This is a genomic window from Nocardiopsis sp. NPDC101807, assembly GCF_044766605.1.
Taxonomy (GTDB): Bacteria; Actinomycetota; Actinomycetes; order Streptosporangiales; family Streptosporangiaceae; genus Nocardiopsis; species Nocardiopsis tropica.
In genome coordinates, this window is record NZ_JBIWMK010000002.1 from 228,973 (window position 1) to 285,652 (window position 56,680).

Consider the following 56,680-nt stretch of genomic DNA (forward strand, 5'->3'; position numbering starts at 1 on the left):
GCGGGCGGGGACGGGGACGCCGCGGGGCGGGCCGACGTTGGCGGAGACGTAGAGGATGGCGAGGGTGCCGTGGCCGCCGATGGGGGTGTCGGTGACGGTGGGGGTGGTGGTGGGTTGGGTGAGGGTGGTGAGGGTGTGGTCGCCGGGGCGTAGGGGGTGGGTGCCGGTGGTGGCGATGTCCCAGGTGGGGGTGGTGTGGGGGGTGGGGTCGAGTTTGGTGCGGTATTCGTCGTCGCAGACGACCAGGCGTGCGCGGGAGTTGGTGAGGCGTTCGTTGATGGCGGAGGGGGCGAAGGAGGAGAGGAGGGGGACCAGGACGGCGCCCAGGCGCCAGACGGCGAGGGCGGTGACGGTGAGGTCGGTGCCTTTGGGCAGGAGGGTGGCGACGCGGTCGCCGGTGGTGATGCCCAGGTCGGCGAGTCCGGTGGCCAGGGCGCGGGAGCGGTGGGTGAGTTCGCCGTAGGTGAGGGTGGTGGCGGTGAGGGTGGGGCCGATCTCTGTGGTGGCGACGGTGTGGGGGTCGTGGCGGTCGCAGAGGAGGTGGGCCACCGATGTGGTGGGTGTGTCGTAGGTGGCGAGCCAGTCGCGTACGTGGTGCGCCGGGTCGGGCACGGGCATCGGTGGTCTTCCTCGGTTTCGGTGGGTTTGTTGGTATCGCCGGGTTACGTCAACCCTATGCCCACCTGTGAGCCTGGCCTCACTCGCGCCGGGTGTGGCGGTTCGGCCATGATGTGGGGATGGACAGTGGTGCTGTGGCGGAGCGTTTCGGGCTGGGTGCTGGTGAGCGTGCGTGGTTGGAGGAGGCCGCGCTGTTGCCGGAGCCGGTGAGGGCGCTGGTGGTGCCCTCGGGGGCGGAGGCGGCGCGGGTGTTGGACCTGTTCGCCCTGGGGGCGGCGGACCGGGCCGAGGTGGAGGGGTTGTGGCCGGGGGCGGACGGGCCGTGGGGGGTGTGGCCGCCGGAGCTGTGGTACGTGGTGGAGTGCATGTACCGGCGGCTGTGCGCCGACGCGGAGCTGCCGGCGGGGCGGTGGCGGGACTGGCCCTCGCTGGTGGGGGTGGAGGATCCGCGGGTGCGGGTGGCGTCGCTGTGGGCGTTCGCGGCGATGGTGGGGGCGCAGTTCGCCTCGCACGGTGCGCGGGGTGTGGAGCGGTCGGTGACGGCGGCCACGCTCGCGGACGTGGGTGTGCAGATGGGGCGTTCGCGGCGGATGTTCGGCCGACTGTCGCTGGAGACGGCGTCGTGGGTGGCGGCGCAGTTCCGGGGCCGCCTGTTCTGGGTGGGCGGGCTGCAGTTCGAGCCGGCCCTGCTGGGGAACCAGGGCGGGGTGGAGTGGTATGCGCCCGGGGAGGCCCGGGGGCGGGGCCCGGGGATGGGTGTGGGTGATCCGGTGCTGCGGCTGCACATTCCCACGGGCGGGTTGGACCCGGTGGCGGTGGAGGAGGCGCTGGGGCGGGCGCGGGGGTTCGCCCGCAGGTGTTTGGGGATCGATCCGGTGGTGGCCACGTGTACGTCGTGGTTGCTGGATCCGCAGTGGGGCCGGGTGTTGGGGGAGGGGTCCAACATCGTGGCGTTCCAGCGCAGGTTCACGCTGGTGGGTGCGGGTGTGCCGGGGGAGTCGGACGTGTTCCGGTTCGTGTTCGGCAGGGCGCGGGTGGATGTGGCGGACGCGCCGCGGCGCACGCGGTTGGAGCGCGCGGTGGTGGAGCGGCTGGAGTCGGGGGGCTCCTGGCAGGTGCGCACGGGGTGGTTGCGGTTGCCGTAGGGGGCGGTCGGCCCGCGCCGGGGCGCGGGCCGGGTGGTGCCGTCAGCTCTTGAGGAACTCCAGCAGGTCGCGGTTGAACCTCTCCTTGTCGCCGGGGACCAGGGCGATGCCGTGGGAGCCGCCCTCGTACACCTTGAGTGTGGCGTCGGCGATGATCTTCGCGGACTTGCGGCCGGTGGCGTCGATGGGGACGACCTGGTCGTCGTCGCCGTGCACCACCAGGGTGGGGATGTCGAAGCTGCGCAGGTCCTGGGTGAAGTCGGTGTAGCCGAAGGCGTCGACGCACGTGACGCCGGCCTGGATGGACTGGTGCATGGCCATGAACCAGAAGGCGTCCTTGTTGCCCTGGGTGACCTTGTTGCCGGGGCGGTTGGCGCTGAAGAACCCCTCGGCGGTGTCCTTCCAGAACTGGGAGCGTTCGGTGAGGATGCCGTTCTTGATGCCGGTGAGGACGTCCTCGGGGACGCCTTCGGGGTTGGTGTCGGACTTGATCATGATGGGCGGGACGGCGGAGAGCAGGACGGCCTGGCGGACCCTGCGGGTGCCGTGGCGGCCGATGTAGCGGGCGAGTTCGCCGCCTCCCATGGAGTGCGCGACCAGGGTGGCGTCCTGCAGGTCGAGCTGGTTCATGAGGTCGTCGAGGTCGTCGGCGAAGGTGTCGAAGTCGTAGCCGTCCCAGGGCTGGTCGGAGCGGCCGTGTCCGCGGCGGTCGTGGGCGATGCCGCGGAACCCGTTGTCGGCCACCCACTTCATCTGGTCCTCCCACGCGTCGGCGTTGAGCGGCCATCCGTGGATGAACACGACGGGGCGTCCGCTGCCCCAGTCCTTGTAGTGGATGCCGACGTTGTCGCGTGTGGTGATGCGGCCCATGGGTGGTGCCCCCTTGTGTGCGGTGTTTCGGGTGGGGTGCGCCGGAGTGGGCGCACCGTTGCCGAGTCGATCACGGTGGGGCGCGGGGGTGAACCCGCTGGTGGGCAAGGCTGGGGAAAGTTCGGTTCAGGGGTTCTCAGATGGCCATGAGGGCGTGGGCGGTGTCGTCGGTGAGGTCGGCGCGGTCGCCGCTGTGGACGATGCGGCCGGCGTCGATGACGGTGACGGTGTCGGCCAGGCGCAGGGCCAGGTCGAGGTACTGCTCGACGAGCAGGACGGTGATGCCCTGGGCGGCGATGTGGGTGATGGCCTGTTCGATCTCGGCGACGATGGAGGGCTGGATGCCTTCGGTGGGTTCGTCGAGGATGAGCAGGGTGGGGTCGGTGACCAGGGCGCGGGCGATGGCGAGTTGTTGGGCCTGTCCTCCGGAGAGGAGTCCGGCGCGGCGGTGCAGGAGGGGGTGGAGGCGGGGGAAGCGGTCCAGGGCGGCGTCGATGAGTTCGGGGCCGCCTCTTCGTGCGGCCCGGTGGGCGAGGTGGAGGTTGTCGGCGACGGTGAGGGGGGCGAAGGTGGCGTGGCCCTGGGGGGCGTAGGCGAGGCCGTTGCGGGTGCGGGTGTGCGGGGGGTGGCGGGTGATGTCGGTGCCGTTGTGGGTGATGGTGCCGGCGGTGGGGGTGAGGAGTCCGGCGATGGTGTTGAGGAGGGTGGTTTTTCCGACGCCGTTGCGGCCCATGACGCAGGCGATGGTGCCGGGGGCGATGGTGAGGTTGATGTCGAACAGGACGCGGGCGCGCCCGTAGCCGGCGTGGAGGCCGTGGATGCTCAGGTGGGGTGTGTTCACGGGCGGGTCTCCTGGGGGGTGCGGCCGAGGTAGACCTCCTGGACGCGGGGGTCGCTTTGGACGGTGGCCAGGTCGCCGTGGGTGAGGATGCGTCCTTCGTGCAGGACGGTGACCTGGCGGGCGTAGCGGCGCAGGAAGTCCATGTCGTGTTCGATGACGACGACGGTGTGGTCGGCGGCGATCTGGGTGAGGAGTTCGCCGGTGAGGGTGCGCTCCGCGGCGCTCATGCCGGCGACGGGTTCGTCCAGGAGCAGGAGCCGGGGGTGTTGGGCCAGGAGCATGGCGATCTCCAGCCATTGGCGTTGGCCGTGGGAGAGGGTGCCGGCGGGGGCGTGGGTGTGGGGGGTCAGGCCGACGCGTTCGAGGAGGTCGGGGACCTGGGGGTGGGGGGTGCGGGGGCGGCGCAGGAGTTGCCAGGGGCGCAGGCGGAAGGACGCGGCCAGGTCGACGTTGTCGGCGACGGTGAGGTGCTCGAAGACGACGCTGGTCTGGAAGGTGCGGCCGATGCCGGCGCGGACGATGTGGTGTTCGCTGCGTTTGTTGAGGGTGTGGCCGTTGAAGGTGATGGTGCCGCTGGTGGGGCGGGTGCGGCCGGTGATGGTGTCGATGAGGGTGGTTTTTCCGGCGCCATTGGGGCCGATGAGGAAGCGGAGTTCGCCGTGGTCGAGGGTGAGGTCGATGTGGTCCAGGGCGGTGAAGGCGCCGAAGGTGACGGTGAGGTCGCGGATGTCGAGCAGGGTCACGGGGTGCTCCCGGCGGTGGCGGTCTCCTGGGCGGGGGTGCGTGGGCGGCGCAGGGCGGTTCGGGCGGTGTGGGCGAGTCCGGCCAGGCCGTGGGGGGCCAGGGCGATGACGATGACGAACAGGGCGCCTTGGAGGTAGGTCCAGCCCGCGGTGAAGGTTTCGGAGAAGGCGGTCTGGGCGGTGTTCATGATGAGGGCGCCGGCGGCGGCGCCGGCCAGGGAGTGGCGGCCGCCGATGGCCACGGCCAGGACCATCATGATCGAGGGGACGACGCCGATGAGGGTGGGGGAGATGATGCCCATGACGGGGACGAAGAGGGCTCCGGCGGCGCCCGCGGTGGTGGCGGAGAGGGCGTAGGCGAGGGTTTTGGCCCAGGTGGGGTCGTAGCCGAGGTAGCGGACGCGGTCCTCGCCGTCGCGGATGGCGATGAGGAGTCTGCCGTAGCGGCTGCGGGTGAGGTGGCGCAGGAGCAGGTAGGTGGCGGCCAGGGTCAGGACGGTGAGGGTGTAGAGGGTGGTCTGGGCGGTGGGGGTGTAGAGGCTGTGGCCGGCGAAGACGGGGAAGTCGGTGAGTCCGTTGGAGCCGCCGGTGAGGTGTTGTTGGCCGATGAGGAGGATGACGAAGGCGGCGGCCAGGGCCTGGTTGAGGAGGGCGAAGTAGGCGCCGCGTACGCGTTGGCGGAACACGGACCAGCCCAGGAGGGTGGCCAGGGCGGCGGGTAGGAGCAGGGCGGTGGTGAGGGCGGCGGCGGGGTGGGTGAGGGCCTGCCAGAACCAGGGGAGTTCGGTGAGCCCGGACCAGGTCATGAACTGGGGGAGCCGGCCGCGGGTGAGGGGGTCGGCGGCGGTGGCGGCCAGGGTCAGGTGGATGGCCATGGCGTAGGCGCCCAGGCCGAAGTAAACGCCGTGGCCGAGGGTGAGCATGCCGCCGCGGCCCCAGGCCAGGGCGATGCCCAGGGCGACGATGGAGTAGCACAGGTACTGGGTGAGGAGGTTGAGGCGGAAGGGTTCGAGGAGGTGGGGGAGGAGTAGGAGGGCGGCGGCGAGCAGGGCGAGGAAGGTGGCGGGGCCGCGCAGGCGGGCCAGGGGCGTGCGCCGCCCGGGCGCGGGGGTGGGCGCGGGGGTGGGGGTCATGTCAGCGCTCTCGTCTTGACGGTGAACAGTCCCTGGGGGCGGGCCTGGAGGAAGGCGATGATGGCGGCGAAGACGAGGAGTTTGGCCAGGGAGGCGTCGGTCCAGGCCTGGGCGGTGGCGTTGAGGATGCCCAGGGCGAAGGCGGCTATGACGGTGCCGCGCAGTCGGCCCAGGCCGCCGATGACCACGACGAGGAACGCGTCGACGATGTAGTTGGCGCCCAGGGTGGGGCCGGTGGGGCCGATGAGGGTGAGGGCGACGCCGGCGACACCGGCCAGGCCGGAGCCGATGAAGAAGGTGGTGGCGTCGACCTTGCGGGTGTTGATGCCGCTGACGCCGGCCAGGTCGCGGTTGTGGATGACGGCGCGCATCTGGCGGCCCTGGTGGGTGCGGTGCAGGTGGTGGGCGATGGCCAGGACGCAGACCAGAGCCAGGGCGAGGATGAACAGGCGTGAGTGGTGCAGGCGGATGCCGCCCGGCAGGGTGGTGCCGTCGGTGAGCCAGCCGGGTGCGGGGACGTCGACGTTGGGGGCGCCGAAGATGTCGCGTGCGGCCTGTTGGAGGATCATGCCGATGCCGAAGGTGAGCAGGAGGGTGTCCAGGGGGCGCCCGTAGAAGTGGCGGATGAGGCCGAGTTCGAGGAGCCAGCCCAGGGTGCCGGTGAGGGTGAAGGCCAGGGGGAGGGCGGCGATGAGGGACCAGGTGGGGTCCAGGCCGGCCCAGGCGTGCAGGACGTAGGCGGTGTAGGCGCCGACCATGATGAACTCGCCGTGGGCCATGTTGATGACGCCCATCTGGCCGAAGGTGAAGTTCAGGCCCAGGGCTGCCAGGAGGAGGACGGCGCCGATGGCCAGTCCGGTGGGGAGTTGGTTGACGAGGGCGTCCACCGCGGCTCCTTGTGGGGTCGGGGCGGCCGGGGCGGGCCCGTAGGGGTCGGGGTCCGGCCGCCGGGCGGTGGTCTCAGCCGGTGAGGGCGGCGGCCCAGTCGTAGCCCTCGAGGTAGGGGTCGGGGGTGATGGGCTGGGGGGAGGCCCAGATCTCGTCGATGAGGCCCTGGTCGTTGACCTGGCCGATGCGGGCGGTCTTGACGACGTGCTGGGTGGCGCCGTCGATGGTGATGGTGCCTTCGGGGGCGTCGAAGGTGGTGCCGTCCAGGGCTTGGCGGACGTCGGCGACCTCGAAGCTGCCGGCTTCCTCGACGGCGGCCCTCCACAGGTGGACGGCGTTGTAGGCGGACTGCATGGGGTCGGAGGTGACCCGTTCCTCGCCGTAGGCGTCGGTGAAGGCCTCGACGAAACCGGTGTTGGTGTCGGTGGGGGTGCTCTGGTAGTAGTTCCAGGCGGTGAGGTGGCCGGTGATGTTGTCGGCGCCGATGCCCTCGATCTCCTCCTCGGCGACGCTGACGCTCAGGACGGGGGTGTCCTGGGCGCTGACCCCGGCCGAGCGCAGCTGTTGGAAGAAGCTGACGTTGGAGTCGCCGTTGAGGGTGTTGAAGACGGCGTCGGGTTCGGTGCGGGCGATGTCGTCGGTGATGGTGGCGTACTCGGTGTGGCCCAGGGGTGTGTACTCCTGGGCGGTGACGTCCATGTCGTGGGCCTGGGCGTAGGCGGTGATGATCTGGTTGGCGGTGCGCGGGAAGACGTAGTCGGAGCCGACGAGGTAGAGGCTGGTGTGGCCTTCTTCGCGCAGGTAGTCCAGGGCGGGGATGATCTGCTGGTTGGTGGTGGCGCCGGTGTAGACGATGTTGGGGGAGGCTTCGAGGCCTTCGTACTGGACCGGGTACCACAGCAGGCCGTCGTTGCGCTCGAAGACGGGGAGCATCGCCTTGCGGGAGGCGGAGGTCCAGCCGCCGAAGACGGTGGCGACGCCGTCGGACTGGAGGAGTTTTTGGGCGCGTTCGGCGAAGGTGGCCTCGTCGGAGGCGCCGTCCTCGACGATGGGCTCGATGCGGCGTCCCAGGACGCCGCCGTCGGCGTTGATCTCGTCGATGGCGAGTTGGACGGCGTCGTGGACGGTGACCTCGCTGATGGCCATGGTGCCGGAGAGTGAGTGGAGCAGGCCGACGGTGACGGTGTCGTCGTCGGTTCCGGTGCCTGCGGGGGCGCAGGCGGTGGCGGTCAGGGCCAGGGCGAGTGCGGTGGCGGCCAGGGGTGTTGTGCGCGGGCGGGTGCGTGCCACGTGTGCCCATCTCCTAGGGGGTCGGGGGTGGGGGTGCACCTAGGAGGCTGGTGTCGGGGTGTTTCGTGGGGCGTGCCCGGTGGTTACGTATACATGTCGGTATCCGGTGGGTGGTTAAATCGCGTCTTTCGGGGGTGGGGGGCGTGTGGTGGCGGCGAGCAGGTGGTGGCCGGAGCCGTCGCAGTGGGGGCAGGGGTGGGGTGCCAGGGCCTGGTCCACGAGGTCGGGGGCGGGGTGGTCGGGGGTCGGCGTGGGGGTGGGGGAGCCGGGTCCGGTGAGGTGGGCCAGGAGTGCCAGGCGTGTGCCGCTGCCCAGGCAGCTGCGGCACAGGGTTCGGATGAGCATGTGCGCAGAATAGGTGGTGTGTGCGTGGTGGTGGGGGTGAACGGCCGAGCTTGTCGGGTTTTGTGTGCCTGTTGGTGCGGTGTGGGGGCCGGAGGGTCGGCGGGTGCGGGCGGTTCAGGCGAGTGGGCCGGGTGACGTGCGGGCGGGCGATGGGCGGGCCGACAGGGGGCGGGGACTTCGGGTGGATATGAGCCCGGCAGCCCTAACTTGACATAATGTGCATTATCGGCGATATGGGCGGGGTGGTGGGAAGGGGTTGGAGCGCCCGCGTGGGCGGGCTTTTCGCGTGCCCGGACGCCGTCGCTCCGGGCGGCCGTGTGTGCTCGCCTCGCGTTGGTGCGTTGGTGCGTTGGTGCGTTGGTGCGTTGGTGCGTTGGTGCGGTCGGCGTCGGCGGCGTATCGGGCCCGTGGGCGCTGGGCGCCGTCCTCGGCGCGTCGGCGCTCAGGGGCGAACCGTCCGGCCGGCCGTCGCTCTGTCCGTCCACAGGTGTTGTGCCGGCCTGGTGCGGGTGCGGCGTGGCGGGTTAGCGTGGAATCAGGGGCGCCGTCGGCCGTCGTTGCCGGGGTGCGGCGCCCCCGAATCCCAGTATCCGCAGGTCGTCGGGTGTGCGGCAAGGGCCGTTCGTGGTCTGTGGACGAGGCGCCCGGCCTGCCCGGTCCCGGGGTCGGCCGTTGTTCGGGGCGTCGGCGCCCCCGGGGTCGCAGGTGCGGCGTGCGGGGTCGAGCCGTCCCGCGTCCAGGTCCCGGTGCGGTGGCGCCCGAGGCCGTCCCCCACGGGGGTCGAGTCCGATCCCTCCATGTTTGATGCATAAACCGTGTTATGCATGATTTTGGTGAACTTTGCAGACACATGAGTGGTTTGTGGTGATCTCCTGGTCGGCTGTCGCCCCGACCGGTGCCCACTCCCCTCCGCGCTCCCCGCGACCCGCCCCCACCCCGGCGCCGTGCGGGCCCGCCCCCACCGGGCCCCCGGGCCAACTCCCCCCTCCACCCCTTCCCCGCGCGCCGCGCGCCTGGCGCGCGGTCGCACCTGCCCACCCCTCCCCCGACACAGGAGCCACCCATGACAGGCATCACTCACGGTTACACCAACGACACCCGCAGGAGTGGTGGCATCGTGGTCAAACACCACCTCGGCCCCGGCGCCGCACGGCGCCGGGACACCGAGGCCCTCGCCCTGCGCGCCGCCGCCGGTGCGGTGCCCGTCCCCCCGCTCCTGTCCCCCGTGCCGGGCGTGGGCGGCCGCGGCTCCCGGGGCCCTGCCGGAGGCGCCCTGCCGCTGCGCACCGCCTTCGTGGAGGGCGTCCACGCCAAGGACCTGTGGGCGCGCGGGCACGCCGAGCGGGTCATGGCCGCCTGCGGGCGGGTGCTGCGCCTGGTGCACGCCCTGGACCCGGCGGTGCTTCCCGGCCCCGGACCGCTCCCGGGGCAGGTGTTCGTGCACGGGGACTTCGGTCCCAACAACGTGCTGCTGGAGCCCGGCGGCGGGAGGGTGGCGGCCGTCCTGGACTGGGAGTGGGCGCACCCGGGGGCGCCGGTGGAGGACCTGGCCTGGTGCGAGTGGGTGGTGCGCACCTACCATCCGGGCGAGGTCGGGGCGCTGGAGGCGTTCTTCGCCGCGTACGGGGCGCGTCCGCCGTGGGCCGAGCGGCACGCGTGGATGGTGCGCCGCTGCGGGGAGGTGGTCGCGTTCTGGGAGGAGTGGAGGCCCCTCTCCCCCACCACGGGGGTGCGCCGTGCCCAGTTGGCGGCCACGCGGGCCTGGCGGGGGTGAGGGCTTCCCCGGGCCGTTCCCGGGGTGGGGGCTCCTTCCCGGCCCTTCCGGCCCGCGTCCGCGTCCCTGCCCGCGCCCGCCGCCGCAGGGGGCGCCCGCGGCGGCTGGCCGGGCGTTTCCCGTTCCGGTATCTGGGCAGGCGCTGCCAGGAGACCCGAGCGGGTAGTGGCGCCGGGGCGCCGGCGGGTTCGCGGCGCGTCCGTGCGGTGCGCGGGTGGCGGGCGGGTCCTGCCCCGGCAGGCCGTCCGGTCCGCCCCTGCCGCTCACGGCACCGCCCTGTGGGGAGGCACACGGTATGGCCCTTGACCATGACGAGTTGCGGCGTGTCGACGCGTACTGGCGTGCGGCGAACTACCTGTCGGTGGGGCAGATCTACCTGTTGGACAATCCGCTGCTGCGGGAGGAGTTGCGGCCCGAGCACATCAAGCCGCGGCTGCTGGGGCACTGGGGCACCACCCCGGGGTTGAACTTCTGTTACGCGCACCTGAACCGGGTGATCAGGGAGCGCGATCTGGACATGGTCTACGTCATGGGTCCGGGGCACGGGGGGCCGGCGGCGGTGGCGAACGCGTGGTTGGAGGGCGGTTACACCGAGGTGTATCCGCACGTCACGCGGGACGAGGAGGGGATGCGGCGGTTGTTCCGCCAGTTCTCGTTCCCGGGGGGTGTGCCCAGCCATGCGGCGCCGGAGACGCCGGGGTCGATCCATGAGGGCGGTGAGCTGGGGTATTCGCTGGTGCACGCGTTCGGTGCGGCCTTCGACAACCCGGATCTGGTGGTCTCGTGCGTGGTGGGTGACGGTGAGGCCGAGACGGGCCCGTTGGCGGGCAGCTGGCACTCCAACAAGTTCCTGGACCCGGTGCGGGACGGGGCGGTGCTGCCGATCCTGCACCTGAACGGGTACAAGATCGCGAATCCGACGGTGTTGGCGCGGATCCCGGAGGAGGAGCTCCTCAAGCAGTTGGAGGGGTTCGGGTACCGGCCGCTGGTGGTCGGCGGTGAGGATCCGGTGTACATGCACCGCCGTATGGCGCAGGTGCTGGACGAGGCGTTGGAGGAGATCGCGCGGATCCAGCGGGTGGCGCGGTCCTCGGGCCTGGAGGGGCGTCCGGTGTGGCCGATGGTGGTGCTGCGTTCGCCCAAGGGGTGGACGGGGCCGCGGGAGGTCGACGGGGTGGCGGTGGAGGGGACGTGGCGCTCGCACCAGGTGCCGTTGGGGCAGGTGCGTGCCGATGCCGGGCACCGGCGGATGCTGGAGGAGTGGATGCGCTCCTACCGGCCGGAGGAGCTGTTCGGGGGGTCGGGGGCCCCGGTGGCGGAGTTGCGGGAGTGGGCGCCGGCGGGGGCGCGGCGGATGAGTGCGAATCCGCATGCCAACGGCGGTTCGCTGTTGCGGGACCTGGTGGTGCCGGACTTTCGCGAGTACGGGGTGCGGGTGTCGGGCAACGGCAAGCAGAGCAGTGAGGCGACGCGGGTGCTGGGGTGTTTCCTGCGTGATGTGCTGCGCCGCAACCCGGACTCGTTCCGGATCATGGGGCCGGACGAGACGGCGTCGAACCGGTTGGCGCCGGTGTTGGAGGCCTCGGACAAGGTGTGGCAGGCGCAGGTGCTGGACTCGGACGAGCATCTGGGGCGGCACGGGCGTGTGATGGAGGTGCTCAGTGAGCACATGTGCCAGGGGTGGTTGGAGGGGTACCTGCTGACGGGGCGGCACGGGTTGTTCAACTGCTACGAGGCGTTCGTGCACATCGTGGATGCGATGTTCAACCAGCATGCGAAATGGTTGAAGGTGACGCGGGGGCTGCCGTGGCGGCGGCCGATCGCGTCGTTGAACTACCTGTTGACGTCGCATGTGTGGCGTCAGGACCACAACGGTTTCACGCATCAGGATCCGGGGTTCCTGGATGTGGTGCTGAACAAGCCGGCGGAGGTGGTGCGGGTGTATCTGCCGCCGGACGCGAACACGTTGTTGTCGGTGGCCGACCACTGTCTGCGTTCGCGGGACTACGTGAACGTGGTGGTGGCGGGCAAGCAGCCCGCTCTGGACTTCTTGTCGGTGGAGGAGGCGGTGGCGCACTGTACGCGCGGGATCGGGATCTGGGAGTGGGCGAGCACGGGCGCGGGTGAGGATCCGGACGTGGTGTTGGCGTGTGCGGGTGATGTGCCGACGTTGGAGACGTTGGCGGCGGCGGACCTGTTGCGGCAGTTGTTCCCGGAGTTGCGGGTGCGGGTGGTCAATGTGGTGGACCTGATGAGGTTGCAGCCGCCGAGCGCGCATCCGCACGGGTTGCCCGACGCGGAGTACGAGGCGTTGTTCCCGGTGGGCACGCCGGTGGTCTTCGCGTTCCACGGGTATCCGTGGCTGGTGCACCGGCTGGCGTACCGGCGTGCGGGGCACGGGGACCTGCATGTGCGCGGGTACAAGGAGGAGGGCACCACGACGACGCCGTTCGACATGGTGATGCTCAACGACCTGGACCGGTTCCATCTGGTGATGGATGTGATCGACCGGGTTCGGGGGTTGGGCGGGCGTGCGGCGGGGGTGCGTCAGCGGATGGTGGACGAGCGTCTGCGGCACCGGGCGTACACGCGGGAGTTCGGTGAGGATCCGGTGGAGGTGCGTGAGTGGGTGTGGCCGTACTGATGCGTGTTCTGGTGGTCAATGCGGGGTCCTCGAGTCTGAAGTTGAGTGTGGTGGGGCCGCGGGATGAGGTGCTGGCGTCGGAGTCGGTGCCGGTGCGGCGCGGTGTGTGGGACCGGGGTGCGGTGCGGGCGGCGCTGGAGGGGTTTCCGGCGGTGGAGGCGGTGGGGCACCGGGTGGTGCACGGGGGGCGCGAGTTCGTGTCGCCGGTGCGGTTGGATGCGCGGGTGGTGGGGCGGTTGAGGGCGTTGGGGGATCTGGCGCCGTTGCACCAGCCCAAGTCGTTGGCGGGGATCGAGGCGGTCGGGGAGGTGTTGCCGGGGCTGCCCGCGGTGGCGTGTTTCGACACGGCCTTTCACGCGGGGATGCCGCCGGAGGCGTCGACGTATGCGGTGCCGGAGCGGTGGCGGAGCGAGTGGGGGGTGCGGCGGTTCGGGTTCCACGGGCTCTCGCACGCGTATGCGTGGCGTCGGGCGGTGGAGGTGGCCGGTGGTGTGCGGCGTGTGGTGACGGCGCATCTGGGGGCGGGGGCGTCGTTGGCGGCGGTGCTGGAGGGGCGTGGTGTGGACACGACGATGGGGTTCACGCCGTTGGAGGGGCTGGTGATGGCGACGCGGTCGGGGAGCGTGGATCCGGGGATGGTGGTGTGGCTGCACCAGCATGCGGGGTTGGCGGTGGAGGAGATCGCGGAGGCGTTGGAGCACGAGTCGGGGGTGTTGGCGTTGGCGGGGTCGGCGGACATGCGTGAGGTGTTGGGGCGTGTGGACGCGCAGGCGGTGTTGGCGGTGGGGGTGTATGTGCACCGGTTGCGTGCGGGGGTGGCGGCGATGGCGGCGTCGTTGGGCGGGTTGGACGCGTTGGTGTTCACCGGTGGTGTGGGTGAGGGGTCGGCGTTGGTGCGGGCCCGTGTGGCGGAGGGGTTGGGGTTTTTGGGTGTGGAGGTGGATGCGGGGGTGAACGAGGGTGTGGGTGTGGAGGGTGAGGTGAGTGCTGTGGGGGCTGCGGTGCGGACGTTGGTGGTGCACGCGCGTGAGGACGTGGAGGTGGCGCGGGGGGTGCGGGAGGTGGTGGGCGGGGGGTGAGGCGGGTGGGTGCGGGGGTGCGGGGGCCCGTGCCCCCGTTTTTCGTGCCGGGGGCGGGGGTGGGCCACTCCCCCGCCGGGGTCCGCTCCCCCGTCGGGTGGGCGCCCGTGGGGCGGGCGACACCTGGGGTGCGGGGGTGGAAGTGCCTGCGGTATCGGGGATGCTGTGGTCATGGATGTTGAACAGGGGTCCGTGGTCGAGGCCGTGGAGCAGTACCTGGTGGCGCGGCGTGCGGCCAAGCCCTCCCCCCACACGGTGGCCGCCTACCGGCGTGACCTGCTGGGTGTGTTGGCGTGTGTGGGCCGTGTGCGGGGTGTGGATCCGGGGGCGGTGGTGTGGTCGGACCTGGATGCGACGGTGCTGCGGGGGGCGTTCGCGGAGTTCGCGGCCGAGCGTGCGGCCTCCAGCGTGCTGCGTGCGTGGTCGACGTGGAACGGGTTCTTCGCGTTCTGGGTGTCGGAGCGGGTGGTGGCGGGCAATCCGATGTCGGCGGTGCCGCGGCCGCGGGTGCGGCCCTCGGTGCCCAAGCCGTTGATGGGCGAGGACACCCCGGAGCGGTTGTTGGAGGCGTTGGCGCGGGGGGCGCGCAAGGCGCGGGATCCGTGGCCGGAGCGGGATCTGGCGGTGTTGGCGCTGGCGCTGCTGACGGGGATGCGTTCGGCGGAGATGCTGTCGTTGCGGGTGGAGTCGGTGGGGGGTCGTGCCGGGGAGCGGCGTATCCGGGTGGTGGGCAAGGGCGGTGGTGAGAGGTCGCTGCCCATCGAGGTGCCGTTGGAGGTGTTGTTGGAGGCCTACCTGGAGTCGCGGCGGGCGCGGTTCGGGGTGGTGCGGGGGTCGGATGCGCTGTTGGTGGACAACCGGGGTGAGGGGTTGCGCCGGGGTGGGCTGCAGTACCTGGTCAAGCAGTGCTACAGGCATGCGGGTGTGCACGACCGGGTGGCGCGGGGGACGCTGGTGCACGCGTTGCGGCACACGTTCGCGACGCGGTTGGCGGAGGACGGGGCGTCGGTCACCGAGATCATGCGTTTGCTGGGTCATGCGTCGTTGTCGTCGTCGCAGGCCTATATCCAGGTGACGGACCGTGCGCAGCGGGAGGCGGCGGGGGCCAACCGTACCTATGGGGTGTTGCGGCGGTTGGGAGGCGGTGAGGTGGCGGGGTGAGTGCGCGGGGGCGCTGCGGGGGTGCGGGGGTGGCTACTCTGTGGGCGTGAATCAGTCGACTTTCGTTGTGTCCACCGTGAACGTCAACGGCCTGCGGGCCGCCGCGAAGAAGGACCCGGGTTTCGTGTCCTGGTTGTCGGCCACCGAGGCCGATGTGGTGTGTGTGCAGGAGACGCGGGCCGAGGCCTCCCAGTTGCCGCAGGAGGTGGTGGCGCCGCAGGGGTGGCATGTGGTGTTGGTTCCGGCGCAGGCCAAGGGGCGGGCCGGTGTGGCGGTGTATTCGCGTGTGGAGCCCGATGCTGTGCTTGTGGGGTTCGGTGAGGCCGAGTTCGAGGGGTCGGGCCGGTACGTGGAGGTGGATCTGGGGGCGGTGACGGTGGCGAGCCTGTACCTGCCCTCGGGTGAGGTGGGTACCCCGCGTCAGGAGGAGAAGGAGCGTTTCATGGAGGCGTTCCTGCCGTATCTGGTGCGGCGCCGCAAGGAGGTGGAGGGGCAGGGGCGGGATCTGGTGGTGTGCGGTGACTGGAACATCGCGCACACCGAGGCGGATCTGAAGAACTGGCGGGGGAACAGGAAGAGTGCGGGGTTCTTGCCCCAGGAGCGGGAGTGGCTGGGGCGGGTCTTCGACGAGGCCGGTTATGTGGACGTGGTGCGGGCGCTGCATCCTGATCAGGAGGGGCCGTACTCGTGGTGGTCCTATCGGGGGCGGGCCTTCGACAACGACACGGGGTGGCGTATCGACTATCAGGTGTGCACGCCGGGGTTGGCGGCGCGGGCGGAGTCGGCCCGGGTGGAGCGGGCGGCCGAGCACGGGGCCCGCTGGTCCGACCATGCGCCGGTGACGGTGCGGTACCGGGCGTAGGGAAGGGGACGGGTCATGGGTGTGCCGATCGTTCTGGTGCATGGTCTGCGGGTGTCGGGGAGTATGTGGCGTCCGCAGGTGGAGTTGTTGGAGGGGCAGGGGTGCACGGTGGTGGCCCCTGATCTTCCCGGGCACGGGTCGCGGCGGGGTGAGGAGTTCTCGCTGGGGCGGGCGGTGGACACGGTGCTGGAGGCGATCGACGGTGTGGGCGGTCGGGCTCTGCTGGTGGGGTTGAGTCTGGGCGGTTTCGTGTCGATCGCGGCTGCGGGTGCTGCGCCGGGTCGTGTGGCGGGGTTGGTGGCGGCGAGTTGTACGGCCAAGCCGGCGCAGTCGTTGGCGCAGGTGTACCGGATTCCGTCGGTGCTGATGGATCGGCTGCCGGACAAGGGTGCGACGCTCAATGAGCGGTTCCACCGGTTGACGTTGCGTGATGGTGCGGCGGAGGCGGTGTTGGACGGTGGTCTGGCGGTGGAGGCGGCCACGGCGGTGATCGACGCGGTCTCGGAGATGGATCCGTTGTCGGCGTTGGCCTCGTACCAGGGGCCGGTGTGGTTGATCAACGGTGCGCGGGACCATTTCCGGATCCATGAGAAGCAGTTCTTCGACGCGTGCGCGGACGGGCGGTTGGTGAATGTGCCCAGGGCGGGGCACATGGTGAGTCTGGACCAGCCGGTGAACTTCTCGCGGATCGTGGCCGATGCGGCGGATGTGGTGGCGGTGCGTGAGCGGGCTGTGGAGGGTGGTGGGGGGTCGCCGCGGGCGGTGGAGGCCGACGGGGCGGGGTGATCGGGGGTGTGTGGGGGGTGGGCCGGTGGCCCGCCCCCCGTTTTTTCTTGTGCGGGTCAGGGGCTGTCGGAGGGGTGGGGTTCGGTCTGTTCGTGGGGGGCGGGGCGCTGCTGGGGTGGGCGGTGGGGGTGGGGGTTGTGGCCGGGCAGGACGGGCAGGCGGAAGTAGATCATGGGGTTGTGGTGGCCGGTGCGGACGGGTTCGTCCAGGCCGAGTTCGCGTTTGAGGTCCTGGATGGCCTGGTGGGTGTGGGGGGCGCGGGCGCTGGAGGCGGTGAAGAAGGGGGTGGTGTTGGTGGCGAGCCATTTGAGGACGATGGCGCCTTCGGTGAAGGGCAGGGCGTGGCGTTGGTGGAAGACGTCGTGGATGCTGACGGGGATGTGGGCGGGGAGGGCGGGCAGGAGGTGGTGCAGGTACCAGCGGGCGAACCAGCCGTTGTGGGCGGCGTCGATGAACAGGTAGTCGGTGTCGGAGGGGATGTGGGCGATCTTGGCGCGTACGTCGCCCTTGGTGAAGGTCCAACGGTTCTGGGCCAGGTGTGGGGGGACGTGGCGGGGGGCGTGGTCGATGATGTCGAAGGAGTAGAGGTGGCCGGTGCCGTTGTCGCGCAGGGCGGAGAGGATCCAGGTGGTGGACCAGCCGTAGTAGGTGCCGATCTCGACGGTGTGGGCGGGGGTGTGTTCGCGCAGGAGCAGGTAGGTGATCTCTGCTTCGATGTCGTCGAGTTGGGGGGTCATGGGGGGGTCGGCGGCCTGGTGGTGGGCGCGCATCTGGTCGCGTACGCGGGCGAGGTCGTCGCGGTGGGTGCGGTAGAGGCCGCTGATGTGGTCGATGTCGATCGCTGACGCGGTTGGCATGCTTCCCCCGTGTGGCTGTCGCGTCCAGAACCTTTTGATGACTGAACGTAGCAGTGTTATCACCCTGTGTTTGCGCAAGGGTGGGTGTGTCGTGGTGTCGTGGGGGGTCAGGGGCCGGTGTTGGGGCGGATGAGTCCGGCGTCGTAGGCGGCGATGACGGCCTGGGTGCGGTCGCGGGCGCCGAGTTTGGCGAGGGTGTGGGAGACGTGGGTCTTGACGGTCTGCACCCCCAGGAAGAGGCGGTCGGCGATCTCGGCGTTGGTCATGCCCTGGGCCATGAGGGTGAGGGTCTGGGACTCGCGTTCGGTGAGGGTGGCGACCGCGCGCGCGGCGGGGGTGGGGGCGGCGGGCCGGGTGGCGGCCAGGTGGCGCAGGGCGGTGGGGAAGAGCAGGGTGTCTCCGCGGTGGGCGATGCGCAGGGCGGCGAGGATGTCCTCGGGCGGGGTGCGTTTGAGGAGGAAGCCGGCGGCTCCGGCGCGCAGGGCGCCCCAGACGTGGTCGTCGTTGTCGAAGGTGGTCAGGACGATGACGCGGGGCGGGTCGGTGAGGGTGGCGTGCAGGGTGCGGGTGGCCTGGATGCCGTCCAGGCGGGGCATGCGCACGTCCATCAGGACCAGGTCGGGGCGGGTGCGGCGCACGAGGTCGGGGACCTCGGAGCCGTCGGCGGCCTGGCCGGTGACCTCCATGTCGGGTTCGGCGTCGATGAGGGCGGCCAGGCCGGCGCGGATGAGGGCTTCGTCGTCGACCAGGTTGATGCCGATCACGGTTGTTCTTTCCATGTCAGGTGCAGGGTGAGCTGCCAGGTGCGGTCGTGGGGGCGGGCGGTGAGGGTGCCGCCGAGAAGGTGGGCGCGTTCGCGCATGCCGGTGATGCCGCGTCCGCCGCGGGGGCGGCGGGGGGTGCGGGTGGTGGGCAGGGGGTTGGTGACGGTGAGGGTGAGGGTGGTGGGTGTGGTGTCCAGACTCAGGGTGAGGGGTTGGCCGGGGGCGTGGCGCAGGGCGTTGGTGAGGGCTTCCTGACTGATGCGGTAGGTCTCGCGGGAGAGCAGGGCGGGCACGCGGGTGGGGTCGCCGCTGACGTGGCAGGTCAGGTCGGTGCCGGTGTGCTGGGTGGCCTGGGCCAGGTGGGGCAGGTGGGTCAGGTCGGGGGGTGTGGTGCGGGGGGTGGCGGTGTCCTCGCGCAGCAGGCCCAGGGCGTGGTCGAGGTCGGCGGTGGCGGTGCGGGCCTGATCGGCGATGTGGGTGAGGGCCTGGCGGGCGAAGGCGGGGTCGGTGTCGAGCAGGCGTGCGGCGGTGGCGGCCTGGAGGGCGACCACGGACAGGGCGTGGCCCAGGGAGTCGTGGAGTTCGCGGGCCAGGCGGTTGCGTTCGGCGAGGGTGTGGGCGCGGGCCTGGGCGGCGGCCAGGCGTTCGGTGGGTGAGGGGCCCAGCAGGCGGGGTGCGGCCAAGGTGAGCAGGTGGCCGGCCAGGGCGACGGTGTAGAGGAGGGCGGCGATCAGCAGCAGGCCCAGGAGGGGGCCGGCCAGGAGTTGGGCGCGGGTGGGTTCTGCGTGGCCGGTGAAGGTCAGGGGGCCCTGGGCGGGGGTGTGGGGGCCGGGGGTCAGGGGTGCGGCGGCCAGGAGGGCGGCTTCGGTGAGGGCGGTCATGGTGAGCAGGCACACGGCCAGGCCCAGGACCATGTGCAGGCACAGGAAGGCGCTGGTGCGGGCGGTGCTGCGCCAGGTGGCGGCGGGGTCGGGGCGGTCGGTGAGGGGGCCGCGCAGCAGGGCGCGGGCCAGGTGGAGTTGGGCGTTGCGCACGCCGGGGATGCGGGCGGTGGCGGCGACGGCGGCCAGGGCCAGGGCGGCGGTCAGGATCCAGGTGGCGGGGCCGGGGGGTGCGTCGGCGTCGACGGTGCGGCCGCCCTGGAGGAGCAGGGAGGCCAGGACGAGGGCGGCCATGGCGTAGGGGGTCAGGAGCGCGCCGCCGATGACGAGGTGGGCCCAGCGGCGGTAGGTGTGGGCGCTGGTGAGCGGGTGCAGGAGCGGGGTGAGGTGGCGCACGTGGGTGATCGTGGCACAGAGGGGCGGGGGTGCGCCTCCCCCTGGGGGGTGAGGCGGGTGGGGGGCGGGGCCTCTCCCCCGGGTGGCGGGCGCCGGGGTGGTGGCGGGCCGGGGGTGTGTCGTGCTGACCACATTCGTGTGGTCATGGGCTGTTTATTGTGGGGTCGGTGCACGTGGGGGGCCCGTGCTGCTCCTAGTGTGGGGCTGGTGACGAGCAGTGTGACGCCGCCCGGTGGGGCGGCCAAGGGGACAGGCGGCACGGGCGCGGGGCTGGCGCACTCGCTGAGGCGGCGCCACATGGCGCTGATCGCGATCGGCGGATCGGTGGGCGCGGGGCTGTTCATCGGCTCCGGTTCGGTGATCCGGATGGCGGGGCCGGCGGCGGTGGTGTCCTACGTGCTGGCCGGCGCGCTGGTGTTCCTGACCTTGCGCGCCCTGGGCGAGATGGTGGTGGCGGTACCGGCGGGGGGTTCGTTCTCCGACTACGCCCGGTTGGCGTTCGGCCCCTGGGCGGGGTTCACGATCGGCTGGGTGTACTGGTGGATGTACGCGGTGCTGGTGGCCGCGGAGTCGGTGGCCGGGGCGGCGATCCTGGGGCGGTGGGCGCCGGGGGTGCCCGGGTGGGCGCTGGCGCTGCTGGTGCTGTTGTCGATGACGGTCGCCAACCTGGTGTCGGTGCGTTTCTTCGCCGAGACCGAGTCGTTCTTCTCCCTGGTCAAGGTGGCCACGATCGTGGCGTTCCTGCTGGTGGGCGGGTTGTGGGCGCTGGGCCTGTGGAGCGGTTCGGACGGGGAGGGGGTCTCCAACCTGTGGGAGCACGGCGGGTTCGCGCCCCAGGGGTGGGTGGCGGTGCTGGCGGCCACGGTGGTGGTGCTGTTCGCCTTCGGCGGGGTGGAGATCATCACGGTGGCGGCGGGCGAGAGCGCCGAGCCCGAGCGGGGCGTGGCCTCGGCGGTGACCAACGTGCTGTGGCGGATCGGGCTGTTCTACGTGGCCTCGATCGTGGTCGTGGTGATGGTGCTGCCGTGGAACACGGTGGACCCGGAGCTGAGCCCGTTCGTGGCGGTGATGGAGCGGGTGGGGGTGCCGGGCGCGGCGCTGATCATGGAGGTGGTGGTCTTCGTGGCGGTGCTGAGCGTGCTGAACGCGGCGATGTACACCTCCTCGCGGATGCTGTTCACGCTCACGCGCCAGGGGGACGCCCCGCGTGTGCTGCGGGGGGTGAACCGCCGCGGTGTGCCGGTGCGGGCGATCCTGCTGGGCACGGTGGTGGGGTACGCGGCGGCGGTGGCCGACTACCTGTGGCCGGGGCGGGTGTTCCCGTTCCTGGTGGCCTCGATCGGCGCGATCCTGCTGATCCTGTTCCTGACGATCTGCGCCTCCCAGCTGGTGCTGGGTGCGCGGGTGCGCCGCCGTGAGCCCGAGCGCCTGTCGTTGCGGATGTGGGCGTTCCCGTATCTGACGTGGGTGGTGTTGGCGGGGCTGGTGACGATCTTCGTGGCGATGGTGGTGATCCCCGACCAGCGCCAGGCGCTGTGGGCGTCGGTGGGTTCGGTGGCGGTGGCGCTGGTGGCGTACGCGTTCCGGCGCCGGTGGGGGTCCAGGCCCTCGGACCGGGTGCTGGAGCTGCCGGACCGGCCGGGGGCGGAGGGGCTCCGGCGCGACCCCGCGGCCCCGTGAGGGGCGGGGCCGGCGGTGGCCGGCCCCGGGGTGGGTGGAGGGGGCCGTCGTCCGGGTGCGGGCGGCGGCCTTCGCCGTCGGCCGGGTGTGGGGGGGCGTGTGCTCGGTGCGGGTGCGTTTCGCCGCCGTTCGCGTGCTGTGGTCCCGGCGGTGCGGGCGGTCCGCTTCGGCGGGTTCTGCGGCCCGGTGGGCGGGTGGGGCGCCACGCGACCACCGGTGTCCGAGATGCGGTCATTTGTGCGATTTTGTGCTGAACTTGTTTTTTGTCGCTAGGGTGCTGCGCAACCCCTGAGAGGAGCACCCCCGTGCGACACTTCGTCGGCTTCCTGTCCGGTCTGATCCTGGGTCCCGTGCTGGTCCTGGTGTGCGGATGGGCCTTCGCCCACCTGCGCGGCCTGCACGCGGCCGGCCTGGGAGCCCTGCAGGGCTCCGGGCCGGTGGCGGTCGCGGGCCTGGTGGGCGTGGGCGTCCTGGTGGCGCTGGTCGCGGTCCCCCCGCGGCTGACGCCGATGCTGCCCTTCGGCGCGGCGCTGGTCCTGGGCGCCCTGACCGCCCTGTCCCTGGTGCGGATGCCCCTGCTGGAGCGGCTGCCCCAGGTCCCCGGCGCCGAGGGCGCCCTGGTCCTTCTCCCCCTGGGCGTGTTCGTCCCGCTCGCGCTCGTGCTGTTCGCCCCCCTGTTCGTGGGCGGGCGCTGGCGCCGCGAGCCCGAGGGCCCCAGCGAGGAGGAGGTGTACTTCGACGGGCTCTACGAGGAGGACGACGAGGAGGACCGCGCTCCGCGCGCGGGCGCGCACTCGGCCCCCCACTCCCCCCGGCACCGCGCCTGAGCCCCTTTCCGGCCCGTCCTGCCCGCGGCGCCCCCGTCCGGTCCTGCGGACGGGGGCGCCGCCGTGTCCGGGGCTCTCGCGGCGCGCCGGGCTCCCCCGGCGGGCGCGGAGCCGTGCCCCTCCCGGGGGTGTCCGGTGCGCGGGGCCCGTCCGGTGCGGTCCCCGCCGTGGCGGGAGCGGTCCCCCGGGGCGCATCAGCGCCAGGTGGGTCCCCAGTTGGCGCTCTTGGACACCCCGGGCGGCAGGGGCGGCAGGATCCCGGTGCCGGGGGTCCCGGGGCGCGGGGCGGCCCGGCCGGGGGGCTCGGGCGCGGGCGGCGCGGGCTCCGGGGGGCGCGTCCCGGCCGGGGGCCCGGGGTCCGGCGCCGGCGGCACGGGGAAGGGCTCGGTCCACGGCTCGGCCGGGGGTGCGGCGGGGGGCGGGGCCGGTGCGGGGGGCTCCTCGGGCAGGAAGCCGCGCACGCGCCCGGGCTCGGGGTCGTCCACGGCCAGGACGGGTTCGGGGATGGGGGTGTGCTCGCCCTCGTCGTCGCTGGGGATGGCGGGTTCGGCCGGGGCGACGCGCTTCCACCACAGGGCGGCCTCCTCCTGGGGCAGTTCGGACTCCACCTCCAGCCATCCGCGGACCTGGGGGTGGCGCCGTCCGGCGTTCCAGGAGCGGGGGTAGGGCTGTTCGTCCAGGACCAGGACGGGCTCGCCGTCCACGGTGGGGATCTCGGCGGGCACGCCCTCGTTCCAGACCCAGGTGCCGTCGTGGGCGACCAGGTTCCACCAGCCGCGCACGGTCTGGGCGGCGGGGTCGGGGTCGCTGTCGCGGAAGGCGGCGACCCAGCGCGGGTCGGGCGGGTCCCCGGCCAGGCCCTGGCCGCGGGGGCCGACGAGGGCGTCGGCGAGCAGGGTGTGGAGCTGGAAGTTGTCGCCGATGCCGTCGAAGAGGACGCGGAAGGCGCGCTGGGAGTGGCGGTCCATGACCAGGGCGCTGGTGGCCTCGGCCATGCGCAGCAGGGCGCGGACCTCGTCGAACTCGGTGAGCAGGTCGCTGAGCTGGTTGGCGACGGCCATGAGTTCGGCGTGCAGGGAGGGTGTGCGGCGGACCAGGGAGCGCACGGAGGCCTCACCGAGCATGGTGCGGGCGGCCAGGCCGTGGCGGCGGATGGTCCACCAGCACATGGTGGCGTTGGGGGCGTCGGCGCCGAGTTCGGCGGCCACGCGGGCCTCGGCGTCGGCGGTCACGGAGTCGGGGTCGGGGGGCGGGCCGCCGCCGGTGCGCTCCCAGGCGCGGACGAAGACGATGGCGCCCTTGCCCATGGTGCGCAGGCGGTGCAGGACCTCGGGGCCGGTGGGGCCGGGGTCGGTGCCCATCTCGACGAGGGCTCCGGCGACCACGGACAGGTCGGCGATGATGCCGGGGGCGGCGTGGTCCCCGGAGAGCAGGGGGGCCAGGGCCTCCAGGGCGAGTTCGCGCTCGGAGGCGGGGATGCGGGAGGCGAGCACGTAGACCGTGTGCACCGCCGCAGGGAAGTGGCGGGGGTCCGTGGCGACCGAGGCGTCGATCAGTTGCTGGAACGCCCTGCGAAACTCGTCGACCATGGGTCCGTCCCCTTTCTTACGCAACCAACCTAATGTCTCATCAGGGAAGGATCGCACTTTAATGGGTGATTTCATGTGCTGCTGGTGGGTTTGTTGACGTTTTGAGACGCCGGGGGCGGGAGGGCCCCGCAGGGCTCACAGCCCCAGTCGTGTGACCGCGTTGTCCTCCAGCGGGTTGGCGGTGCGGATGTAGTCGTGCACGGTGCGCGGGTTGGTCCACCGGCCCTGGCGCATGATCTCGCGGTCGGTGGCCCCGCCCAGGGCCGCCTGGGTGGCGAACCCCGCCCGCAGGGAGTGGCCCCCGAAGTCGCCGGGGTCCAGCCCGGCCCGCCGGGCGTAGCGTTTGACCAGCTCGTTCACCGCCCGCCCCGACATCGCCCGCTCCCCCACCAGGCCGTGCCGGGTGACCGTGGGCAGCAGCGGGCGCTCGGATCCGTCGGCCAGGTCGGTGCCCCGCCAGTCCTGGCACCGGTGCGCGGGCGAGGCCGTGGCCGCCGTCCCCTCCACCAGGTCCCGCACCGCCTGCGGCCCGCCGTCGCGGCGCGCCTCCAGCACCTGGGACCAGTCGGCCAGCGCGCACACCGGGCAGGTGTGGCGGTGGCGGCCCCGGGGCAGCGCCACGACCTGGCCGTGGCGCCCCTCCTGGTCGGTCTTGGTCGGGCCCAGCCGCACCACCAGGGCCGGGGTTCCGGTCGAGGCGTCGGTGCGCACCGCCACGTCGTCGAAGGTGAGCGCGGCCAGCTCGGCGCGGCGCAGCGCACCGGCGAACCCGGTCAGCAGCAGCACCGTGTCCCTGCGGCGGCACACCCCTCCGGGGAAGCCGTCGGCGGGGCGCACCGCGAGCAGGGTCTCCAGCGTGGAGAGCACCACCGGGTCCTTGCGGCGCGGCCGGCTCCTGCGGGTGCGGCGGATGCCGCGCAGCGTCATCCGGACCACCTCGGCGCGGGTGGGCGTCTCCAGGCCGTGCGCGCCGTGGACGGCGGCGATGGCCGCGGAGCGCCGCTCGATGCTGGAGGGGGCCAGCGCCCACCCGGAGCCGTCCTCGGTGCGGGCCTGGGCGCAGGCGGCCAGGTAGACGGCCACGTCGACCGGGTCGGCCGGGAGCGACCTGCGGTGCTCGGCCAGGCACCAGGCGGTGAACGAGGTCCAGTCGGCGCGGTAGGCGCGCAGGGTGTTGGGCGACTGGGCGCTGGCCAGGTACCGGCCCAGGGTGCGGGCCTGTTCGTCGTCGAAGCGCTCGCGGACCCGGGCCAGGGCGCGGGTGTCCACCAGGACGCTGTGGGTGACGCGCTCCAGGCGGGCGCGCACGGTCGCGGGCAGGGCGGCCCCGTCGGCCGGTTCGGGGTCCTGGGAGGGGGTGGGTGTGTTCACGGTTATCCATGATGGCCCAGGCGCGGGTGCGGGCGGCACCGCGACGCACGGGGGCGTGCAGGGGTGGTGGCTGGTGTGCCGGGGCGTCCTCGGCTCCGCCGGTCCGGGCCCGCGCGCGGGGGCGGTGCGGCGGGGTCCACGGCTCAGCCGCCGAAGTGGGCGCTCAGGGCGCCCCACAGCTCGGCGGGCGGCATGACCCACAGCAGGGGCGCCGCGGACAGGACCAGGGCGGCCGTGAAGCCGATCGCGGCGATCCTGCGGCGCAGCACCAGGGCGGTGACGGCGCCGGCCGCCGGGACGCCCAGGGCCAGGACCAGCACCCACACCAGGGCGTTGCCGACCGCGTCCATCGCCTCCTGCGGCGCCGGGGCGGTGGGGTCGGCCGCGGCCACGGCGGCGTCCTGCAGGTCCATGGCCGTGAACAGCAGGTTGGCCAGGGCCAGGAAGGTGCCCAGGGCCCACACCAGGGTCAGCACCACCCACAGCAGGGTGATCCTGCGGTCGGGCGGGTCGGCCACGACCACCGGGGTGCGGCTGATCCTGCCCCCGGCGCGCGCCGGGGGCGCGTCGGCCCCCTGCGCGCGGGGGGCGGCGGACACGGTTCCGGTGGGCCGGTCCTTGCGGCGTTTGCGTTTCTTGGGTGACACGCGCCTGTCCTTGGTGGGGTGGGTTCGCTGGTCGCCGCACCCGGCCCGGGGTCCTCGCGGGCGGGCGCGGCCGGGAAGGTGGAGCCTACCCGCCCAGGGAGGTCAGGTGGATGGCCGACACGAACACCACGGGCCAGGCCAGCAGTGCCAGCGCCCACAGGGCGGCTCTGCGGTCCCCGGCGACGGTGGCCACGGCGGCGGCCAGCAGGGGGATCCCGACGGCGGCGCCGAAGGCGAGGGTGAACCACTCGGCCGCCGAACCGGCGTGGGAGTGGGCGTCGACGCCCATCAGGTAGCCCACGGGCCCCAACACCAGGGCGAACAGGGCGAGGACGGCGACGACGACGCGGATGCCGGTGGGGTGGCTGGTGTTGCGGCCACCGCCGGGGGCGGAGGGACGGTCAGACACGGGGGCCGTGGTGCCTTTCGAGAACGGGGTGGCGGGCCAGGGCGTCGACGGACGGGGGCATGCCCGGGCCGGGGGCGCGGGGTGGGTGGGTCCGTCGGGGACGGCCCGCATCCGCCCGGGCGCGGGCGAGCGCGCCGGGTCGAGTGCGGTGCTGTGTAAAACGTACTCCACCTGGGGGGCGTCCGAAACCCGAGGGCGGGCCCTCAGGGCGCGGGGGGCCAGGGGCGGGCGCCCCCGACCAGGCCGGTGAAGGAGGCCAGCAGCCGCAGTTCGTCGATGCTGCGCGGGGCCGTGGTGAGCAGGTCGGGCGAGTGGACCACGGCGGCCAGGAGCTGGGCGCGCGAGAGGGCGACGTTGAGGCGGTTGCGGTCCAGGACGAACGCGGTCCCGCGGCTGGCCTCGGCGGCGTCGGAGGTGGTCATCGAGCAGATGACGGCGGCGGCCTCCTGTCCCTGGAAGCGGTCGACGGTGCCCACCCGCACCCCCTCCAGGGCGGGGTCGGTGCGGGCCGCGGCGGCCAGGGCGCGTCGCAGGGCGCGCACCTGGAGGTTGTAGGGGGCCACCACCAGGATGTCCTCGCCGGTCAGGGGGCGCGGTTCCAGGCCGGGGCCGGGGATGAGCTTGTCCTGGACCAGGCGGGTGGCGATCGCGACGACGGCCTCGACCTCCTCGGGGCTGTGGGTGGTGCGCCCGTGGTGGGTGACGGGCAGGGTGTACACGCCGGGTTCGAGGGCGGACAGGGCGCGTTCGGCGGTGGAGGGGTGGGCGTGCAGGCGGCCCTGGTAGGACAGGGCCGAGACGGTCGCGCACACGCCGGGGTGCATGCGGCGGGTCTGGTCCAGGAAGTAGCCGCGGGCGGGGTCGATGATCTGGCGTCCGGCCATGAGGTGCTGCAGGGCGGAGGCGTCGGCGCCCTCGCCGTGGGTGCCCTGGACGACCTGGGGCAGCTGCTGGGGGTCGCCGAGCAGGACGAGGTTGTGGGCGGCGGCGGAGACCGCGAGGGTGTCGGCCAGGGCGAACTGGCCGGCCTCGTCGATGATGAGCACGTCCAGGGGGTCGGCGATCATCGCGGCGTTGGACAGGGCCCAGGCGGTGCCGCCGATCAGGACGGGCTGGTTGTCGGCGGCGCGCTTGGCGCGCCAGCCCATCAGCGCCTGGGGGCTGGTGGGCTGGTCCCAGGGCAGGTCAGGGTCGACGGCGTCCTTGCCGCGGCCCTTGGCGCGTTTGGCGGCGGCCAGGGACACCCCGGCCCGGTCGGCGGCGCGCAGGGCGGCGCCCATGACGTTCTCCACGGCCTTGTGGCTGGTGGAGCACACGCCCACGTTGCGGCCCTGGCGGGCCAGGTGGGTGATGAGCTGGGCTGCCAGGTAGGTCTTTCCGGCGCCGGGCGGGCCCTGCACGGCCAGGTAGGAGCCGTCCAGGCGGTCCACGGCGGCGATGGTGGCGGCGATGAGGTCGCCGCCGTGCTCGTCCGGGGAGGGCAGGGGGCCGGGGGTGCGCAGGCGGGGCGGCAGGCGGCGCAGCACGTCCAGGCCGGGGTGGTGGGGCCACCGGGGCAGGGCGGCGACGGCGGTGCGGGCGACCGACTCCAGCGCCCCGTCCTTGGGCTGGGGGTTGACGGGTGAGCCGGGCAGGACCGCCACGGGCGCGCGGGAGCGGGTGTCGTCGGGGTCGCTGGTCTCGGTGACAGTGAGCGTGTCGGCGTCGGCGCGGGCGACGGTGGCCGGGGCGGCGGTGGCCGGCCGTCCCGGGGCGCCGGGGTAGAGCAGGTGGACGTCCTGGCCGGTGGTGAAGGGGTGGGGGTGGGCGGTGTCCAGGCGCATGGACAGCTCGCGGCGGGCCTTGCGCTGGCGGCCGGTGGGTTCGGCCCACTCCCCCGTGTGGACCTGCCAGGGCACGGCGCAGTCGGTGTCGGCCTCCAGGTCGGTCAGGGGCGCGCTGGTGCGGCGGTAGTGCTCGCGCCAGGGCGGGAGGTTCTCGCGCTGGTAGTAGCCGACCAGGGCGGCCAGGGAGGCGCGGGTGCGGTCCTCCTCGTCGCGCTCCTCGGCGGTGGCGGGCAGGCCGGCCAGGAGGGGTTCGGTCAGGGCGGCGTGGCGGGCGAGCTTCTCGGCGCGCTTGCGGGCGCGTTCGGCCTCCTCCTCGGTGAGTTCGAGCTGGACGGGGGGCCGGTCGGTGATGCCCTGGCGGACGCGGTGGTCCTCCAGCCAGTCGCGCAGGCGGGCGGTGGAGTGGCAGTCGTCGCGGTTGTAGGCGCCGATGTCGGCGAGGACCCGGGCGGCGCGGTCGTGGTCGCCGTGCTCGGCGGCGCGCAGGTAGGCGGCGTAGGCGTCGATGCTGGAGGTGGCGGTGGTGACGCCGCCGGAGCGGGCGGCGCCCAGGTAGAGGGGTTCGAGGTACTTGATGGAGTAGGAGCGCTGGGACACGCGCAGGCTCTTGCGGACCACCGTGTACAGGTCCACGAGCCGGTTCTCGCGCAGGAGCCGGTTGACCTCCTCCTCGCGGGTGGCGAACTCGGAGCTGAGGTGTTTGAGGCGGTCCACCTCGTAGGAGGCGTAGTGGTAGACGTGGGCGTTCTCGTCGGCGTCGATGCGGGCGCAGGCGAAGTCGACGAAGTCCTCCAGGGCCTTCTTCTCCTGGGCGCGGTCGTGGGCCCAGAAGGCGTGGAAGGTCTCGGCTCCGTGCTCGTCCTCGGTGGTGGCGCCGAACAGGTACTCCAGGCCGCGTCCGCCGTCGCGGGAGTGGTAGGGGTAGCCCTCCATGTCGAAGAACACGTCGCCGGGGCTGGGGGCGGGCAGGGCGGCCAGGCCGTCGGGTGAGAAGACCTCGGCGGTGACGGTGCCCTGGGGGTTGTGGGGGGTGCGCGTGGTGTCCTGGCGGACCTGGAGGGCGGCCTGGGCGCGCAGCTGGTCGAAGGAGCGGCGGGGCAGGGTGGCGGGGCGCTGGTCGTCGTCGGCGCCGGCCAGGGCGTCGATGGTGTCCAGGCCGGCGTCGGTGAGTTTGGCGGCCTGGTCGGTGCGCAGCCCGGCGACCAGGGACAGGTGGCGTGCGGCGGTGCGCCCGCCCGAGCACCAGGCGCCGTAGCCGCAGCCCTCGCAGCCGGGGCGGGGTTCGCCCCAGGTGGGGGTGGGCAGGGCGGGGGGCTGGGCGAGCCGGTCCAGCAGGCGGGTGGTGACGGTGGTGAGGATGGGGGCGAAGTCGGCGGTGTCCAGGGTGTGGGTGTGGCCGTCGCCGGTGAGCAGGTGCATGCGGTCGGGGGTGCGGCCGGTGGCCACGGCGACGGCGTGGGCGTAGGCGGCGAGCTGGACGACGGCTCCGGGGCCGGGGCGGCGGGCGAGCTTGGTGTCCCAGGGCTCGTAGGACCAGGGGTCGGGTGCGGGGTCGCGGCGCTCGCCGGTGGCGGGGTCCAGGTCGGAGCGGATGAGGAAGTCGGCGCGGCCGTGGAAGGCCACGGCCGGGGCGGTGGGGGTGGCCCGGGTCAGGGGGTGGTGGAAGCTGCCCTGGTAGATGACGGGCGCCCCGGCGGCCATGGCCTGGGAGGTGGCGGTGGCGGCGGCCGCGAGGGAGGCGTCGTCGGCGCGGGGCTCCTCGATGTGCACGACCTCGCCGAACAGGGCGGTGAGCCGGTCGAGTTCGGCCTGCTCGTGGACGTGGCCGTGGTGGGCGACGAGGGGGTCGACCTTGTCGGGGGCGGGGGCGCCCTCCAGGCGGGCGGCCAGCGCGGTCTTGAGGGCGCTGCGGTGGTCGCACTCCAGGGTGTCGACGAGGTCGGTGGGCGAGACGACCCAGCCGGTGGTGGTGCGGAACAACGCCCCTGCTCCCTGTGTGTCGGTGGTGGGTGGGTGCTGGGGATTGTGCCACGTCCGGGTGACGTGTGGGTGCTCACACGCGCGTGCGCCCCGCCCCGGGGCGAAGGGGGCGGGGCGCACGGGGTCCGTGTGGAGGGGGCCGGCTAGCCGACGACCTGCCACTCGACCTGGCCGACGCCGGCCCCGGTGCCGATGATCTGGTCGAAGGCGGCCGTGGACAGGTCCAGGCAGCGGCCGTCGATGTAGGGGCCGCGGTCGTTGATGCGCACGGTCACCGACTTGCCGTTGCTGGGGTTGGTGACCTGGACCTGGGTGTTGAACGGCAGGGTCTTGTGCGCGGCCGTCATGGCGCTGGGGTCGAAGGTCTCGCCGTTGGCGGTGGAGTTGCCCGCCAGGTCGGCGCCGTAGAAGGAGGCCTGGCAGGTGCCGCCGTCGCCGGAGGGCTCGCCTCCCCCGCCGCCGGTGTCGGCCTCGGGCTCCTCGGCCTCCTCCTCTTCCTCTGGTTCCTCCAGGACGTCGGAGGCGTCGGTGCTGGTGCTCTGGGTGGCGGAGGTGACGGCCTCCTGGGCCCGCTGGAGGGCGTCCTGCCCCGCCTGGGGGGTGGCGTCCTCGGCGACCAGGGGGTCGGGGTCGGCCTCGGGGACCCCGGCGGCGTTGGCGGCCGTCTCGGGGTCGGCGCCGGAGGCGATGACGGCCGCGGTGGCGGTCCCTCCCACGAGCAGGGTCAGACCCGTGGCCGAGGCCAGGATCATGGTGCGCTTGCGTCGGCTGCGCTTGGCGGCGACGCGGGGTCCGACGGCGGGGGCGTCGGTGCGGTCGTCTTCGACCGGCGGGGTCTGGGGCTCGTGTTTGCCCACAACGGAGTCCTTACGAACGGGAACAGGGCGTGGCGGCCCGCTCCTGGTGCGGGGTGTGTGCGACGCCCCGGACAGGTGCGGGAGGGCGTGGCACGGGCGCGGAGCCGGGACCGCCGGTGGCGGTGCACGGGGTCTGGGCGCAGATCCTAGGGGTAACGCGAGGGTAACGGTACCGGAAAGCGGGGGTTTGTGGAACTTGTCACCCGGTGATGTGGGGTTCGGGCAGTTCGGGTCGCCGGGGCGGGACGCCGTCGGGGAACAGGCGCAGGGCGGGGTCGGGCAGGTGCACCCCGCTGAGCTGGGCGACGGCCTGGGACAGGGCGGGGTTGTCCAGGTGGCCGCCCACGGCGCGGATCATGGCGGCCAGGGTGGGCAGGGGCGGGGCGCCCAGGCAGGCGACGGCGTAGCGGGTGGCCACGGCGGGGGTGCGCGAGGCGCCCGCCCAGCAGTGCAGCAGGACGCGTTTGCCCTCGGCGCGCAGGGCGGCCACGGTCGCGGCGGCCTCGTCCAGGGTGAAGTGCAGGTTGGCGTTGGCGTTGGGGCGGTCGTGCATCCACACCCGCACCCAGTCGGCGTCGGGCAGGTGGGGGGCGTCCTGGGGGTGGGTGCGGCACAGGGAGACGACCGCGTCCGCGCTCTCGGGGTGGTGGCGCAGGTGGTCGAGGTTGCCGAGCAGCACCTGGGGGTCCAGGGGGTGGGGGACGGCGAAGGGCGGCAGGCGGCGGGGCTCCTGGACCAGGACGGGGTGTTCGGGCCAGGCGCCGGGGCTGGTGCCGCGCACGGCCGTCAGCGCGGCGGTCGTGAGGGCGTGGGGGTCCAGGGTCTCGGACATGCGGCGCAGGGCGTGCAGGGGCACGGCGGAGGCGCCCCACAGGGCCCCGGCCAGGGCGCCGGTGTGCATGGCGGCGTCGTCCCCGGCGGCGGTGTACGCCGACCAGACGGCGTCGACGAGGTGGGCGCACGCGAAGGACCCGCCCGCGGGGTCGTGGGCGGGGCGGGGGGTGCGGGTCAGGGCCCGCCAGGAGGCGCCCAGGGGGTCGTCGGCGGCAGTGTGCTCCAGGGCGGGCGCGGACCCGGGCGGGGTGCCGGTGCGGGCGGTGCTGCGCAGGACCTGCGCCCAGGCCTGTTCGGTGGGGTCCGCGGGCGGGGCGGGGGTGCGCGCGGTGGCGGTCAGCTCGGTCAGCGCGGTCCGGATCAGGCGGGGCAGCCGTGCGGAGGCCTCGGTGAACCCGCGGGTCAGGTCGGCGGGGGCGCCCACCAGCGCGGCGGCCACGGGCGCGCCGAGCATCGCGCCGACGGACCGGTCGGCGGCGGGGTCGTGGAAGTCGAGTGCGGGGGCGGGTACTGCGGACATGGCCGTCCTCGTGGGCGCTGCGGTCTGGTGCGGACTGGTGTCCCAGAGGTGGTCTTCCCCCGGGGGCCCGGTGTTGCGCACGGGTTGCCGGTTGTGGCCATCCGGGGTTCGGGGGGTGTACACCGGTGGCTGCGCGGAGGGCTCCTGCGACGGGTGGGGAACCCGGCGGGCGGCCGGGTGCGCGGAAGGACGCCCGGACTGCGCGGGCCGGGGGCGGGGCCGGCGGGCCGGGGGCGCGGGCCGGAGCGTGCGTCGTCCGGGCCGGTGCACGGCCCCTGCTGCCCCGGGGCCGCAGGGGCCCTCGGGGCCGGGGCGGGCCGCCCCGCGCGGGGCCCGCTCAGGCGTGCTGGGGCAGGGCCGCGTGGTGGTAGCGGTCGGCCACGGCGCGGGCGACGGCCGGGTCGGGGCACAGCGGACGGGCCACCGCGTCGGCTCCGGCCAGGGCGAGCCGGTCGTGGAACAGGCCCGGTGCGAGCAGCCAGGAGGCCACCGCGACGCGGCGGTGGCCCCGGGCGCGCAGGCGGGCGACCTGTTCGGCGACGGTGGGGCGGCCGGTGGCGATGAAACCGGTCGTGACCGGGGCGCCCAGGAGCCGGGCCAGGCGGGCGGCGGCGCGGGACAGTTCGGCGCCGGCGCGCGGGTCGGTGGTTCCGGCGCAGGCCAGCACGACGGCGTCCCCGGGGCGGTACCCGGCCTGGTCCAGGCGGCGCACGGCGGTGTCCAGGACCGCGGGGTGGGCGCCCAGGGCGGGGGTGAGGACGGCGTCGGCGCGCCCGGCCCGCAGGAGCTGGTCGGGGATGTCGGTGCGCACGTGGTAGCCCGAGGCCAGGAAGGCGGGCACGACGACCAGGGGCCCCGGGGTGTCGGCGGCCACCTCGCCGACGGTGGGGGCGAGCACGTCGGCGAAGGCCAGGCGGGTGGGGCGCCGTGTCAGCTCCCCCACGCGCAGGGCCAGGGAGTGGGCCACGGCGGTGCCGTGGGGGTTGCGGGTGCCGTGGACGGCCAGCAGCAGGGTGGGGTGTCTGTTCATGGCTCTCGGGTGTGGGAGTGCGTGTGCGGCGGGGCGCGCCGCCGGTCGGATCAGAGGTCGGGAGCGCAGTCGTGGGTGTCCAGGGCCAGGCGGTAGCCGCGTTTGACGACGGTCTGGATGATCCTGGCGTCGCCCAGTGCGGTGCGCAGGCGCGCCACCGCCGTCTCCACGGCGTGCGCGTCGGCGTCCTCGCCCAGGCAGGTGAGCAGGCGGGTGCGGTCCAGGACCTGGCCGGGGCGGCGGGCGAGTTCGCGCACCAGGCGCATCAGGGTGGGAGAGAGGGTGTGCACGGTGCCGTCGACCAGGACGGCGTGGCCGCGCAGGCGCAGCCGGTGTCCGGCCACGCCCAGGGTGGGGAAGCGCGCGGGCAGCTCCTCGGTGAGCTTGCGGACCTGGGCGCCGATGCGGGCGCGTTCGGGCCACACGGTGGGGATGTCGTGGGCCATGAGGGGGCGGGCGGTGACCGGTCCCACGCACATGGCCAGGACGTCGCCGCGCAGGGCCTCGACCAGGGGGCCGGTGCGGCCGGTGGTGCGGGCGCGGGCCAGCAGGCCTGCGGCGGCGGGGGCGCTGGTGAAGGTGACGGCGTCCACTCCCCCGCAGGTGACGGCCTCGATGAGCCGGTCCAGGGGGGCGACGTTCTCGGGCTGGGTCCACCGGTAGACGGGGACCTCCACGACGTCGGCGCCGGCCAGGCGCAGGGCCGCGGTGAAGTCGGGCAGGGGTTCGCCGTGCAGCTGGATGGCCACGCGCAGGCCCGTGACGCCCTGTTCGAGGAGGTAGTCCAGGACTTCGGCGGAGGACTCCGAGGGAGGGGACCACTCCTCGGTGAGTCCGGCGGCGCGGATGGCGCCCTTGGCCTTGGGGCCGCGGGCCAGCAGGCGCGAGGAGCGCATGCTGGCCAGGAGGGGTTCGACGGTGCCCCAGGTCTCGCACGCCTCGATCCAGCCGCGGAAGCCGATGCCGGTGGTGGCGATGACGACGTCGGCGGGGCGGCGGGCGAGTTCGTCGGAGACCGAGGCCAGGCGCTGGTCGTCGCTGAGCGGGACGATGCGCAGGGCGGGGGCGGCGATGACCTGGGCGCCCTTGCGCTGGAGCAGGGCGCTGAGCTCGTCGGCGCGGCGGGCGGCGGTGACGGCCACGGTGAACCCGGCCAGGGGCGCGGTGGTCGCGGGCGCGCCGGCCTCCGCCCCCGTGCCGTCGGCCCCGCCCGTGCGGTCCTGGTGCGGGCCCGCGGCGGGCGGGGTGTGGGAGGACGGCGCGGACGCGGATGTGCTCAAGGTGACTCCTCTTCGGCGCGGGCGCTGATCTGGACGGTGGTGCCGGTGTCGCGGACGGCCCAGGTGCGCAGGCGCACCCGGGGGTCCTCCAGGCTCTGTCCGGTCAGCAGGGAGAACACATTCTTGAGCATGGGCGAGGCGATGGTGGGCTCGCCACGGCGGTCGCCGACGATGCCGCGCGAGATGACCGCGGCCCCGGTGAAGGGGTCGATGTTGTCGACGGCGAACAGGCGGTCGTCGCGGGTGCGGAACAGGGCCGCCTGGCGGCCGTCGGGCAGCAGGACGGCCACGCCGTCGTCGGCGCCCAGGCGGTGGGCGGGGCAGGCGTCGATCCACAGGGCGGGCGGGGCGTGGGTGGTGGCGGCGGTCATCGGGTGGCCTCCTGCGGGCGGTGGGCGGGCATGCCGAGGTCGAGAGCGGCGCCCGGGACGGGCTGGTCGCGTGTGGTGGTGAAGCTGATGGTGGGGTCGGGTGTGCCGGGGGCGTTGGCGAAGGACTCGAACCGGGCGAGTTTGGCGGGGTCGGCCAGGACGGCGGCCCACTCGTCGGTGTAGGCGTCCACGTGGCGTTCCATGGCGGCCTCGAGCTCCTCGGCGATGCCCAGGGTGTCGTGGACGACGACGTCGCGCACGTGGTCCAGGCCGCCGTCCATGGCCTCGATCCAGGGGGCGGTGCGCTGGAGGCGGTCGGCGGTGCGGATGTAGAACATCAGGAACCGGTCGATGTAGCGGATGAGGGTCTCCTCGTCCAGGTCCGAGGCGAGGAGTTCGGCGTGGCGGGGGGTGAAGCCGCCGTTGCCGCCCACGTACAGGTTCCAGCCCTGGTCGGTGGCGATGATCCCGAAGTCCTTGCTGCGTGCCTCGGCGCACTCGCGGGCGCAGCCGGAGACGGCGGACTTGAGCTTGTGGGGTGAGCGCAGGCCCCGGTAGCGCTCCTCCAGGCGGATGGCCAGGCCCACCGAGTCCTGGACGCCGTAGCGGCACCAGGTGGTGCCCACGCACGACTTGACGGTGCGCAGGGACTTGCCGTAGGCGTGGCCGGACTCGAACCCGGCCTCGACCAGGCGGGTCCAGATGGCGGGGAGCTGTTCGAGGCGGGCGCCGAACAGGTCGATGCGCTGGCCGCCGGTGATCTTGGTGTAGAGCTGGAAGTCGCGTGCGACCTCCCCGATGACGATGAGCTTGTCGGGGGTGATCTCGCCGCCGGGGATGCGGGGCACGACCGAGTAGGTGCCGTTGCGCTGCATGTTGGCGAGGTAGCGGTCGTTGGTGTCCTGGAGCGTGGCCTGTTCGCCGTCGAGGATGTGCCCGCCCCCCAGGGAGGCCAGGATCGAGGCGACGGCGGGCTTGCAGATGTCGCAGCCCTGGCCGGTCCCGTGGTTCTCGATGAGGGCCGAGAAGGTGGTGGTGCCGGTGGCGCGGACGGTCTCCAGGAGTTCGGCGCGGGACTGGGTGAAGTGCTCGCACAGGGCCTTGGACTGCTCGATGCCCGCCTGGGAGAGGATCTGCTTGAGCATGGGCACGCACGACCCGCAGCTGGTGCCCGCCCGTGTGCACGCCTTGAGGCCGGCGACGTCGCAGGCGCCCTGGGTGTGGATGGCCTCGGTGAGGGCGCCCTTGGTGACGGCGTTGCAGGAGCAGATCTGCGCGGAGTCGGGGAGGGCGTCGGCGCCCAGGGCCGCGCCGCCCTCGGGGGTGATGAGGGTGAGCGGGTCGCCGGGCAGGGGCGAGCCGACCATGGGGCGCAGGGTGGCGTAGGCGGAGGCGTCGCCGACCAGGATGCCGCCCAGGAGGGTGGTGGCGTCGTCGGACAGGACGAGTTTGGCGTAGCGGCCGCCGGCGGCGTCGTTGACGACCACGTCCAGGCAGTCGGCGGCGCGGCCGTGGGCGTCGCCGAAGCTGGCCACGTCCACGCCCAGGAGCTTGAGCTTGGTGGAGGTGTCGGCGCCGGTGAAGGTGGCTCCGCCGCCGAGGAGGCGGTCGGCGACGACCTCGGCCATGGCGTTGCCGGGGGCGATGAGCCCGTAGACGGTGCCGCGGTGGGCGGCGGCCTCGCCGATGGCGTGGATGCGGGCGTCGGAGGTGGTGCAGGTGTCGTCGACGACGATGCCGCCGCGTTCGCCGACCCGCAGGCCGGCGGCGCGTGCGAGGTCGTCGCGGGGGCGGATGCCCACGGAGAACACGACCAGGTCGGCGTCCAGGCGGGTGCCGTCGCCCAGGAGGAGGTTGCGGACGCGGCCGTCCGCGCCGGCCTCGACGGCGGTGGAGGCGGCTCCGGTGTGGATGTGCACGCCCAGGTCGGTGACGAGTCTGCGGAGCAGGCCGCCGGCGCCCTCGTCGATCTGGGCGGGCATCAGGTGGGGGGCGAGTTCGACGACGTGGGCCTCCACGCCCAGCAGCCGCAGGGCGTTGGCGGCCTCCAGGCCGAGCAGGCCGCCGCCGATGACCACGCCGGTGCGGGCGTGGCGGGCGGAGGCGGTGATGGCGTCCAGGTCCTCGATGGTGCGGTAGACGTGGCAGCCGGGCAGGTCGTGGCCGGGGACGGGGGGCACGAAGGGGGTGGAGCCGGTGGCCAGGACGAGCCGGTCGTAGCCCAGGGTGCGGCCGGAGGCGGTGGTGACGGTGCGCGCGTCGCGGTCCAGGGCGGTGGCGCGCTCGCCGACGTGGACGTCCACGTGGGGTCCGGACAGGTCGCCCAGGGACAGGTCCTGGGCGCTGGCGCCGTCGAAGTAGGAGGAGAGCGCGACGCGGTCGTAGGCGGTGCGGGGCTCCTCGCCCACGACGGTGACGTGCCAGCGGTGGTCGCTGTCGCGGTCGCGGAGGGCCTCGACGAGTCGGTGGCCGACCATGCCGTTGCCGATGACGACGAGTTCTTCCATGGTGCGCGGCTCCTCCTGCTGCGGGGTCGGACGCCTCTCAGGCAACCCGCAGGGTGTTACCCGCGGGTCAGCCTCGTGTGTCGCGGTTGTTTCGATGTGCTGTCACCGCAGGTGGGGAGTGCGTGATTCGTGCCGGGGGCGGAGAAGGGCCAGCCCGGGGCGGGTGCGGGCGGCGCGGGGGCGCCGATGGGTGTTCGGTCACACCGGGCCCCTGCCGGGGTGGGCGCTGGAGGGCTGAGCCCGGCGGGCCGGCAGGGGCCGGTGTCCGCCCCCGCCTTCGGAGGAGGGGCGCGGTCCGGGGCCGGGTGGGGACCGCGTGCGCGCGGCGGGCCCGTGCCGGGGTCCGGCGGGCCGGGGGGTCAGGGGCCGTCCGGGAGGGGGTCCCCGGCGCGGTCGTGGCGTTCGCGGGCGGCGCGGATGTCGTCGCGGTGCAGGCTCGCCCAGCGGTCCAGCGCGTTGAGGGGTTCCAGGAGGGTGCGGCCCAGGTCGGTGAGGGCGTAGTCCACGCGGGGCGGGACGGTGGCGTGCGCGGTGCGGTCGACCAGGCCGTCGCGGACCAGGGCGCGCAGCGTCAGGGTGAGCATGCGCTGGCTGATGCCGTCGACGGCGCGGTGGAGCTCGCTGTAGCGGTGGGTGCGCCGCCCCAGCACGACGATGACGAGCACGCTCCACTTGTCGCCGATCCGGTCCAGGACCTCGCGGACCGGGCAGTCCTCGGGGGCGCGTTCGCCGGTGTGTCCGGTGGAGGGGACACCGGTGTGCGTTCGGGACGTCAATGTGCCTCCTTGTGCCTGGTCCGGGCCCCTCCCATACTGACTGATAATGTTGTTACGCACAAAAGGTATGTAAGGGGTGTCGTGAACGTGAGCAGCCCGCAGTCGGGGACCGAGCCGCAGGAGGCGGACCGGCCTGCCGAGGAGGAGCTCCCCCTGGAGGCGGTCACCGGGCTGGTGTCGCTGGGAACCGAGGACGCGCCGGCGTGCTCGGACGGAACGTGCTGGTGAGTGAGGGGATTGTCCGTGCAGGTCGAGGTGTGGTCCGACATCGTGTGCCCGTGGTGCTACATCGGCAAGCGGCGCTTCGAGCTGGCCCTGGAGCAGTTCGAGCACGCCGACCAGGTCGAGGTCCTCTGGCGCAGCTTCCAGCTCGACCCCTCCTACCCGCGGGGGCGCGGCGAACCGGTCCGTGACGCCCTGGCCGCGAAGACGGGCGCCTCGCGCGAGCAGGTGCGCGCCATGACCGCGCAGGTGGAGAAGGTCGCCGCGGAGGTGGGGCTGGAGTACGACTTCGAGAACGGGGTCATGGTCAACACCTTCGACGTGCACCGGCTCGTCCACCTGGCGCAGAGCCGGGGACTGGGCACGAAGGCGCACGAGCGCTTCATGCACGCCCAGCTCGTGGAGGCGAAGGACCTCTCCGACACCGCCACCCTGGTGGAGTTGGCGGTGGAGATCGGCCTGGACGCCGCGGAGGCCCGCCGCGTGCTGGAGGGCGACGACTACGCCGCGGAGGTGCGCGAGGACGGCGCCACCGCGCAGCGCCTCGGCGGGAGCGGCGTGCCGTTCTTCGTGATCGACCGCGCCTTCGGGATCTCGGGCGCCCAGCCCGTCGAGGTGTTCGCCTCGGCCCTGGAGAAGGCCTACCTGGCGGCGCGGGCCTAGACCGTCGGCGGGGCGCCCCGCCGACGGAGCGCGAACCGGAGACCGGTGGCGGTGGAGCGGGTTCCCCCTCAGGGGGGAGCCCGCTCCCGCTCGCGGGGGAGGTGCGCCCGGGGGTGCGCGCGCCAGGGTGGAGGCATCCACTCCGCACCACTCCGGGAGCACGCCATGACCGCACTGCCACCCCTTCCCGCACCCCCCGCAGATCCGGGGCACGAGCGGCACGACCGCGCGACGGCGGTGCCCTGGGCTGCGCTGGCGTGGTCGGCGGCGGCACTGGCGCTGGGCCTGGGCTGGCTGTCGGGGGTGCTGCCCCTGAACGTGGCCGACGAGGACGGGTTCGGTTCGCTCTTCGCCGGGCGCGGCGAGACGCTGCCGGTGGTCCTCGTCCTGGCCACGGGCGCGGTGGGCGCCGTGTGCTCCATGCTGATGCTCCGGGGCGGCGGGCCCCGTGCGGCCCAGGCGGGCGCCTGGGCCCTGGCCGTGCTCGTGCTGCTGGTGTTCGTGGACGGCAACCTGCTGGCCCTGCTCGGCTACACGATGATCATGCCGGTGGCGGGCTGGATCGTGCCCGGCCTGGCCCAGACCTGGGTGCTCGCGCTGCTGCAGCCCGACAGCCTCACCGGCCTGTTCTTCGCCGCCGGCGTGGGGGTGTGGGTGGTCGCGGCCCTGGCGTGCCGCCGCGAGGGGAGCCGCTCCTGCGCGCGGTGCGGCCGGAGCCCGCGGTGGTCGGCCGCCGTCGAGCACGGGACCCGGGCGCGGGCGCTGCGCGTGGGGCGGATCGCGGTGGCGGTGGGCGCGGTGACCGCCCTGGTCTACCCCTCCATCAGGATCCCGTGGCTGTTCGGCGTCCCGGTCGGGATGAGCCGGGAGGACTTCGCGGTGCTCTCCGCCGACCCGTTCACGCTGGTGATCGGTGTGGGGCTGGGGTCGGCCGGCATTGTCGGCGCCGTTCTCATGCTGGGCCTGGTCCAGCGCTGGGGCGTGCGGTTCCCCCGGTGGACCGCGGGGCTGGCCGGGCGCCGGGTGCCGGTGCCGCTGGCGGTGGTGCCCGCGACGCTGGTCGCGGTGGCCCTGGTGGCGATGGGCCGCAGCGCCGTCACCGAGGCCTTCGCCGCGGAGGCCGGATCGATGTTGAGCGCCGGCACCGTGCACGTGGCGGTGTTCTCCTCCATGGGGGTGTGGGGGACGGCCCTGGGCGTGGCCACCGCCGCCTACCTGGTGCGGCGCCGGTCCGAGTGCGGCCGGTGCGGGCGGGGGCTCCCCGAGGAGGAGCCCCGCCGCATCCGGGCCGCAGCGGCCTGAGCCGGACCGCCCTCCCCGACCCCGTCCCGGGGCGTAGGGCCGGGGCCGCCGCCGGGGCGGTGCGTGCGGGGCCGGTGCCCCTCCCCCGGCGGGGAGGGGCACCCGCGGCAGGGGCGCGCGGGCCGGTCGCGGCAGCCGCGGAACCTGGGTCGACCACCCCCCCCGAGCTGGACTTTCTGCTCGAAATGTGGCAAACCGGGTAGAGGTTCCGAAGCAGTTGCCGCCTCGCGAGATTGACCGAGGTCATGCCATGTCGCTCAAACACGGGTCCAACGAGCTGATGACGTCGCTGGTCAGGGCCGGGCACCTCGCCAACTTCGAGGAACTCCCCTCCCTGGTGGCGGGCAAGGCCGCGGCCGCGGACCTCACCGAGATCCGCATCTACCTCGCCGACCGCCAGCAGCAGGTCCTGCGCGAGGTCACCGGCCACGGCCTCGACGCCCACCAGGGCGGAGACGACCTGAAGATCGACGGGACCGTCGCCGGCGAGGCCTACATCATGGGCGTGACCGTGCCCGTCGGGGACCGGGGCCGCTACTGGGTGCCGATCCTGGACGGGGCCGAACGCCTGGGCGTGCTCCACGTGGCCTACAAGGGCGACCCCGACCGCTCCGCGATGCGCGACCTGGCCGCGATGGTGAGCCTGCTGATCATCGCCAAGCGCGCCAACAGCGACGCGCACGCCCGCCTGGTCAGGGTCAGCCCCATGTCCGTCTCGGCGGAGATGCAGTGGACCCTGATGCCCCCGGGCACCTTCGCCGACTCCCGGGTGACCATCTCCGCCGCCACCGAGCCCGCCTACGACAACGCCGGGGACTCCTTCGACTACGCCCTGGCCGGGGAGATCGCCCACCTGGCCATGTTCGACGCCATGGGCCACGACACCGCCGCCGGGCTGATTGCGAACCTGGCGGTGGGCGCCTTCCGCAACGAGCGCCGGCGCGGCGTCCCGCTGGACGAGATCCCCCGGGGCGTGGAGGACACCCTGATCCAGGAGTTCGTCCAGACCCGGTTCGCCACCGCGATCCTGGCCGAGCTCAACCTGGGCACCGGTGAGCTGAGGTGGGTCAACTGCGGGCACCTGCCGCCCGTGCTCATCCGGGGGGAGGAGGTCCGCAACCTGGAGTGCGACCCCTCCCACCCCCTGGGCATGGACCTGGGGGTGCCCGTCGCGGTCTGCCACGAGCAGCTCGAACCCGGCGACCGCCTGCTCCTGTACACCGACGGCATCATCGAGGCCCGCGACTCCGAGGGTCGGGAGTTCGGCGTGGAGCGGTTCGTGGACTTCGTCATCCGCCACCAGGCCGACAGCATGCCCGTCCCCGAGACGCTGCGGCGCCTGGTCCACGCGGTCCTGGAGTACCACCACGGGCAGTTCGGCGACGACGCCACCGTCCTCTTCTGCGAGTGGCACGGCTGACCGTGAGGACGTGTGGCGGCTTCTGTGGCAGGTCCGACCCACCGGCCGGCACCGGCGGGTCGTCCGGGGGGTTCGTCGGCCTGTTCGGGGAGGCCACCGGGGCGACCGTGACCTCACAGGAGCGTCCCCCGGGCGGCCCCGCGGCCGTTCGCGTTCACCCCGGGCGCCGGGCCACCACCGAGAAGTTCAGCGGGATCCGCGGGGCCCCCTCCGGGAGCCGCCACCCCTGCGGGCACGCCACGAGGCCGGGGAAGGCGGGCCAGTCCATGAACGGGTGCTCCCCGAGCGATTGGACCACCAGTCCCGCCTCCAGCAGGGCGCCGGTCACTTCCGCCAGGCTGTGGCGCCACTGGTGGTTGACGGTGCTCGTGATGGACTCCGCCGACCCGTCGGTGTAGGTCTCGGCCTCGTCGTAGGTGTCGGCGCCCCCGCCGCCGAGGTAGTCGCCGGTCACCCGCCACGGCTCGTAGTCCAGCGCGTTCAGGAGCGGGTGGTCGTCCCTGACCATGAACACCCCGCCCGGCTCCAGCAGGTCGTGGACCGACCGCGCCCACGGGCCCAGCTCGGGAAGCCACATGACGGCGCCCGTGCCGGTGACGATCACCTCGAACCGCCGGTCGACGGCCTGCGACGCCGTGCGCGCGTCGCTCTCCACCCAGGTGACGTCCGCGCCGTCGGCGGCGGCGATGCGCCGGGCGTGGGCCAGCGAGTTCGCCGACAGGTCCAGGCCGTGGACGTCCACGGCGCCCAGCCGCACCCAGCACACCGTGTCGGTGCCGATGTGGCACTGCAGGTGCAGCAGCGACCTGCCCGCCACCGTCCCGCCGTCCAGGTGCGGCTCCAGGACCGCGAGGTCGTTGCGCACGACCTCCGAGATGGAGGAGGGGTCGGCGATCAGCCCCTCGACGTCGTACATCGCGGACCGGGCGTGGACGTCGGCCCTCTGGTCCCAGTTCGCGCGGTTGTCGGCGACGGCCCGCTCGTGGTCGCTCATGTCCTCGGACGCCTCGTTCCGTGTGTCGGGGCGCCGGCGCGGAGGTCCGCCCGGCCCTGCGGGCATGGTGGCGGATCGGGGCCGGAGGGGGAAGCGGTTTTTCGCGGGCCGCCCCTCCCCGCCGGGGGCGGGGAGGGGCGGCCCGGGGTGGGATCGGTGGGCCGGCCCGTGCGTGCAGCTGCTGGGGAGGGGGCTGGTGCACCGGATGGTTCGTCCGACGGTCCGGCCCGGAAGCGGCCACCCGCCGACCATGATGGTCCGCCGCGCGCGCCGGGGCCATACGTAGTCACTACGTAGTCACTACGTAGTTCCGGCGCGGCGGCGGGAACACGTAGGCGCCGACCTCGCCCCGCGCCGGGCACGGGGCTCCCTCCGCGAGCGCGGGGCCCCCGGCACTCCCCCACCCGGGGCCGCGCCCTCCCCGCACCGGGTCCGGTGCGCCCGGGAGGGCGGGGCAGGGGTCAACCGGAGCCGGTGGCGACCCCGCCCTCGCGGTCCCGGCCCGGCGCCGACGCCAGGTCCCGGCGCGAGCGCAGGCCCAGCTTGGCCAGCGCGTTGGCCACGTGGGTCTCCACCGTGCGCGGGGACAGGTGCAGCAGGGCGGCGATCTCCCGGTTGGTGCTCCCCCGTCCGGCCAGTGCCGCGATCTCCCCCTCGCGCGGGGACAGGCGGGGGTCCCGCGGGGCGCGCCCGCCGGCCGGGGCGGCCGTCACCCCGTGCGCGCGCAGCGCACGGCGCACCCGCGCCGCGTCCCAGACGGCGCCCAGTGCCGTGTACTCCTCCAGCGCGGTCCTCAGCCCCGCCACGCCCTCCTCGGACCGGCCCCCGGAGAGGTCCAGCCGGGTGTGGGCCGCGGCCTCGCGGACCTGGGCGGCGTCGTAGGGGCGCGGCATGGCCCGGTAGGCGGACACGGTCTCGGCGTACAGGTGCAGCGCCCGGTCCCCCTGGCCGCGGTGCCGGGCCAGGGCGGCCTCGAACCGGCCCAGGGCCGCAGCGGCGGCCGGGGCGCCGGTGCCGCGCAGCCCCGCCCGGAACCGGGCGCACAGGTCCTGGGCCTCGGCGCCGCGCCCGGCCGGGACCAGCGCCTCCATCCCCGGGACCAGGTCGGCCGCCCACACCCACACGCCCTTGCTCGCCACCAGCGACACCAGGCCCTCCACCCGGGACCACGCCTCCCCGGAATCGCCCCGGGCGATCGCCAGGCGGGCCAGCAGCCCGGCGGCGAACGCGCGCACGGGGACCGCGTGGTCGGGGTCGGGCGCCGCGGGGTCGTCCCCGGGGGCGGGTTCGAGGAGCGCCAGGTGGGACCGGGCGCCGGCCGGGTCCCCCTGGGCCAGGGCCAGTGCGGAGCGCACCAGGGTCAGCTCGGCGGCGACCGCGTGCAGGTGGGCCGCGCGCGCGGGGCCCAGGTGGCGTTCGGCCTCCTCGTCCAGGCCGGCCCAGTGGCCGCGCTGCCAGTCGAGGATCAGCCGGAGCGCCTGGGCGCTCTCGCGGACGTAGGGCACCTCCGAGGCGATCGACCAGGTGGCGGCGTCCGACAGGTGGTGGTCGGCGCGCTCGTAGTGGCCGAGCATGACCGCGGCGTCGGCCAGGTTGAGCGAGGCGCGGGCGAACTCGCGGCGCCGCACGAGGGCCTCGGGCGTGGGCCGCGCGTGCGGGGAGCCGGGGTCGGGCAGGGCCGCTGTCCAGGCGGCCGGGTCCCCGACCTGGGCGAGCAGGGTGGCCTGGTTGACCGAGACGCTGTGGGCCACGGCCGGGTCCTTGCTGCGGTGGGCGGCCGAGACCGCCTGCTCCATCCACCTGCGGTGGGTGTCGACGGGGTCGGGGGTGCTGCGAGGCACGGCCAGGGCGCACATGGCGCGGGCCGCCAGGTCGGGGCGGGAGGTGAGTTCGGCGGCGGCCCGGACGAGTTCGCTGCGGGCGGTGCGCCCCTGCGCCGCCTGGTTGAGCAGGAGCAGGCCCAGCTCCATGCGCAGCTCGCCCCGGGAGGGCGCGGGCAGGCCGGGGGTGGCCAGGACGTCGCGCAGCAGCGTGATGGCGTGCTGGGCGCAGATCCCGGTCAGGGCGGCGCGGCCCAGTTTGAGGGCGAGTTCGCAGCGGCGTTCGGCGGGCAGGGTGGGGCGGGTCAGGGCGTCGCGCAGCAGGGTGACGGCGGTGGCGTCCTCGCCCTGGGACAGGGCCTGGTCGGCGGCGCGTTCGGCGTGGTCGGTCCACTCCTCCACGAGTCCTGCCTCACGGGCGTGGCGGGCCAGGCGGGCGTGGGGCGGCGCGGGGTCCCGTGACAGGGCGGTCAGGGCGGCCCGGTGCAGGTGGCGGTGCTTGCCCAGGGGGAGGGTGTCGTGGCAGACCCGCCGCAGGAGCGGGGGGCGCACCTCCAGGGCCGCCGGGCCGGAGGGCCGCAGCAGGCCGAGCTGGCAGGCGCGGGAGAGCGCCTTCTCCGCGCGGGAGGGGCTCAGCTCCGCGACCCGCGCCAGGACGGCGTCGTCGGCCGGGGCGTCCAGGACGCAGGCGGCGCGCACCAGGTGGCGGGTGTCGCGGTCCAGGGCGTGCAGGCGTTCGAGGAACCAGTCGCGCAGGGTGGGGGGCACGGGCGGCTCCTCCGGTACGGCGGGGCCGGAGCGCGGCCCGGCGTCGGCGCGGGCCAGGTGGTGCAGGGTCTCCACGGCGGCCAGGGCCAGGCCGCCGGTCCAGGCGTGCAGGCGTTCGGCGTCCTCGGCGGTGACCCCGCCCGGGGGCGGGGTGGCGGTCCCGGCGGGCGGGGCGTCGGGGGCCGGGGGCGGTACGGGCGCACCGCGGGGGGCGGCGTCCAGGAGCCGGGAGGCCAGCGCGAACAGGTCGCGGGGGTGCAGAGGGGCCAGGGCGAGTTCGTGGTGCGGGGTGCCCGGCGGGGTGCGGGCGGCCAGCGCGTGGACGGGGAAGGCCCGGGGCAGTTCCTCGGGTCTGTAGGTCAGCACCAGGCACAGGTGGGCGGGCAGGCGCGGCGCCAGGTAGTACAGCAGGTCCCGGGTGGACGGGTCGATCCCGTGCACGTCCTCCAGGACGAGCACCGTCGGGCCCAGGGAGTCCAGGAGTTCGGTGAGGGCCCGGTAGGTGCGGTGGTGCTCGGCCGCCGGCGAGCCGGTGGGCGGGGGCGGGGGCGGCAGCCGTTCGGCGTGCTCGGGCATGAGGGGGTGCAGGGCGCCGCACAGCGGGCTGAGCCCGCCGGGGATCGGCGCCCGGCGCAGGGCCTCGATGACGGGGGCGAAGGGGAAGGGGTCGTCCCGGGAGGGGCAGTACCCGGTCAGGACCGTGGCGTCCACGGCTCCGGGGAGCTCCCGGACCAGGCGGGTTTTACCCGATCCGGCGGCCCCGGACAGCAGGACCAGGGACCCGGGGACCGCCGCGGTGCGCAGCTGTTGTCGTTCCTTCTCACGGCCGACGAGCGGGGGGAAGCACACCTACCCGACGGTATAGCGACAGGGGGCGGCGGAGAAGGGGGTCGGGGCGTACACCCGGATCGTTGATGTGCCGGAAACACCGGACGCCGTTCCCGGGAGCCCCGGAGGGCGGCAGCTGCCCCGTCCGTCCGCGTCCGAGGGGCGCGCGACCACCGGTCGCGGGCATACAATCCGCCCAGAGGATCGGGACAACAGGAGAACCGGGGTACGAAATGGCGGACATGGTGTACGCGGTCGTCCCGGTGGCCGCCACAGTGTTGACGGGCCTGTTCGCGGGGTTGTTCTTCGGGTTCTCGATCGCCGTGATGCCCGGTCTGGGCAGGGCGGGCGACCGCGCCATGATCGAGTCGATGCAGGGCATCAACGTCGCCATCCTCAACCCGCTCTTCGCCGCTGTGTTCATCGGCGCCCCGGTGGGGGCGCTGGCCTCGGTGGTGCTCCACGCCGGGGCGGCCGAGACCGCTTCGGCGGTCTGGTTCGGCGGGGCGCTCGCCTGCCTGGTGGCGGCCCTGGGCATCACCTTCGGGGTCAACGTCCCGCGCAACAACGCCCTGGACGAGGCCGGTCCCGCCGAGCGGATCGCCGACCCGGCGGCGGTGCGCGGCGCCTTCGAGCCGGTGTGGGTGCGCTGGAACCACCTGCGCTCCCTCGCCTCCGCGGCGGCCCTGGTCTGCACCGTCGTGGCCCTGACGGTGCGCTGACGGTCCTGCGGGCGACCCCTGGCGCGCCCCTCCTCGCCCCCGGGCCCGCGCGAGCCCTCGCCGGCCCGTGGGGCGGCCCCCGGTGCGAGGGGGCGTACGGGCCCCTCGCTCCGGCTCCGAAGCGAGGGGGCCCTCCGGCCCGTGCCCCGGGCAGGGCCCGGGGCACGGGGAACGCGGCGCGTCGTCTCCCCGGGCCCTGCGGGGTGTCGCCACCCGTGGCGCCCGTCGGCGGCGCGGACGCCGGAGGTCCCCTCCCGCCGCCCCGACGTCCCCGATCACACCGTCTGCATGCCGCCGTCCACGGGCAGGACCGCCCCCGTCACGTAGGAGGCACGGTCGCTGAGCAGCCAGGCGGCCGCCTGGGCGATCTCGTCGGGGTCGGCCGCGCGGCGCAGCGGGGTGCGGGCGTTGAGGTGGTCGATGACGCCCGGCGACCTCTCGTCCCAGGCGCGCATCATGTCGGTCAGCGTGGTGCCGGGGGCGATGGCGTTGACGCGGATGCCCTCCGGCCCGTAGGTGGCCGCCGCCGATTCGGTGAGGCTGTTGAGAGCCCGCTTCATCGCACCGTAGGAGGGCAGCGCGGGGTTGCCCCTCAGACTGCCCACGGAGGAGGTGTTGACGATGGCGCCGGTGCCGGAGATGGCCCGGATGGCGGCCACCTGGGCGACCATGGCCGTCCAGGGGCCCCTGAGGTTCACGGCGTAGACGTGGTCGAAGTCGGCCTCGGTCGCCTGGTCCATGGGGCCGGGCGGCACGGCGGTCGCGCCGTTGTTGAAGGCGACGTCGAGGCGGCCGTACAGGGCCACGGCGCGGTCGACGGCGCCGCGGACGCTGTCGCCGTCGGCCAGGTCGCACACCGCGTGGTCGGCGGTTCCGCCCGCGGCCCTGATCTCCTCGGTCACCGCCTTCAGCTGTTCCTCGGTCCGGGCGGCGAGCAGGACCCTGGCGCCCTCCCGGGCGAACAGGCGGGCCGCGGCGGCGCCGATGCCGCGTCCGGCCCCGGTGACGAGGGCGACCTTGCCGGCCAGGAGGCCCGTGGCGGCGTGGGCGGTGGTGTCGGTGGTCTGTGCAGTGTTCATGGAGGTGAGCCTGGCGCGGACCGCGCGGCCGATCCAGGCACCGGCGGTACCTGGCTGCCGCCCCCGGCCGGCGTTCACACTGGGGGCGTGGACAGAAGAGAGCTGGCCGGGTTCCTGCGCGGCAGGCGTGAGCGCATCGCCCCTGCCGACGTGGGGCTGCCCGCCGGGCCGCGCCGCCGCACGCCGGGACTGCGTCGCGAGGAGGTGGCGCAGCTGGCGTACATCTCGACCGAGTACTACACGCGCCTGGAGCAGGCCCGCGGTCCGCGCCCCTCGCGCGAGGTGCTCTCGGACCTCGCCCGGACCCTGCGCCTGTCGGACGCCGAACGGGCCCACCTGCACCACCTCGCCGGCGCACCGCCCGGGCCGCCGGTCGGCCCCTCGCGCGAGGTGCGGCAGAGCATTCTCGACCTGCTGGGGCGCCTGCCGCAGGCCGCGGCGATCGTGCTGTCCGCGACCTACGAGGTGATCGCCTGGAACGACCTGGCGGCCGCCCTCCTGGGGGACTTCTCCGCCCTGCCCCGGCACGAGCGCAACCTCGTGCGCCACGCCTTCCTCGCACCGCGCTCGGACACGCGGCTGCACGACCCCGCCGAGGCGGAGGCGTTCGCGCGCGCCGCGGCCGGGCACCTGAGGGCGGCCGCCGCCCGCTACCCCGACGACCCCGAGGTGGCCGCGCTGGTGGGCGACCTCCTCTCCGGCAGCGCGGAGTTCGCCCGGCTCTGGGCCGACCACGACGTGCGCACCGGGCCCGGCCTGCGCAAGACCCTGCGGCACCCGCTGCTGGGCGCCCTCACCCTCAACTGCGACGTCCTGGACATCGCCGACCGGGACCAGCGGGTCGTGGTCTACACGGCCGACCCCGGCTCCCCGGCCGAGGAGGCGCTGCGCCTGCTGTCGGTGGTCGGCACGCAGCGCATGGACGTGCCGGGCTGAGGCGGGCCGGAGCGGCGGTCCGGGGCTCCCGGCCCCGGGTTCAGGCGACCGGGGCGGGGGCCTGGGCGCCCATCCCCGACAGCAGCGCGTTGACGTCGCGCACGCACCCGCCGCACCCGGTGGTGGCCCGCGTGGTCTCGGCGATGGCCTCGCGGGTGCGCGCCCCGTCCAGCCAGGCCTGCTCGATGTCGGTGCGGGTGACCGCGTTGCAGCGGCACACCGGCGCCTCCGCGACCGCGCCCTGCCCCTCGGGGGCGGCGGTCGGCAGTCCCTGCAGCAGGGCCAGCCGGTCGGCGGGCACCGGGGCGCCGGTGTCGAAGAGCTGGGACAGCGTCGCCGCGGCCTCGGGGAACCCCAGGAGCACCGCGCCCACCACCTTCTCCTCGCACACCGACAGCTTGGCGTAGCGCCCGCCGTAGGGGTCGCTGATGGTGACCGTCTCCAGCCCCTCGGCGTCGTCGGCCTCGTGCACCCTGCCGAACGCGGTCAGCTCGATGCCCTCGGCCTTGAGCCGGGTCAGCGGCCGGGCCCCGGTGTAGAGGGCGTTCGGCGCCGCTCCGGTGAGCCGCCGGGCCAGGACGCCCGCCTGCTCCCAGCCGGGTTGGACCAGGCCCGCGCCGCCGCCCGGGTGCTGGGCGCAGTCGCCGATGGCGTGCACGCGGGCGTCGGAGGTGGACAGGGCGTCGTCCACCAGGATGCCGTGCTCGACCTCGATCCCCGCGTCCGCGGCCAGCTCGGTGTTGCCGCGCACCCCGGCGGTGACCACCAGGGCGTCGCCGGGCAGGATCCGGCCGTCGTCCATCTCCAGGCCGGTGCCCGGGATCCACCGGGAGGCCACCCGCCAGGAGTGCACGGCCACGCCCAGGGCGGAGTAGCGGTCGGCCAGGATCCGGGCGGCGGGCTGGTCGATCTGGCGGCGCATGATCCAGGGCGAGGACTCCACCACCGACACCCGGGCGCCGCGTCCCACCAGGCCGCGCGCGGCCTCCAGGCCCAGGACCCCGCCGCCCAGCACCACCACGGGCGCCCCGGGCCGGGCCAGGGCCAGCAGGCGGTGGCAGTCGGCCAGGTCGCGCAGGGCGGTCACCCCCTCCCCCGGCGCCCCGTCCGGCGCGGTCGCCCCGGTGATCGGCGGGAAGGCGGCGCGCGCGCCGGTGGCCAGGACCAGTTCGTCGTAGGCCAGGTGGCTGCCGTCGTCCAGGGCGACGGTGCGCCGCTCGGTGTCCAGGGCGGTGGCCGTGACGCCGGTGCGCACGGTCACCCCCGGTGTGTCGGGGACGGGGAGGCGGATCTGGTCGGCGCTGTAGTCGCCCGCGACGATCCCCGACAGCAGGACCCGGTTGTAGGCGGCGTGGGGCTCGGTGCCGACCACGCTCACGTGGACGCGCTCGCCCTTCGGGTCCAGGCGCGCCACCTCCTCGGCGAAGCGGGCTCCGACCATGCCGTTGCCGACGACCACGATCTGACGCGGGGACGCGCCCTGCACGGTGCTCAACTTCTGCCTCCTGGTGTGGGGTGTGCGCTCCCGGGCTGCGTCGGCCGGGCGGACGGGTGCGGTTCGGGGCGGGCGTCGGCGCCCGCGGCGGACGGGATCAGGGCTCGGGTTCCAGGCGCACGGCGCTGACCTTGAACTCGGGCATGCGGCTGGTGGGGTCCAGGGCCGGGTTGGTGAGGTTGTTCGCGGACTGGTCCCCGGCGAAGTGGAAGGGCAGGAACACGGTGTCCAGGCGCGCGGTGGGCGACAGGCGCACCCGGGCGCGGGTGTGGCCGCGCCGGGAGGTGACGCGGGCCCAGTCCCCCGCGGCCAGTCCGGCGCGGGCGGCCGTGTCCGGGTGCACCTCCACGTACGCCTCCGGTTCGGCCCGCTCCAGCTCGGGGACGCGGCGGGTCTGGGCGCCGGACTGGTAGTGGCCCATGAGCCGTCCCGTGGTGGCGATCAGCGGGTGGTCGGCGTCGGTGGCCTCGGCGGGGGGCCGGTGGGACACCGCGTGGAACCGTGCGCGGCCGTCGGGGTGGGCGAAGGAGTCCAGGAACAGGCGGGGCGTGGGCGCGGCGTCCGCGCGCACCGGCCAGTACAGGGCCTCGCCGGAGTCGAGCCGGGCGGGGGTGACCCCGGAGTAGTCGGCGGCGCCTCCGGCGGAGGCGCGGCCCAGCTCGGCCAGGACGGTGTCGGGGTCGGTGGCGAAGCGCTCGGGGGGCTGGCCCAGCCGTACGGCCAGGTCGGAGAGCACCTGGAGGTCGGTGCGCACCCCGGGGGGCGGCTCGGCGGCCCGGTTGCGGCGCAGGACGCGCCCCTCCAGGTTGGTCATGGTCCCCGACTCCTCCGCCCACTGGGCGACGGGCAGGACGACGTCGGACATCGCCGCGGTCTCCGACAGGACGAAGTCGGCGGTGACCAGGAGGTCCAGGGCGGCCAGGCGGGAGCGCACGCGGCCGCTGTCGGGGGCGGAGACCGCCGGGTTGGAGCCGAACAGCAGCATGGCGCGCGGCCCGCCGGCGGTGCCCAGGGCGTCCAGGAGCTCGAAGGCGGAGCGGCCCGGCCCGGGCAGGGTGCCGGGTTCCACGCCCCACACCCCGGCGACGTGGGCGCGGGCGGCGGGGTCGTCGATGCGGCGGTAGCCGGGGAGCTGGTCGGCCTTCTGGCCGTGTTCGCGCCCGCCCTGGCCGTTGCCCTGCCCGGTGATGCACCCGTAGCCGGAGCCGGTGCGGCCGGGCAGTCCCAGGGCGAGGGCGAGGTTGATCCACGCTGAGACGGTGTCGGTGCCCTTGGCGTGCTGCTCGGTGCCGCGCCCGGTCAGGACGTAGGCGGAGCGGTTGCGCGCGGCGGCGCCGAGCAGGTCGGCGGCGGCCCGGATGTGCGCGGCGGGCACACCGGTGACCTGTTCGGTCTGCTCGGGCCACCAGGCGGCGGCGTGCTCCCAGGCGGCCTCGAAGCCGGTGGTGCGGGAGGTGACGAACTCCTCGTCCGCCCATCCCCCGACGCGTACGGCGTGGAGCAGGCCCAGGGCGAGGGCGAGGTCGGTGCCGGGCCGGGGCGCCAGGTGCAGGCCGCCGTTGTCGAGGGCGGCCTGGGCGGTGGCCGAGCGGCGCGGGTCGATGACGAGGAGGGTGGGCGCGGACAGGTGGCCCATCATCGGCGGCATGGTCTCGGCGGGGTTGGCCCCGGCCAGCAGGACCGCCTCGGCCCCGCCGACGTCGGAGAGGGGGAAGGGCATCCCCCGGTCCAGGCCGAAGGCCCGCATGGCCCCGGCCGCGGCCGAGGACATGCAGAACCGGCCGTTGTAGTCGATCTGGGAGGTGCCCAGGGCCAGGCGCGCGAACTTGCCCAGGGTGTAGGACTTCTCGTTGGTGAGCCCGCCGCTGCCGAACACCGAGACGGTGTCGGGACCGGACTCGGTCGTCAGGGCCAGCAGGCGTTCGGCCACGTGGTCCAGGGCGGTGTCCCAGTCCGTCTCCACCAGGTCCGAGTCGCGGTCCTTGCGCATGAGGGGGCGGGTGAGGCGGTCGGGGACGGTGAGGACCTCGGCGGAGGTCCACCCCTTGCGGCACAGTCCGCCACGGTTGGTGGGGAAGGGGGCCGGCCGGGCGGCCAGGCGCCCGTCCGGCCCGGGCTCCAGGCGCATGGCGCACTGGAGCGCGCAGTAGGGGCAGTGGGTGGTCGTCATCGCGTGGTGGTCTCCGCCGCGTCGGCCGCCGGTGCGGCGGTTTCGGCGGTCCGGGCGCCCTCGGGGGCGCGGGCGGGCTTGCGCAGGTAGACGGCCCAGGTGACCAGCGCGCACAGCAGGTAGAAGGCGCCGAAGGCCAGGAAGGCGGGCGCGGTCGACCCGGTGGCGGCGAACGACTCGCGGAAGGTCACGTTGATGGCGACCCCGCCCAGCGCGCCGACGGCGCCGATCAGCCCGAGCATGGAGGAGGAGACGCGCTTGGTTCTGGCCAGGGCCTCCTCGCGGGGCTCGCCCGCGGCGATGGCGTCCTCCGCCTTGGCGGCGTAGATGGACGGGATCATCTTGTAGGTGGAGCCGTTGCCCAGGCCGGTCAGGACGAACATGACCGCGAACGCGCCGATGAACAGGCCCAGCTGGGAGGCCTGGACGGCCAGGACGAGCACGGCGGCGCAGGCGGTCATGGCGGCGAAGACCCACAGGGTGACGCGTGCGCCGCCCAGGGAGTCGGCCATGCGCCCGCCGACCGGGCGGATGAGGGAGCCGATGACGGGCCCCAGGACGGCGATCCCGGCGGACTGGACGGGGGCCAGGCCGAACTGGGCCTGGAGCAGGAGCCCGAAGGCGAAACCGGTGCCGATGAACGACCCGAAGGTGCCGATGTAGAGCAGCGACATGATCCAGAAGTGGCGGTCGCGCGTGGCCGAGAGCTGGGCGGGGATGTCGCTGCGCACGTTGACCAGGTTGTTCATGGACCTCCACGCCCACCAGGCGGCGAGGAGGACCAGCGGGGCGTAGAAGAGGGGGACCAGCTGCCCGGCGGAGGTGGTGAACAGGGCGATGACGGCCAGGCCGACGAGCTGGACGGTGGCGACCCCGATGTTGCCGCCGCCGGCGTTCAGTCCCAGCGCCCACCCCTTCTCCCGTTCGGGGAAGTAGGAGTTGATGTTGGCCATGGAGGAGGAGAAGTTGCCGCCGCCCAGTCCGGCGGTGGCGGCCAGGGCCAGCATCAGCCAGAAGGGGGTGTCGGGGTTCTGGACGAGGAAGAACGCCGCGCCCGTGGGGATCAGGAGCAGGGCGGTGGAGACGATGGTCCAGTTGCGGCCGCCGAGGATCGGTACGGCCAGGGTGTAGGGCACGCGCAGGATCGCGCCGACCAGGGTGACCGCCGACAGGAGCAGGAACTTCTGCTCGGGTGTGGTGGAGAAGCCGTGTTCGGGGAGCATGAACAGCACGAGGACCGACCAGATGCTCCACACGGAGAACCCGATGTGCTCGGAGGCGATGGAGGCCCACAGGTTGCGGCGGGCCACGGGGCGGCCCTCGCTGTTCCAGAACCCCTCGTCCTCGGGGTCCCAGCGGGAGATCCAGCTCTTACCGGTGCGCTGGGCGCGCTGGCCAGACGTCACGACCGGGCCTTCCTTCTCGACGGCTGATGGCGGGTTCGACGGATACCGATGAAACCGAAGGTAGGAAGCCCGCGTTGCCTGGACGTGTCGGGCCGTAACACGCGGGAAACAGTCGGCTCACCCGGGCGCCGTGCGGGCGGTGAGGCTCGCGTTCTCGCAGGTGGGGGCCGTGGCCTCTGCGCGGGGATGTGGCAGGGGACACGTCGGGCCGGTCAGTCCTTCTTGTCGTCGCCCCCGGCGTCGGTGTCGCCGTCGGTCTCCTCGCCCTCGTCCCGGTCCTCGTTCTCGGCGCCGTCGTCCTCGGGCTCGCCGCCGCCGGTGAACGAGCCGAGGGCCACGCCGAGGGCCAGGCCGATGCCGATGCCCAGGGCCAGGTTGTCCATGACCAGACCGAAGGCGGCGCCGAGGGAGAGCCCCAGGGCCAGGCCGATGCCGATGTTGTTCTTCGTGCTCATGCGTTCCTCGTGTCCGGTGGCGGCCTGGTGCTGTGTCGTGCGCACACGCCCCGTGATTCCCAGGCGTCACAAAGGTAGCGTGGTCGGCGTTCCCGGCCCACTCGGCGCCGAACGGGAGGTACCCGCCCCGCTCCCCCGCCGGGCGGACGACCGCCGCGGGACGGGGACGGGGCCTTCCGATCCGGGGCGGGCCCGGGCCCCGGAGGAGGGCGTCGGCCTGGCGGCGGCACGGGACACCGCCTCCGGTGTGCACGGGAACGGAATCGGTCGGCGCCCCCGGGCCCGCTCCGATGGCGCGGCCCTCTCCTTTCACGTCTTTATCCGTCGGGAACCGAATTCCCATCTGTTTACAAAAGGCAGAAATGCAATACATCCATGCGATGTCGACGGCATAACCGGGCCTTGGCGTGAACTCAACCGGTTTTTGGCCGCTCCCGGCCACGGGCGGCGGTCTCCGTGCGGGGAGGGCGGGCGCGGAGCCGAAGCCACTCCCGGAGGGGGCCGGGGAACCGGCCGGTCAGGGGATCGCCTTCGCCCCGGAATTCGTGGTCCGGGTGGGACGGCAGGGGGAGGCTCCCTCCGCTCCCTCTGTCTGGCCGTTCCCGGCCACCGTTCGCCCGCCGGTGGGAGCACAGGTCCCGCCTATTTTGGGAGCGTTCCCACGTCGATCAGAGAACGGATGCATGCCCATGGCCACGACCCTCTCCGCGCTCGGCCGCCTGTCCCTGACGGCTGCCGCCTCCCTGGCACTGCTCGTCGCCGTCGCCGTCCCCGCGTCCGCCGACACCGCCACCCCCGACCGCTCCGGGATCGATGCCGCGGTGAGTGCGGCGCACGTCTACGACGGTGCCGACCCCCAGGCCACCGGGTGCAGTGCGGGCGCCACCACCGCGGCCCAGGCCACCCGGAACGGCATGACCTTCCAGCTGCGCTGGTCCCCCTCCTGCCAGACCAACTGGGTCCGCATCCTCAACTACCCGGGCAACGTCCCCCCGTCCCAGAGGGAGGGCCTGTGGATGGACGTGCACGACAGGGACCGCGATGAGTTGGTGCCCTTCACCGGCTCCACCAGCATCTCGGGCACACGCTGGGGCAACATGGTCTACTCCCCCGCCAACAACTGCACCTGGGGCATGATCAACTACTCGAACGTCTTCTTCGACCCGAACTACGGCCCCTACGACCTCTCCCTGCTGAGCAGCTCCTGCTGAGCAAAGCCGGGTGGGGCCCGTCCCGGCGCGGTCCCGCAGGACACGGCCCCGCCCCGCCCGCTCCCCGGGAGGGGGCGGGGCCGCGTGTGCGCGGTACTTCCGCAGGAGCGGCCCGGGCGGGACCGGGAACGCCTGTGCGGGCCCCGGGGCCTCCGGAGTCCCGGACCGGGGCGTCAGCCGAGCGGCGCGACGACGTGTTTGCGGGCGCTGTCGTAGATGATCTGGCTGCGGAAGCTCGCCACCTCCCGCCGCTGGGTGAGCCGGTCGATGAGGAAGCTGTGCAGGGTGTCGAGCGAGGGCACCGACACGTGCACGAGGAAGTCCTGCTCGCCGGCCACCACGTAGACCGCCAGCACCTCGGGCAGGGCGAACATCGCCGCCTTGAACCCCTCGATGACCTGGCGGCTGGGCGGGCGCAGCTGCACCGACACGAACGCCTCCACCGGCCTGTTGAGCGCGGCCGGGTCGATGTCGGCGTGGTAGCCGCGGACGACCCCGCGCCGGTGCAGCAGCCGGACCCGTTCCAGGCAGGTGGAGGGGGCCACACCGAGTTTCTGGGCGAGGGAGCGGTTGGTCTGCCGCGCATCCTGCTGGAGTTCGCGTACGATCGCCGAATCTAGTTCGTCCATGCCCGCCAGCCTAGAAGCTGTGGCGAATAGTGTTCGGCACCAGCCCTCGACCCGCGTTCGTATGGCTAGTTTCTGGACCGCTGGAACGTCATATGAACGGGGAAATCATGACCATGGACACCAAGCTCGTCGTCATCCTGCGCGAGGACCTGCCTCCCGCGATCGCCGCCAACGCCGGCGTGGTGCTCGGGCTGGCGCTGGGCGGACGCCTGGAGAACTCCGTGGCCGCCGACACCAAGGACGCGGACGGCGGGGTGCACGCCGGGCTCAACCCCCACCCGGTGCCGACGCTGGTCGCCTCCGGCGGGCGGCTGCGCGAGATCAAGGCCGGGGCGGACGAGCGCGACCTGACCGTGGTGGGGTTCAACGAGGTGGCCCGCCGTTCCCGCGACTACGGAGCGTACATGGACGCGCTCGCCGCCACCCCGGCCGACGACCTCGAGTACGTCGGCGTGGCGGTCCACGGCCCCCGCGCCGCGGTCAACAAGCTCACCCGGCAGCTGCCCCTCATGCGCTGAGGCCGGGCCGAGCGACGGAGGGCTCGGGGCGGGGCGCGGCGGGGGCCGTGTGGTGGGACACCAGGGCATTCGTGTGACACGGTGGGATGGTGAGATCCCTGGTGGAAGTCCTCGACCCCTCCACGGCCCCGCACGCCGACCTGGACGCGTGGGCCGCGGTCTACGCCGACGGGCAGAGCGAGGTGTCCGGCAGCGCCCCCGAACCCGAGGTCCTGGCCCGTATGCTGCGCCGGGCGCCGACCGGGGAGGCGTGGCGCTGGTCGGCCCGCACGGACCCGGGCGCCCCGGTCCAGGGCGCCGCCGAGCTGCGCCGCCAGCCGAACGACTCGAGGGTCGGCTTCCTGCGCCTCTTCGTCGCCCGGGCGGCGCGCCGCCGGGGTCTGGGCCGGGCCCTGCGGGAGGCGGCCGCCGCCGAGGCCAGGGCCCTGGGGGTGGTGGGACTCCAGAGCACGGTGCTGGCG

49 protein-coding genes (2 of these 49 running past the window's edge) are annotated in these 56,680 nt (G+C 74.1%); 18 read left to right on the forward strand and 31 right to left on the reverse strand.

What is annotated here, in order from left to right; translation table 11 throughout:
* Positions 1-618, reverse strand: the 5' end (the start) of a protein-coding gene (locus ACIRPH_RS06145; RefSeq protein ID WP_402909991.1) for an AMP-binding protein. Its footprint begins 1,005 nt before the window's first position; the window shows 618 of its 1,623 coding nt (coding positions 1-618); its start codon is at positions 616-618; the stop codon falls past the left edge of the window.
* Positions 619-737: 119 nt separating this feature from the next.
* Between ACIRPH_RS06145 and ACIRPH_RS06150 the strand changes: the two genes are divergently transcribed.
* Complete coding sequence (locus tag ACIRPH_RS06150; protein WP_402909994.1) at positions 738-1,763, forward strand: acyltransferase domain-containing protein; 1,026 nt, start codon at positions 738-740, stop codon at positions 1,761-1,763.
* Positions 1,764-1,805: 42 nt separating this feature from the next.
* Here the strand turns inward: ACIRPH_RS06150 and ACIRPH_RS06155 are convergent, their stop codons facing one another.
* From ACIRPH_RS06155 to ACIRPH_RS06185, 7 genes are all read right to left on the reverse strand, one after another.
* Complete coding sequence (locus ACIRPH_RS06155) at positions 1,806-2,633, reverse strand: alpha/beta fold hydrolase (RefSeq protein WP_402909996.1); 828 nt, start codon at positions 2,631-2,633, stop codon at positions 1,806-1,808.
* A 136-nt stretch (positions 2,634-2,769) separates the two neighbouring features.
* Positions 2,770-3,474: an ABC transporter ATP-binding protein gene (locus tag ACIRPH_RS06160; protein ID WP_402909999.1), complete on the reverse strand. Its 705-nt coding sequence runs from the start codon at positions 3,472-3,474 to the stop codon at positions 2,770-2,772.
* Positions 3,471-4,217 carry an urea ABC transporter ATP-binding protein UrtD gene (urtD, locus tag ACIRPH_RS06165; protein WP_402910002.1) on the reverse strand — a complete coding sequence of 249 codons (747 nt, stop codon included), beginning with the start codon at positions 4,215-4,217 and terminating at the stop codon, positions 3,471-3,473. The genes ACIRPH_RS06160 and urtD overlap by 4 nt, the downstream gene beginning before the upstream one ends.
* Positions 4,214-5,350, reverse strand: coding sequence for an urea ABC transporter permease subunit UrtC (urtC, locus tag ACIRPH_RS06170; protein WP_402910004.1), 1,137 nt, complete (start codon positions 5,348-5,350; stop codon positions 4,214-4,216). The genes urtD and urtC overlap by 4 nt, the downstream gene beginning before the upstream one ends.
* Positions 5,347-6,237: an urea ABC transporter permease subunit UrtB gene (gene urtB / locus ACIRPH_RS06175; protein ID WP_402910006.1), complete on the reverse strand. Its 891-nt coding sequence runs from the start codon at positions 6,235-6,237 to the stop codon at positions 5,347-5,349. Before urtB ends, urtC begins: the two co-directional genes overlap by 4 nt.
* Before the next feature lie 73 nt (positions 6,238-6,310).
* Entirely contained in the window at positions 6,311-7,528 is a 1,218-nt protein-coding gene (urtA, locus tag ACIRPH_RS06180; RefSeq protein ID WP_402910009.1) for an urea ABC transporter substrate-binding protein, read from the reverse strand.
* A 114-nt stretch (positions 7,529-7,642) separates the two neighbouring features.
* Positions 7,643-7,873: a hypothetical protein gene (locus ACIRPH_RS06185; RefSeq protein ID WP_402910011.1), complete on the reverse strand. Its 231-nt coding sequence runs from the start codon at positions 7,871-7,873 to the stop codon at positions 7,643-7,645.
* Between the two features lie 1,063 nt (positions 7,874-8,936).
* Between ACIRPH_RS06185 and ACIRPH_RS06190 the strand changes: the two genes are divergently transcribed.
* The 6 genes from ACIRPH_RS06190 to ACIRPH_RS06215 all read left to right on the forward strand — a co-directional run bounded on the left by ACIRPH_RS06190 (position 8,937) and on the right by ACIRPH_RS06215 (position 16,179).
* Positions 8,937-9,647 carry a phosphotransferase family protein gene (locus ACIRPH_RS06190; protein WP_402910013.1) on the forward strand — a complete coding sequence of 237 codons (711 nt, stop codon included), beginning with the start codon at positions 8,937-8,939 and terminating at the stop codon, positions 9,645-9,647.
* Between the two features lie 295 nt (positions 9,648-9,942).
* Positions 9,943-12,291: a phosphoketolase gene (locus ACIRPH_RS06195; RefSeq protein WP_402910016.1), complete on the forward strand. Its 2,349-nt coding sequence runs from the start codon at positions 9,943-9,945 to the stop codon at positions 12,289-12,291.
* Positions 12,291-13,370 carry an acetate/propionate family kinase gene (locus tag ACIRPH_RS06200; protein ID WP_402911597.1) on the forward strand — a complete coding sequence of 360 codons (1,080 nt, stop codon included), beginning with the start codon at positions 12,291-12,293 and terminating at the stop codon, positions 13,368-13,370. The genes ACIRPH_RS06195 and ACIRPH_RS06200 overlap by 1 nt, the downstream gene beginning before the upstream one ends.
* Before the next feature lie 171 nt (positions 13,371-13,541).
* The gene (locus ACIRPH_RS06205; RefSeq protein ID WP_402910018.1) at positions 13,542-14,531 is read left to right on the forward strand and encodes a tyrosine-type recombinase/integrase; all 990 of its coding nucleotides are present in this window, start codon (positions 13,542-13,544) and stop codon (positions 14,529-14,531) included.
* A 46-nt stretch (positions 14,532-14,577) separates the two neighbouring features.
* On the forward strand, positions 14,578-15,393 hold the full coding sequence (locus tag ACIRPH_RS06210; RefSeq protein ID WP_402910020.1) for an exodeoxyribonuclease III: 816 nt from the start codon (positions 14,578-14,580) through the stop codon (positions 15,391-15,393).
* A gap of 15 nt (positions 15,394-15,408) precedes the next feature.
* Complete coding sequence (locus tag ACIRPH_RS06215; RefSeq protein WP_344097384.1) at positions 15,409-16,179, forward strand: alpha/beta hydrolase; 771 nt, start codon at positions 15,409-15,411, stop codon at positions 16,177-16,179.
* Positions 16,180-16,235: 56 nt separating this feature from the next.
* On the opposite strand, the gene ACIRPH_RS06220 is transcribed toward ACIRPH_RS06215, so the two are convergent.
* The 3 genes from ACIRPH_RS06220 to ACIRPH_RS06230 form a co-directional block, all read right to left on the reverse strand.
* Complete coding sequence (locus ACIRPH_RS06220) at positions 16,236-17,036, reverse strand: class I SAM-dependent methyltransferase (protein ID WP_402910023.1); 801 nt, start codon at positions 17,034-17,036, stop codon at positions 16,236-16,238.
* A gap of 107 nt (positions 17,037-17,143) precedes the next feature.
* Complete coding sequence (locus ACIRPH_RS06225) at positions 17,144-17,800, reverse strand: response regulator (protein ID WP_402911600.1); 657 nt, start codon at positions 17,798-17,800, stop codon at positions 17,144-17,146.
* Positions 17,797-19,077 (reverse strand): histidine kinase, encoded by a 1,281-nt coding sequence (locus ACIRPH_RS06230; protein WP_402910026.1) that lies wholly within the window; start codon positions 19,075-19,077, stop codon positions 17,797-17,799. The genes ACIRPH_RS06225 and ACIRPH_RS06230 overlap by 4 nt, the downstream gene beginning before the upstream one ends.
* Positions 19,078-19,374: 297 nt before the next feature.
* Between ACIRPH_RS06230 and ACIRPH_RS06235 the strand changes: the two genes are divergently transcribed.
* Together ACIRPH_RS06235 and ACIRPH_RS06240 are read left to right on the forward strand one after the other, a co-directional pair.
* Positions 19,375-20,757 carry an amino acid permease gene (locus ACIRPH_RS06235; protein WP_402911603.1) on the forward strand — a complete coding sequence of 461 codons (1,383 nt, stop codon included), beginning with the start codon at positions 19,375-19,377 and terminating at the stop codon, positions 20,755-20,757.
* A 305-nt stretch (positions 20,758-21,062) separates the two neighbouring features.
* Positions 21,063-21,584 (forward strand): hypothetical protein, encoded by a 522-nt coding sequence (locus ACIRPH_RS06240; protein ID WP_402910028.1) that lies wholly within the window; start codon positions 21,063-21,065, stop codon positions 21,582-21,584.
* A gap of 194 nt (positions 21,585-21,778) precedes the next feature.
* Here the strand turns inward: ACIRPH_RS06240 and ACIRPH_RS06245 are convergent, their stop codons facing one another.
* The 12 genes from ACIRPH_RS06245 to ACIRPH_RS06300 form a co-directional block, all read right to left on the reverse strand.
* Complete coding sequence (locus tag ACIRPH_RS06245) at positions 21,779-23,173, reverse strand: hypothetical protein (RefSeq protein WP_402910030.1); 1,395 nt, start codon at positions 23,171-23,173, stop codon at positions 21,779-21,781.
* Positions 23,174-23,308: 135 nt separating this feature from the next.
* A complete protein-coding gene (locus tag ACIRPH_RS06250) occupies positions 23,309-24,544 on the reverse strand; it encodes a site-specific integrase (protein WP_402910032.1) in 1,236 nt (411 codons plus the stop codon).
* 143 nt (positions 24,545-24,687) lie between these two features.
* The gene (locus tag ACIRPH_RS06255; protein ID WP_402910034.1) at positions 24,688-25,191 is read right to left on the reverse strand and encodes a hypothetical protein; all 504 of its coding nucleotides are present in this window, start codon (positions 25,189-25,191) and stop codon (positions 24,688-24,690) included.
* Between the two features lie 85 nt (positions 25,192-25,276).
* On the reverse strand, positions 25,277-25,600 hold the full coding sequence (locus ACIRPH_RS06260; RefSeq protein WP_402910036.1) for a hypothetical protein: 324 nt from the start codon (positions 25,598-25,600) through the stop codon (positions 25,277-25,279).
* 203 nt (positions 25,601-25,803) lie between these two features.
* Positions 25,804-29,406, reverse strand: coding sequence for a TM0106 family RecB-like putative nuclease (locus ACIRPH_RS06265; RefSeq protein WP_402910039.1), 3,603 nt, complete (start codon positions 29,404-29,406; stop codon positions 25,804-25,806).
* Positions 29,407-29,549: 143 nt separating this feature from the next.
* The gene (locus tag ACIRPH_RS06270) at positions 29,550-30,263 is read right to left on the reverse strand and encodes a septal ring lytic transglycosylase RlpA family protein (RefSeq protein WP_402910041.1); all 714 of its coding nucleotides are present in this window, start codon (positions 30,261-30,263) and stop codon (positions 29,550-29,552) included.
* A gap of 199 nt (positions 30,264-30,462) precedes the next feature.
* The gene (locus ACIRPH_RS06275; RefSeq protein WP_402910043.1) at positions 30,463-31,617 is read right to left on the reverse strand and encodes a dual specificity protein phosphatase family protein; all 1,155 of its coding nucleotides are present in this window, start codon (positions 31,615-31,617) and stop codon (positions 30,463-30,465) included.
* A 337-nt stretch (positions 31,618-31,954) separates the two neighbouring features.
* Entirely contained in the window at positions 31,955-32,647 is a 693-nt protein-coding gene (locus tag ACIRPH_RS06280) for a sirohydrochlorin chelatase (RefSeq protein WP_402910045.1), read from the reverse strand.
* A gap of 50 nt (positions 32,648-32,697) precedes the next feature.
* Entirely contained in the window at positions 32,698-33,804 is a 1,107-nt protein-coding gene (locus ACIRPH_RS06285) for a uroporphyrinogen-III synthase (RefSeq protein ID WP_402911606.1), read from the reverse strand.
* Positions 33,805-33,923: 119 nt separating this feature from the next.
* A complete protein-coding gene (gene nirD / locus ACIRPH_RS06290; RefSeq protein WP_402910047.1) occupies positions 33,924-34,298 on the reverse strand; it encodes a nitrite reductase small subunit NirD in 375 nt (124 codons plus the stop codon).
* A complete protein-coding gene (nirB, locus tag ACIRPH_RS06295; protein ID WP_402910050.1) occupies positions 34,295-36,805 on the reverse strand; it encodes a nitrite reductase large subunit NirB in 2,511 nt (836 codons plus the stop codon). The genes nirD and nirB overlap by 4 nt, the downstream gene beginning before the upstream one ends.
* Positions 36,806-37,164: 359 nt before the next feature.
* On the reverse strand, positions 37,165-37,581 hold the full coding sequence (locus ACIRPH_RS06300; protein WP_402910053.1) for a winged helix-turn-helix transcriptional regulator: 417 nt from the start codon (positions 37,579-37,581) through the stop codon (positions 37,165-37,167).
* An 81-nt stretch (positions 37,582-37,662) separates the two neighbouring features.
* Here ACIRPH_RS06300 and ACIRPH_RS06305 point away from each other — a divergent pair, with 81 nt between their 5' ends.
* From ACIRPH_RS06305 to ACIRPH_RS06320, 4 genes are all read left to right on the forward strand, one after another.
* Positions 37,663-37,809, forward strand: a complete 147-nt coding sequence (locus tag ACIRPH_RS06305) for a hypothetical protein (protein WP_402910056.1) — start codon at positions 37,663-37,665, stop codon at positions 37,807-37,809.
* 15 nt (positions 37,810-37,824) lie between these two features.
* Complete coding sequence (locus tag ACIRPH_RS06310) at positions 37,825-38,466, forward strand: DsbA family oxidoreductase (protein WP_402910058.1); 642 nt, start codon at positions 37,825-37,827, stop codon at positions 38,464-38,466.
* Positions 38,467-38,631: 165 nt separating this feature from the next.
* Positions 38,632-39,768, forward strand: coding sequence for a hypothetical protein (locus ACIRPH_RS06315; RefSeq protein WP_402910061.1), 1,137 nt, complete (start codon positions 38,632-38,634; stop codon positions 39,766-39,768).
* 250 nt (positions 39,769-40,018) lie between these two features.
* Positions 40,019-41,188, forward strand: coding sequence for a PP2C family protein-serine/threonine phosphatase (locus tag ACIRPH_RS06320; RefSeq protein WP_402910063.1), 1,170 nt, complete (start codon positions 40,019-40,021; stop codon positions 41,186-41,188).
* Between the two features lie 154 nt (positions 41,189-41,342).
* On the opposite strand, the gene ACIRPH_RS06325 is transcribed toward ACIRPH_RS06320, so the two are convergent.
* On the reverse strand, positions 41,343-42,182 hold the full coding sequence (locus ACIRPH_RS06325) for a class I SAM-dependent methyltransferase (protein ID WP_402910066.1): 840 nt from the start codon (positions 42,180-42,182) through the stop codon (positions 41,343-41,345).
* A gap of 461 nt (positions 42,183-42,643) precedes the next feature.
* Positions 42,644-45,619, reverse strand: a complete 2,976-nt coding sequence (locus ACIRPH_RS06330) for an AAA family ATPase (RefSeq protein WP_402910069.1) — start codon at positions 45,617-45,619, stop codon at positions 42,644-42,646.
* A gap of 212 nt (positions 45,620-45,831) precedes the next feature.
* Between ACIRPH_RS06330 and ACIRPH_RS06335 the strand changes: the two genes are divergently transcribed.
* Entirely contained in the window at positions 45,832-46,320 is a 489-nt protein-coding gene (locus tag ACIRPH_RS06335; RefSeq protein WP_402910072.1) for a DUF1772 domain-containing protein, read from the forward strand.
* Positions 46,321-46,595: 275 nt separating this feature from the next.
* Here the strand turns inward: ACIRPH_RS06335 and ACIRPH_RS06340 are convergent, their stop codons facing one another.
* On the reverse strand, positions 46,596-47,399 hold the full coding sequence (locus tag ACIRPH_RS06340; protein ID WP_402910074.1) for an SDR family NAD(P)-dependent oxidoreductase: 804 nt from the start codon (positions 47,397-47,399) through the stop codon (positions 46,596-46,598).
* Positions 47,400-47,486: 87 nt separating this feature from the next.
* On the opposite strand from ACIRPH_RS06340, the gene ACIRPH_RS06345 reads away from it, so the two are divergent.
* Complete coding sequence (locus ACIRPH_RS06345; protein WP_402910076.1) at positions 47,487-48,335, forward strand: helix-turn-helix transcriptional regulator; 849 nt, start codon at positions 47,487-47,489, stop codon at positions 48,333-48,335.
* A gap of 40 nt (positions 48,336-48,375) precedes the next feature.
* Here the strand turns inward: ACIRPH_RS06345 and ACIRPH_RS06350 are convergent, their stop codons facing one another.
* From ACIRPH_RS06350 to ACIRPH_RS06365, 4 genes are all read right to left on the reverse strand, one after another.
* Complete coding sequence (locus ACIRPH_RS06350; protein WP_402910079.1) at positions 48,376-49,830, reverse strand: FAD-dependent oxidoreductase; 1,455 nt, start codon at positions 49,828-49,830, stop codon at positions 48,376-48,378.
* A 97-nt stretch (positions 49,831-49,927) separates the two neighbouring features.
* On the reverse strand, positions 49,928-52,000 hold the full coding sequence (locus ACIRPH_RS06355) for a molybdopterin oxidoreductase family protein (protein WP_402910082.1): 2,073 nt from the start codon (positions 51,998-52,000) through the stop codon (positions 49,928-49,930).
* Positions 51,997-53,406 carry an MFS transporter gene (locus ACIRPH_RS06360; protein WP_402910084.1) on the reverse strand — a complete coding sequence of 470 codons (1,410 nt, stop codon included), beginning with the start codon at positions 53,404-53,406 and terminating at the stop codon, positions 51,997-51,999. The genes ACIRPH_RS06355 and ACIRPH_RS06360 overlap by 4 nt, the downstream gene beginning before the upstream one ends.
* 212 nt (positions 53,407-53,618) lie before the next feature.
* Positions 53,619-53,861 carry a hypothetical protein gene (locus tag ACIRPH_RS06365; protein WP_402910086.1) on the reverse strand — a complete coding sequence of 81 codons (243 nt, stop codon included), beginning with the start codon at positions 53,859-53,861 and terminating at the stop codon, positions 53,619-53,621.
* A 689-nt stretch (positions 53,862-54,550) separates the two neighbouring features.
* Between ACIRPH_RS06365 and ACIRPH_RS06370 the strand changes: the two genes are divergently transcribed.
* Positions 54,551-55,072: a DUF2690 domain-containing protein gene (locus ACIRPH_RS06370; RefSeq protein ID WP_402910089.1), complete on the forward strand. Its 522-nt coding sequence runs from the start codon at positions 54,551-54,553 to the stop codon at positions 55,070-55,072.
* A 173-nt stretch (positions 55,073-55,245) separates the two neighbouring features.
* Here the strand turns inward: ACIRPH_RS06370 and ACIRPH_RS06375 are convergent, their stop codons facing one another.
* Positions 55,246-55,701: an Lrp/AsnC family transcriptional regulator gene (locus tag ACIRPH_RS06375; protein WP_402910091.1), complete on the reverse strand. Its 456-nt coding sequence runs from the start codon at positions 55,699-55,701 to the stop codon at positions 55,246-55,248.
* Between the two features lie 107 nt (positions 55,702-55,808).
* On the opposite strand from ACIRPH_RS06375, the gene ACIRPH_RS06380 reads away from it, so the two are divergent.
* Positions 55,809-56,219 carry a DUF2000 domain-containing protein gene (locus ACIRPH_RS06380; protein ID WP_402911611.1) on the forward strand — a complete coding sequence of 137 codons (411 nt, stop codon included), beginning with the start codon at positions 55,809-55,811 and terminating at the stop codon, positions 56,217-56,219.
* Between the two features lie 89 nt (positions 56,220-56,308).
* Positions 56,309-56,680: the 5' portion of a GNAT family N-acetyltransferase gene (locus ACIRPH_RS06385; protein WP_402910092.1), read on the forward strand. The gene runs 621 nt beyond the window's last position; the window shows 372 of its 993 coding nt (coding positions 1-372); its start codon is at positions 56,309-56,311; its stop codon lies beyond the right edge, outside the window.

Excerpts from the sequence above, each read along its gene's own strand:
- ACIRPH_RS06335 (WP_402910072.1), top strand. The coding sequence starts at position 45,832 with ATGGCGGACATGGTGTACGCGGTCGTCCCGGTGGCCGCCACAGTGTTG.
- ACIRPH_RS06280 (WP_402910045.1), bottom strand. The coding sequence starts at position 32,647 with ATGAACAGACACCCCACCCTGCTGCTGGCCGTCCACGGCACCCGCAAC.
- ACIRPH_RS06215 (WP_344097384.1), top strand. The coding sequence starts at position 15,409 with ATGGGTGTGCCGATCGTTCTGGTGCATGGTCTGCGGGTGTCGGGGAGT.
- urtC (WP_402910004.1), bottom strand. The coding sequence starts at position 5,350 with ATGACCCCCACCCCCGCGCCCACCCCCGCGCCCGGGCGGCGCACGCCC.
- ACIRPH_RS06200 (WP_402911597.1), top strand. The coding sequence starts at position 12,291 with ATGCGTGTTCTGGTGGTCAATGCGGGGTCCTCGAGTCTGAAGTTGAGT.
- nirD (WP_402910047.1), bottom strand. The coding sequence starts at position 34,298 with ATGACCGCCGCCACCACCCACGCCCCGCCCGCCCTGTGGATCGACGCC.
- ACIRPH_RS06275 (WP_402910043.1), bottom strand. The coding sequence starts at position 31,617 with ATGTCCGCAGTACCCGCCCCCGCACTCGACTTCCACGACCCCGCCGCC.
- ACIRPH_RS06185 (WP_402910011.1), bottom strand. The coding sequence starts at position 7,873 with ATGCTCATCCGAACCCTGTGCCGCAGCTGCCTGGGCAGCGGCACACGC.
- ACIRPH_RS06205 (WP_402910018.1), top strand. The coding sequence starts at position 13,542 with ATGGATGTTGAACAGGGGTCCGTGGTCGAGGCCGTGGAGCAGTACCTG.
- ACIRPH_RS06315 (WP_402910061.1), top strand. The coding sequence starts at position 38,632 with ATGACCGCACTGCCACCCCTTCCCGCACCCCCCGCAGATCCGGGGCAC.
- ACIRPH_RS06320 (WP_402910063.1), top strand. The coding sequence starts at position 40,019 with ATGTCGCTCAAACACGGGTCCAACGAGCTGATGACGTCGCTGGTCAGG.
- ACIRPH_RS06155 (WP_402909996.1), bottom strand. The coding sequence starts at position 2,633 with ATGGGCCGCATCACCACACGCGACAACGTCGGCATCCACTACAAGGAC.
- ACIRPH_RS06235 (WP_402911603.1), top strand. The coding sequence starts at position 19,375 with ATGGCGCTGATCGCGATCGGCGGATCGGTGGGCGCGGGGCTGTTCATC.
- ACIRPH_RS06325 (WP_402910066.1), bottom strand. The coding sequence starts at position 42,182 with ATGAGCGACCACGAGCGGGCCGTCGCCGACAACCGCGCGAACTGGGAC.
- ACIRPH_RS06370 (WP_402910089.1), top strand. The coding sequence starts at position 54,551 with ATGGCCACGACCCTCTCCGCGCTCGGCCGCCTGTCCCTGACGGCTGCC.
- ACIRPH_RS06340 (WP_402910074.1), bottom strand. The coding sequence starts at position 47,399 with ATGAACACTGCACAGACCACCGACACCACCGCCCACGCCGCCACGGGC.
- ACIRPH_RS06245 (WP_402910030.1), bottom strand. The coding sequence starts at position 23,173 with ATGGTCGACGAGTTTCGCAGGGCGTTCCAGCAACTGATCGACGCCTCG.
- ACIRPH_RS06220 (WP_402910023.1), bottom strand. The coding sequence starts at position 17,036 with ATGCCAACCGCGTCAGCGATCGACATCGACCACATCAGCGGCCTCTAC.
- ACIRPH_RS06195 (WP_402910016.1), top strand. The coding sequence starts at position 9,943 with ATGGCCCTTGACCATGACGAGTTGCGGCGTGTCGACGCGTACTGGCGT.
- ACIRPH_RS06190 (WP_402910013.1), top strand. The coding sequence starts at position 8,937 with ATGACAGGCATCACTCACGGTTACACCAACGACACCCGCAGGAGTGGT.
- ACIRPH_RS06355 (WP_402910082.1), bottom strand. The coding sequence starts at position 52,000 with ATGACGACCACCCACTGCCCCTACTGCGCGCTCCAGTGCGCCATGCGC.
- ACIRPH_RS06150 (WP_402909994.1), top strand. The coding sequence starts at position 738 with ATGGACAGTGGTGCTGTGGCGGAGCGTTTCGGGCTGGGTGCTGGTGAG.
- nirB (WP_402910050.1), bottom strand. The coding sequence starts at position 36,805 with ATGGAAGAACTCGTCGTCATCGGCAACGGCATGGTCGGCCACCGACTC.
- ACIRPH_RS06365 (WP_402910086.1), bottom strand. The coding sequence starts at position 53,861 with ATGAGCACGAAGAACAACATCGGCATCGGCCTGGCCCTGGGGCTCTCC.
- ACIRPH_RS06375 (WP_402910091.1), bottom strand. The coding sequence starts at position 55,701 with ATGGACGAACTAGATTCGGCGATCGTACGCGAACTCCAGCAGGATGCG.
- ACIRPH_RS06380 (WP_402911611.1), top strand. The coding sequence starts at position 55,809 with ATGACCATGGACACCAAGCTCGTCGTCATCCTGCGCGAGGACCTGCCT.